Origin of the sequence: Neorhizobium lilium, from assembly GCF_004053875.1 — a bacterium.
GTDB lineage: Bacteria > Pseudomonadota > Alphaproteobacteria > Rhizobiales > Rhizobiaceae > Neorhizobium > Neorhizobium lilii.
The window spans coordinates 505753-563423 of the sequence record NZ_SBIP01000003.1 but is presented as its reverse complement, the minus strand read 5'-3'; the positions used below and the strand labels follow the sequence as shown (position 1 = coordinate 563423).

The following is a 57671-nucleotide window of genomic DNA, read 5'->3' as shown; positions in this document are numbered from 1 at the left end:
ACGCCTCCAAGCTTTCCGACGCCATCGACTCCGGCGTCAGCCGTCTGGTCGATGCAGACATGGAAGAAGAATCTGCCAAGCTGTCTGCCTTGCAGACGCAGCAGCAGCTCGCCGTCCAGTCGCTGTCGATCGCCAACTCCAGCTCGCAGAGCATTCTGCGTCTGTTCCAGTAAGCACTTAAAGCGGGTCCGGATCTTTCAGATCCGTCTGTCGCGCTTCAGGTCACTATTTGCCGCATGTCGTTGGGGCAAACCGCTGCACATCATTGTGCAACATGATTAGCTTACGACAGGACCATCGTCCGAAGAAAGCCCCGGTTCGCCGGGGCTTTCTTCGTTTTGGATTGGCCATAAAGAGAAAAATTGCAGCAAACTGCAATGACCGGCCGTCCTTTTGAACTTCATTAACCTTAATAGTGTTTCCTACAGTCATCTAAGCGGCGGGCCGGAATGTAGTGCGTTACTTCCGACCAGCATGAAGCTCAAAAGCCGCTTTCCGGTGTTTTCCGGGATGTCCCCTCTCCTGTTTCTTTTTGCCTAGGGGTTTAGTAATGACGAGTATCCTGACCAACATCTCCGCAAATTCCGCACTCCAGACGCTGAGCAGCATCAACAAAGACCTGCAAGACACCCAGAAGATGGTGTCTTCGGGCTACAAGGTCGGCAAGGCCTCGGACAACGTCGCCTACTGGTCGATCTCGACCACCATGAACTCGGACAACAAGGCCCTGAACGCTGCTTCCGACGCCCTCGGCGTCGGCGCTGCCAAGGTCGATACCGGCTATGCCGCCATGCAGAGCGCCATCGACGTCGTCAACGAGATCAAGACGAAGATCGTCACGGCAACTGAAAGCTCGACCGACAAGAGCCAGATCCAGCTCGAAGTCGGCAAGCTGCAGGAACAGCTGGTTTCCATCGCCAAGGGCGCTTCCTTCAGCGGCGAAAACTGGATGGTCAACAATGCCGCCAACACCGGCACGGTCGTTGACGGCTTCGTTCGTACCGGTTCGGCCGTCGAGGTAACGACTGCCAGCTACGACATCGCGAACAATGCTCTGTTCGAATCGATCGATCCTACGACGGGCGTCACCACCGGCGGCATCCTCACGGACGACGTAATGAGCGTCAACGTGACCGATATCACCACCAACAGTCTTGCAACTCAGTTGAGCAATGTCGATGGCGCTCTCGCCAAGATGACCAAGGCCGGCGGTGCTCTCGGTGCCCTGACCACCCGTATCGATCTGCAGACGAACTACGCCTCCAAGCTTTCCGACGCCATCGACTCCGGCGTCAGCCGTCTGGTCGATGCAGACATGGAAGAAGAATCTGCCAAGCTGTCTGCCTTGCAGACGCAGCAGCAGCTCGCCGTCCAGTCGCTGTCGATCGCCAACTCCAGCTCGCAGAGCATCCTCAAGCTGTTCCAGTAAGTAAGCAGAACAAGCGGAGATCCAACTTCGAAAGGTCGCGCTCAGCGCGGCCTTTTTCCGTTGCGTGGCCTACAGGCCCGTCACAGCCGATAGGCGTTTCAAGGAATTTACGAAAAAGACCGGATGAGCGAGCCGACCAGAAGGTTCCAGCCGTCGATCAGCACGAAGAACAGGATCTTGAACGGCAGCGAAATCGACGTGGGCGGCAGCATCATCATACCCATCGACATGGTAATGCTGGCGACGATCATATCGATGACCAGAAACGGCAGCACGATCAGGAAGCCAATTTCAAAGCCGCGCCGTATTTCCGACAGCATGAAAGCTGGGATCAGCACCCGATAATCCGTCTGAGCGCCCAAGGTCACGGTCTGGCCGCGCTCGCGGGCAATATCGACGAAGAGGGCGACGTCCTTGTCACGCACATTGGCGATCATGAACTCCCGGAAGGGCTGCGCGATCCGCTGCACCGCTTCCGCCTCATCGATCTGGTTCTGAAGGAGAGGCTGGGCCCCTTGCTGCCAGGCCCGATCCATGGTCGGCGCCATGACGTAAAACGTCATGAAAAGAGCCATGCTGGTAAGGATCATGTTGGAGGGGGTGGTAGACAAACCCATGCCCGACCGCAGGATCGAGAAGGCGATGATGAACCTCGGAAAGCTCGTCACCATGATCAGGATGCCGGGCGCCACCGAAAGGATGGTCAGCAGCCCGAAGGTCCGGATGATCCATGCGGAAACCGAGCCGTTGACCGGCAGGTTCAACAAGTCCGTCGCCGACTGCTGGGCATGTGCTGCTTCAGGCACGATCGCAAGCAGGGCGACGACAAGGAGAAATCGGATCATTCGATGACAAAGGTCCTGAATACCAGATCAGCGACCTTGCCTTGCGACCTCAGCTTGGCTCTCTCCTTCAGATCGTCTCGAAGATAAGAAAAGCCCCGGGGTCCTTGAATCTGCTGTAGTGACACGGTTCGCATATAGGCCAGTATATCCTCCTGGACCGTCCCTGCCACTGCCTCATCCACGTTTTCACCGAAAATTAACGATATCTCCAGCCGGACCAGGCTGTCGGACGGATAGGCGAGGTTTGCGATGATCGGTTCCAGCTGCTTGACGTGACTGACGGCGCCCGCGCCGTGCTCCCCACCGGCAGGCGCGCCGTGCTCTCCGGCTGGTGCCGCATGGGATTCGGCCTCTGGCTTGGCAGGCGCCGGCGCGATGAGCTTGCCAACGACCCAGCCGCCGCCGCCGCCGACCAGCGTCAGAGCCACGACGGCAATGGCGGTGAGCATCACCGCCGATTTCTTCTTGGGAGGCTCCGCCGCCACGCTGCTGTCGGTCATGAGACCCGAACTCCGTTAGACACTTCTGCTCGCAAACCGATCAGATCGGCGAGAAGAGGTCGCTGATCTGCTGTCCGACAGGGGGCTGCTGCACCTCCATCAAGCGGCCGCGTCCACCGTAGGATATGCGAGCTTCTGCGATCTTTTCATAGGAAATAGTGTTTTCGGAGCTGACATCCTGAGGTCGCACAATGCCGGCGACGTTCAGGATGCGGATCTCGTGATTGACCCGAACCTCCTGCGAGCCGCTGATCACCAGGTTTCCGTTTTCCAGGATGCCGGTGACGACCGCCGCGACCACAAGCGTCAGCTTTTCCGCGCGACTGATGGTTCCCTTGCCCTTCGACTCGCTGTCGGAGTCGAAGCCCAGCTTCGAATCGGTCTCCGGCTTCCATCCTAGGATCTTAGCCGATGCGTTCCAGTTGGTATCCTTGCTGTTCTTGCGCGACCGGTCCGTTTCGTTGTCGAAGCTCGCCTTGTCGTTGATCGAAATGTTGACGGTCATGATGTCGCCGACGGCCAAGGCACGGGCGTCCTTGAAGAGCGCCGCCTGGCTATCGCTCCAGAGCGAGAAGCCGCTTGCCATATGGTGCGGCTGTTTGGGGTAAAGCGACATCTGCTGCGTCTGGCCATAGGCCAGGCCGCTGCCGATCGGACTCATCGCCGGAGCATTGCCGATTTCCTTGACGGTCTGAAGCTGGCCGCTTTGACATCCCGCGAGAAGAGACGTGGCTGCGAGAAGGACGCCGATGTGCTTAATCATGACGGATCTTTCGGAATCTGGGGATTGACCGCGCTCGCCATGATGCGGGCAACCGTTGCGGCTTTCTTGGCATCCATTGCGCTGAGGATCTGGCTCGACTGGCGCGGCGGCAGCCGCATGATGATGGCGGCAGCGATGCTGATGTCCATCTCATCGAACTGCGGCGCGACTTCATCGGCCTTGGACGTCCTGTAGATATCGACGAGACCGGCCTTTGCCTTTTCCATGAAGTCGTCGCGCCGCTTTAGCCATTCTTCGTATTCGGCCCGGCGTGTCTCGAGCATCTTGATCCGGTCGTTGACGTCGGCCTGCAGCTTTTCGAGGTCCTGCTTCTGGAGCAGGTAGCGCTGATCGCGCGCGGCATCGACGATGGTCCCGCAATATTGCTGGACTTCCTGCTGGCTCGTGCCGGCTTCGGGCGCAGCGCCCAGGAGTTGAGGTTGCGCCGGCTGCTGCGCCTGCGCACTCGGCAGCAGGACCATGGACACGGCAGCGGCAAGAATTGCGAGAGAGCTGCGGCCGATCGGAGGCAAAGAGCTAAGATAGGTCTTCATTGCAGCACGAGCTCCGCTTGCAGGGCTCCGGCCGACTTGATTGCCTGGAGGATGGAGATGATGCCGTCTGGCTTGACGCCGATATTGTTCAATCCGGCCACAAGGGTCTTGAGGTCAGGACCCTCGATAACGGCGATCTTGCCGCCCGTCTTCTGTGCCTGGATGTCGGTTTGCGGCTGAATGGCCGTCTCGCCGTAGGAGAAGGCTTCCGGCTGGACGACCTGCGGGGATTCCGTGACCTGCACGGTGAGCGTGCCATAGCTCACGGCGACCTTGGACACCCGGACGTCGGCGCCGATGACGATCGTGCCGGTGCGCTCATTGATGACGACCTTTGCCGGGCTATCCGTCATGACGATCAGATTTTCGAGGTCCGCCATCAGCCGCGTCAGATCCGCCGTGCGCGGCTTCTGGACCACGACTTCCTGGGAATCGCGGGCTTCCGCGATGGCATCTCCGAAGGTACGGCGGGCAAAAGCGTTTACCGCATCGGCAATGCGAACCGAGGTGGAGAAATCCGGGTTGCGCAGCTGGAATACCAGATTGACCGAATCTTTGAACTTCGACGGCAATTCGCGCTCGATGATGGCGCCGCCCGGCACACGACCAGCGGTCGTGACACCCTCGGTCACGCTGGCGGCCGCGCCTTGTGCATTGAAGCCCGACACGATGACCGAGCCTTGGGCGACCGCATAGATCTGCCCGTCCGCGCCGGTAAGGGAGGTCATGACGAGGGTGCCGCCGCGCAAGGACGTGGCGTCGCCCAGCGAGCTTACGGAGACGTCGATGCGGCTGCCGGGGCTTGCGAATGAGGGCAGATTGGCAGTGACCATGACGGCGGCAACGTTCTTGGCCGCGCTCTGGCCGCCTTGCGTCGAAATGCCGAGGTTCTGCAGCATGGCGCGCATGGACTGGTCGGTGAAGGGCGAGGAGCGCAGGCTGTCGCCCGACCCCTGAAGTCCGACGACGAGGCCGTAGCCGATCAACTGGTTTTCGCGCCCGGACTGCAGCGATGCGATATCCTTGATGCGGGATGACGTGGCACTGGCCGCCATGGACGGCTGCAGGGTGACGACCGTCAGGGCCGCGGCCAGAAGAAGCTTGATGGCTTTCATCTCTGCAGCACCTCGACGCTTCCGTCAGCCATGACCGTGCCGGTGACGGTGACGCCGGTATCGAGGTTACGAACCTTGATGAGTTCCCCGACCATGGCATCCTGCGTGGAAGACCCCCGCGCCGAGATCACCATCTGGGACGAGGAAAAGGTCAGGCGGACATTGGTGCCGCGCTTGACCGCGAAAGGTTCCTGTAGGGCTCCGAGCTGGATGGTTCGCCCGGCGATCAGAGTGCGCTTGGAGACCTTGCCCACCACCTGATCGACCGAACTTGCATATCCGGGGGCAAGATTGGGATTGGTGACGGCCACTGCATCCACCGCATTCGCGCCGATGACATCGCCCGGGTAGATCGTGACGCTGGGCACGACCGCATATTTTGCCTGCTCGAATGCGGCCGCCGGACCGACGAGAGCGGCTAGAAGCGCTCCCGCTAGCCAGTTCTTCATTACGTTTTTCAGGCAAAGCATCATGCTTATCCTCTTTGAATTGCGCTATTTCAGGTTCTTACTGACGATCTGCGCCATCTCGTCGGCAGTGGTGATCACCTTGGAATTCATCTCATAGGCGCGCTGCGCGGAGATGAGGTCCGTGATTTCCTTGACCGCATCGACGTTCGAATTTTCGAGATAGGCCTGCTTCAGGTAGCCGAAGCCAGTTTCCTGCGGATTGGCGACGATCGGCTGACCGGAGGCTGGCGTTTCCTGGAAAAGGTTGTCGCCCAGGGGTTTCAGGCCGGCATCGTTGACGAAATTGGTCAGCGTGATCTGGCCGAGATTTGTCGTGGTATTCGATGTGCCGATCGTTGCCGTCACCACGCCGTCCTGGCTGATGGTGACCTGGGTGGCATCCTGCGGGATGGTGATCTGCGGGATCACGCCGTATCCGTCAGCGGTGACCAGACGGCCGGTCGAGTCCTTGTTGAAAGAGCCGGCGCGGGTATAGAGCGTCTCGCCGTTGGTGCCTTCGACCATGAACCAGCCGCGGCCGACGATCGCCATGTCGAGGTCGTTGCCGGTCTGGGTCACTTCACCCTGGATATGCAGCTTGCGGACCGCCTGGGTCTGCACGCCGAGACCGATATTGGCGCCTTCCGGCACTTCCGACTGGTTGGCGCGGTTGGCGACGCCCTGGGCCTTCTCCGTCTGGTAAAGAAGGTCGGTGAATTCCGCCCGCGACCGCTTGAAGCCGGTCGTGTTGATGTTGGCGATGTTGTTGGCGATGACTTCAAGATTGGTCTGCTGCGCGTCCATACCGGTGGCAGCGATTGCAAGTGCTCGCATGGCTTATCGTTCCAATCTCTAAATCTGCATCTTGGTGACGTCGAGGTAGGCCGCCACGATCTTGTCGCGGAAGGCCGTCGCGGTCTTGAGCGTCTGCTCAGCCTCCATGACGGCATCGACCACCTCACGGGTGTTCGCCTTGCCCTGGATGCCAGCGATGGATGCGGTTTCACCGCCCTTCAAGGACTTGACCGCGTCGCTTGCCATGCTGCCCATGATCTCGCCGAAGCCTGGGCCGGCAACCGCCGTGCCGGCGACATTGGCCACAGCGCCAAGAGCCTTGGAAATGACGTTGTCGCCCGAGGCGCCGTCCGTCTGCTGGGTAAATAGGCCCAGACCTTCAATAGGATTGATCATGTTTAACCTTTCAGAAGATCTATGGTCGCGGAGATCAAGTCGCGCGACTGGCGAATGCTTTGCAGATTGGCTTCGTAGCTGCGGTTGGCTTCACGCAGGTCGGCCATTTCCACCAGCATATTGACGTTGGGAAGCTTCACCATTCCCTGCGCATTGGCAGCCGGGCTGCTGGGATCGTGCTCCTCGATGAAGTTGCCCTTGTCCACGCCGATCTTCTTGACGTTGACCATCTTCGTGCCGCTGGTCCGGTCGAGCTCGCTGCCGAAGGTGATCGTCTTGCGGCGATAGGGGTCAGCACCTGGCGTATCGCCAGTTGTGCGGGCGTTGGCGATATTTTCGGATACGATGCGCAGGCGGGTCGCTTCCGCTTCCATCCCGCTACCGGAAATCTTCAGGGCTGCTGATAAAGGATCCATGGGTCTCACTTCCCGAGTGCCGTCAACATCATGTTGTGGAACGCCTTGACCAGTTGCGTATTCAGGTCGTACTGGCGCTTGATTTCACCGCTTTTGGAGAGTTCGTTTGCAACCGCGACGGTGTTGCCGGATTCCTGCACACCGATTTCGTTGTTCAACTCCTCATCCTTCACTTCGATCTTGTCGCCGCCGATGGTGTCACCGGCAAAATGCGCCGCACTGGTACGGGCCATTGGCGTGTAGGAGGACTCGAGCACGGACTGGAAAGGCGTCACGTCCTGAGCACGGAACTTCGGCGTATTGGCATTCGCGATGTTCGTGCTGACGACTTGTTGCCGGACGGACAGCCATTCCGCCTGCTTCGAGGCAAGCTCAAACAATTGTATCGACTGCATCGGCTCTTCTCCGTCTTCTCAACTAAGAAGTAGGCTAAGAAACTTGCGTGGGACTTGTGAGAACGCGCCGTTTCCCAAGGCTTGCAGACACAATGCCGCGTTTGCCACTCGGCCCCTGGAGCCAGTGGGCGGTGGAACCGATCCACATACAGGTTCCGGCCAGGGAGTTGAGGCCGCCTTCATCTTCTGTTAACCATAAGCGCTGAGATTGCTTCCAGTACGGAGCGCCCGCTCGGTGCAGCAGGTGGGCATGAAGCCGCCCGACGCCGCCAGATGTTTGGCAAAATTCCCTTACTATTCAAGGATCATGCCGATGTCCGACGCCATCACCACCAGCTATATCCAGAGCGCGCTTCAGACCCTGTTGTTCGTGAATGATTCGCTGGAGAAGACGCAGAAGGCGACCTCCAGCGGCTACAAGATCAATTCTCCGGCCGACAATGCGAGCTACTGGTCGGTCGCCAACTCCATGACTTCGGACAAAAATATCCTCAGCAGCGTCAGTGATGCGCTGAGCCTCGGCACGTCGAAAGTCGACGCCGCTTATTCCGCCGTCTCGTCCTCGATCGACGTCGTCAACCAGATCATCAGCCAGTTGGCGACGGCCAAGGAAGACGGTGTCAATAAGGCCACCGTTAACGGAACCCTGAGCGACCTGAAGTCGAGTCTTACCTCCCTGATCCGTTCGGCCTCCTTCGGCAGTGACAACTGGCTCTACAATACGTCGGATGCTCCCGCCGGCCAGAAATCCGTGCCCGTCTACTTTCAGAGAAACGTGGCTGGCGCAGTCTCCCTCTCCTATGCCTCTTTCGACGCCTCCGCCTCGACGCTGATCGACACGGCCGATGCGAGCCGTGGCCTGCTCACCGGCGATATCGACGCCAGCACGCTTTCGGGCGATACCTCCTCGACCCCTCCGAGAAACTACTACCTCATCGATGCCGGATCCACGGCCCCAGCCACCGGTTCACCTATCGCCCTGACGGACAGCACGACCCCGGCCGATATCGACGACATGGTTAGCGTCATGAACGTGATCCGGACCCGCCTCACAACAATGGGTTCAACCCTGGGCACCATGTCCAACCGCATCGACGCACAGGGCAGCTTCATTTCCGGCCTGTCGGACGTGTTCGACAAGAGCGTTTCGCATCTCATCGACGCGGATATGGAAGAGGAATCGACGAAGCTGTCAGCCTATCAGGCGCAGCAGCAATTATCGTCGCAGATCCTGGGAATGGCCAACACGCATCTGCAGAGCCTGTCCACCCTGTTCAGGTGATATAGGCAAGGCTCCTGCTCGAAATCACATGGCAACAGGGCTTGGAGACCGGGAGCAGGCTACAGCATGTCGCGTAAAACTGTGTATCGGTGTTGCGTCAACCACATGCGGTAAAGCAGAGACTTAAGGCGTGGGAAGCGAATCTGAAAGATCGCGACACGCCTTAGATCTTGTATCCCGCTTGCCCCACAACGTTTCCAGCCGCTTACTTTTCGCTTTCGTAGGTCTCGCCGGACGAGGTGATGATGACCCACTTGCCGTTCTTCTGAGTGAGGGCCGCAAGGCGGCTGTTGTCCGGCAGGATGGAGCCCGTCTGCACGATATACATGCCGTTGCCGTCCTCAATCATGGCACGGCCATTGGCGACGTGGAGGAGCCGGAAGCCGGACCGCCCCGGAAAGGGCTGCTGCGTTCCGATCTCGCCCTTCTGATCGTCGCCGGCCTTCGGCACGGTTGCCGTCACGAGCATGTCGGACTGGTCCGGCGTATCGGCCGGCGCGCGGGTCATCGCCATGGCTGGAACTTCAACGACATCCCGATGGCGGAAGCTGCGCGCATCGCGAAGTTGCTCCCAGCCATCGATGCTGACGCCGAACTTTTCCTGGTTCAGAAAGACGTACCAGGGAAATAGCGCAGCAGCGATCGCAAGAACCGCCGCTCCGCCCTTCATGGTCAGTTCGCCCCGGCTGCTTTCCTTCTGGAAAGGCCTCGTCTTCGTGCGCCGGACAGATGTCTTCTGGCTTTGGTGAGTTTTCATCGTTTTGCAGCCATTGGACCCCCACCCGCGGCCACGTTGCGCAATGCAATTGCCAGTTCGGCATAGGCATCGGCGACGGACTTGTCGGCGGGGGTCTGCTTCAGGGTTTCATAGATCGCGGGCACCTGCTTGACCGCCATATCGAGATCGGCATCGGTCCCAGGGCGGTAGCCACCGATGAGGCGAAGATCCCGCGTCTCTTCGTAGCGGTGCATGAGCGTCTTCAACCGCATGACGAGACGCTCCTGGTCCGGCGTCCACGCCTTGCGGGCCAGTCGCGAGATGGACGCCAGCGGATTGATGGGCGGGTATCGCCCTTCGTCGGCCAGGCTGCGTTCCAGGACGATATGGCCGTCGAGAATGCCACGCGTCGAATCCGAGACGGGGTCGTTGTGGTTGTCGCCGTCCACCAGAACAGAGATGATGGCGGTGATCGTGCCGCTTCCCTCAAGACCTGGGCCCGCCCGCTCCAGCAATTTCGGGAGTTCGGTGAAGACTGAAGCCGGATAGCCGCGAGAAATTGGCAGCTCACCGCTGGCGATGGCGACTTCGCGCACGGCATGGGCAAAACGCGTCACGCTGTCGGCGATGAACAGCACGTTCTCGCCCTGGTCGCGAAAATGTTCGGCGATCGTCATGGCAACGAGCGGCGCCATCTTGCGCAGCATGGGGCTCTCGTCACTCGTGGCGACCACGGCAATGGACTTGCGCATGTTTTCACCGAGCGTGTCTTCGATGAACTCGCGGACTTCGCGGCCGCGTTCGCCGACAAGCGCGATGACGACCCGGTCGAAGGCATCGGCGCTTGCCAGCATGGACAGAAGCGTTGACTTGCCGACGCCTGAGCCCGCGAAAATGCCGAGGCGCTGGCCATAACAGAGCGGCGTGAAGATATCGATCGCCTTGACGCCCGTCCGGAAACCCTTGTCGACACGACGGCGAGACATGGATGCCGGCGCCGTGCTGACGATCGACCGACCCTTGCCCCCCTGTACCAGCGGGCCTTTTCCATCGATGGGCCGGCACAAGGCGTCGATCGCCCTGCCGCACCAGTCATCGTGAGGAGACACCTTGAACTCGCCGATCCGCAGAACGCTGTCGCGGATGCTGATCGGTTCGCCCGGCTCGATCGCGCAAACCAGGACCTGGCCCGATTCGACCTTGATCACCTGGCCCAGATGGGTGCCGGCCTTACTGCAATGCTCGACGAAATCGCCGAGCCGGACATGTCTGGAAAGCCCGCTGACCGCGTAATGCGTGGCGGAAATCGCAGTAACCACGCCCCCCGCAGTGACGCAAAAATCGGGATCCGCCTGACGCGCGACAATGGCTGCCAGATGGTTCAGCTTGTCGAGAGGGCTCCGAATACCTGGGTTCACGGTCATGTCCTACCCCGGCCCCGGCTCTACTGGCTGCCGCCCAAGGTCTTGATGGCATCCGTGAAAGTGTTCTCCGTGGAGCTCATCAGGGACGAGATGCTTTCGAAATTGCGGTTGACCGAAATGAGCTGCGTCATCTCGCCGATGCCGTTGACGTTCGACTGCTCGATATAGCCCTGGAGGATGCCGACATCCTTATTGTCCACCACCGGCTGCGCGCCGCCCGATGGCAGGACGCCGCTGTTGTCATACCGCAGGAAGCCCTTCGACAGGTCTGCCTGGAAGAGCCCGATGGAAGCCACAGCCTTGCCGTTCTGGAAGATACGCCCGTCGACGCCGACCGAAGGCGGGCCAGCGGTGCGGTCCAGTTGGATCGGTCCACCACCAGCGTCCAGCACAGGGTAACCGCGAATGGACAGGAGCTCGCCCGTTTCCGCCATGGTAAAGCGCCCGTCGCGGGTCAGCACTTGGCCCGACGGCGTATCCAGAGCAAGCCAGGCATCGCCTTTGACGGCGAAATCGAGGGGATTGCCCGTCTGCTGCATTTCGCCCGCACGCGTCGATAGATAGTCGTTGCCTTGAGAAACGAAGGAAACCGAGGCCGAGATATTGTTGTCGATGTTCGACACCAGTTGGTCGAATTTGACTTCCGTCGCACGAAACCCGACCGTGTTCATGTTGGCCATGTTGTCAGCGATAGTGTTCAGCCGGCGTTCAAGCGCCATCTGCGCGGATATACCAACATAAATACCCGATTGCATTGATGGATCTCCTAGGAAGAAGCCTCCTCCCATCGAGGAAGCATCGAGCGGCCTGAACCGGCCATGCGCGATCCAACCAAAGATTGCTTGCGTGAGGCTGATGACGGGATCCGGCGCTTTCATGGGAGGCGCAAGCCAGCTTCACGCAAGGCAGCCCCCGTATTTCTCCGGACGGCTGAAGTGACGTCGGACATGGATAAATATGACAATAATTCTGGGTTTCGTGATTACGATAGGCTGTGTGCTCGGCGGCTTCATGGCCATGGGCGGTCACCTGAACGTATTGGTCCAACCGTTCGAGCTCATGATCATCGGGGGCGCCGGGCTCGGCGGCTTCATCATGGCCAATCCGATGAAGGTGGTTAAGGACTCGGGCAAGGCAGTCGGCGAGGCCTTCAAGTTCGCGGTTCCCAAGGATCGCGAATATCTCGACATCCTGGGCGTGCTCTACGCCTTGATGCGCGACCTGCGCACCAAGCCGCGCAACGAGATCGAAGCGCATATCGACAATCCGGACGAATCCTCGATCTTCCAGAACGCCCCGACGGTTCTGAAGAACAAGCATCTGACCGTTTTCATCTGTGACTATGTCCGTCTCATCATTATCGGCAACGCAAGATCCCACGAAATCGAAGCGTTGATGGACGAAGAGCTGGAGACGATGCTGTCCGATAAGCTCAAGCCTTATCACGCCATTACGGCCATGGGCGATTCCTTCCCGGCGATCGGCATCGTGGCGGCCGTGCTCGGCGTCATCAAGGCCATGGGCAAGATCAACGAATCGCCTGAAGTTCTCGGCGGCCTGATCGGCGCGGCGCTCGTCGGCACCATGCTGGGCATCGTGCTGTCCTACTGTATCTGCAACCCGCTCACCTCGCAGATCAAGATCGTCCGCACCAAGCAGCATCGCCTCTACACGATCGTGAAGCAGACCCTGATCGCCTACATGAACGGCTCCGTGCCGCAGGTTGCGCTGGAGTACGGCCGCAAGACCATCGGCAACGGCGATCGTCCGTCGATCGATGCGGTGGAGCAGGAAATGATGAACCCCGGCGGCGAAAGCAAGGCGGCTTAATTCATGGCAAAGCAACCGACCAAAGCACATCCGCCAATAGACCGGGTCGTCCTGGCCCGCCTGACGGGCCATCTGGGCGACGCAAAGACCGTGGCGCGTTGCTGCACCGACGTCGCAAGCCTCGAATGTCTGTTGCTCGGCGACATGCTCCGCGAAGAGATGCAGGTCGATCTCGACCTGGAATATCTGGATCACCAATCCGGCCTGAATTCGACGATCGTTGCGGGGCTCGGGTCCGGCTACACGCTCTCCAGCGTCAGCCTGCGCAACTGGTGTCACCACTTCATCGTCGGCGTGAAGAACAATCTGCCGATCGCCATGATCGCGCAGCTTCTGGGCGATCCCGCACCTCAATCCGGCGAAGGTGAGAGCCGAACGCTGTCCTCCATCGAGAACGATGTCGCCGCTTTGCTGCTGGCCAGGGTCGTCAGCGTCCTCAGATGCGGACTGAAGGTTCCGGGCGATTACGAGCCTGTGGTTTCCGACCCCTTCCCCGCGGGGCACTACGCGCAGCACGCGGTCGATGTCGAAGACGATTTTGTCGCAGCCGTGCGTCTTCAGGCCAATCTCGGTGAGCTCGAAAGCGAAATCGTCATCCTCATTCCGCAGAGCGTGCTGCTGAAGACGACGATTACCAGGCCGACCCCGCAGCTGAGCGACGGCCGCACGAACCAGGACGAGCAGCTGAGCGACCGCGTGCTTCGTTCGCAGGTCGATCTCTGCGCGCGAATCAAGCTGACGCCGCTCAAGCTAAGTTCGATTGCCAGGCTGCGACCGGGCGTGACGATCCCCTTCGAGGACATCGGCGAGGTCAGCGTAGACATGGATGCCAATGGCAGAACCATGTATCGTTGCGAATTCGGCCGTTCCGGCGACAGTTATTCGGTGAAGGTGAAATCCAATGCCAACCCCGATGGAAATACCCTCAAACAAATTCTTAATATTTAACCCTGTCTGATCGGCAACGGCAGCCTCAGATAAGTTTCGACGTGGATAATGGCTTATGGCTAGAAAACCGACGGTTAAAAACGACATCATTGAAGATCCGGTCGCGTCCAGCAGTCTGGATCTCGAGAGCGCGATCGACGACCTGCGCGGTGCGCTGAAGGCGGACGAGGAAGGCACCCTTCTTCCTTCGGACGCAGACGCCTTCTCTGCCGAAGCTCCGAGCTTCGGCGGCGACTTCGGTGCAGACGACCTCAGCACGTCCTTCGGCGAAGCCTCGCCATTCGACGACGCATCTCCCTTTGGCGGTGCTTCGGCGTTCGGGGATACGGCTGCTCCTTCAATGGGCGCCGGTTCTTCCCATGGCGACAGCGAAGAAAACTACGGCCTGGAAGCCAACCATGAACTGATCATGGACATCCCAATCGATGTCCAGATCGTTCTCGGGTCCAGCCGGATGCCGGTCAAAGGCCTCATGAACCTCAAGGAAGGCACCACCGTCACGCTGGACAAGAAGATTGGCGAACCGGTTGACATCACGGTCAACGGCCGCCTGATCGCCCGCGGCGAGATCACCCTCCTGGAAGACGACGATACCCGTTTCGGCGTCAAGGTCACTGAATTGTCAGGAGCCTCAAAAGGCTAGATGTTTTAGCAATTTAGGAAAAGCCCATGATGGACTTTGATAGCTTCAGTGACAATCTGCCCTCTTCACCGCTTTCGAAATCCGAGAAAGCGGCGGCCGTTCTCCTTGCAATGGGAACTGGCGTGGCAGGGAAGCTCCTTAAGTATTTTACCCAAGCCGAACTGCAAAACATCGTTGCGACCGCGCAGACGCTGCGGGTCATCCCGCCCGATGAGCTGATTTCCCTCGTCAACGAATTCGAAGACCTCTTCACCGAGGGCACCGGCCTCATGGACAATGCCATGGCCATCGAACGCATTTTGGACGAGGGTCTCACGCCGGAAGAAGTCGATGGCTTGCTCGGCCGCCGGACAGCCTTCCAGGCATACGAGGATTCGAACTGGGACCGCCTGCAGGAGGCCGAGCCCGCCTTCATCTGCAAGCATCTCGCCAAGGAACATCCGCAGACGATCGCCTATATCCTATCTCAGCTGCCGTCCGCTTTCGGCGCCAAGATCCTGATGGAACTGCCAGAGGCGCTGCGCGCGGATATCATGAAGCGCGCCGTCAACCTGAAGAACGTCAACCCGCAGGCTGCGCAGATCATCGAAAAGCGGATCGCACAGCTGGTCGAAGAGATCGAATCGGAAAAGAACTCCACAGGCCCGGTCAAGGTCGCCGACCTGATGAACCAGCTCGAAAAGCCTCAGGTCGACTCGCTCCTCGAATCGCTGGAGCAGGTCAGCCAGGAAGCAGCGCAGAAGGTTCGCCCGAAGATCTTCCTCTTCGAGGACCTCATGGTCATGCCGCAGCGCAGCCGCGTCATGCTGCTCAACGACATTGCCGCCGACATCCTTACAATGGCGCTCAAGGGTTCCTCGAACGAAGTCCGGGAATGTGTGCTATCCTGCATGAGTCCGCGTCAGCGCCGCATGATCGAATCGGATCTCGCGGCCGGCGGACCGATCAATCCACGGGAAGTCGCCGTGGCGCGCCGGGCCGTCTCGCAGGAGGCAATCCGGCTGGCCAATTCCGGCCAGATCGAACTCAAGGAAAAGGAAGCGCCGGCCGCGGACAAGGCTGCTTGATCGCCTGACTTTACGTTGGCGCCGGACTTTTGGCGGCGCCTCCGCAGTATCGCGCGGTTCTCGCCCGATTTCGCCGACCAAGCGCCAGACCTCAAACCGGGGATGGAGAGCAAATCTTGCACAAGCGTATATTGATGGTAGGTGCCGGGCTGTCCGGAGCCGTGATTGGAAGAAAACTGGCCGAAGCTGGCCATTCCATCGTCGTTTGCGACGAACGGAACCATGTTGCCGGCAACTGCTATACGGAGCGTGACAAGGACACAGGCGTCCTGGTCCATGTCTACGGTCCGCATATTTTCCATACGGATGATGAGGAAGTCTGGTCCTACGTCAACCGGTACGAAACATTCATGCCCTTCGTGAACCGGGTCAAGACCACGAGCGGCGGCCGGGTTTTTCTTCTCCCGGTAAACCTTCACACGATAAACCAGTTCTTCGACAAGACGCTGAGGCCCGACGAGGCGCGCGATTTCATCACTTCGATCGCCGACAACTCCATTGAAGAGCCCAAGACCTTCGAAGAGCAGGCGCTGAAGTTCGTCGGACGCGACCTCTACGAGGCCTTCTTCAAGGGATATACTGTCAAGCAGTGGGGATGTTCTCCCACCGAACTGCCCGCCAGCATCCTGAAGCGCCTGCCTGTACGCTTCAACTATGACGACAACTACTTCTTCCATCGGTTTCAAGGAATGCCCGAGAACGGCTATACCGGCATGGTGGAGAAGATCCTCGACCACGAACGGATCGAACTAAGGCTCGGCCACCGCTTCACACGGGCGGAAAGCGAAGCCTTCGACCATATCTTCTACTCCGGGCCTCTGGACGGGTATTTCGATTTCGAACTTGGCCGGCTCGGCTATCGCACGCTGGATTTCGAGCGTTTCTACTACGATGGCGACTATCAGGGCTGCGCCGTCATGAACTATGGCGACCTCGAAGTTCCCTATACCCGCATCACCGAACACAAGCATTTCTCTCCCTGGGAAAAGCATGAGAAGAGTGTCTGCTATCGGGAATTCTCGCGTGCCTGCGAAGAAGGGGATATCCCTTACTACCCGATCCGCATGGCCGACGAAAAGGCTCTGCTGCAGCGCTACGTGGAGCGGGCTTCACAGGAGCAGAAGGTCACCTTTGTCGGGCGCCTGGGAACCTATCGCTACCTCGACATGGATGTGACGATCCGAGAAGGCCTGGATACGGCGGATGCCTATCTCCGCTCGCTGGCAGCACAGCAGCCCTTAGGTTCCTTCTTCGTCAACCCGTAAATGGGAACCCGCCACAGGCTAACGCGGATTGCAGGGCGGGTAAGGCACATCTTGTGCCTCCGCTTTACGCACAGGTAAGCACAGCTTTCGGGAGACCGCTAGTGATGATTCTTCCCATTCTCCCTCCATCAGCAAATAAGTTTTATCTTATCTTTGGCCGGCTGCCGGACGGCATGCTGTAAATAAGCTTTATTGTAGGTCTTCTTATCGATCACTTGTCGGATCTGGCACAGTACAAGCGTCTTGCTTGCTTGAAGCGGCCGAAAACGAAACTGTCACAGTGCATTAACTCAAAATTAAATGGTCAACCGGTAAATTCCGAGTATCGCGAATTGGTTTGATCCTTCGGTTGCACCGCCAGGGCCAGGCAACTACATATTCGCATTGATCGGCGTGGGGGTCAGAGCCACTACCAGCTCTGGAAGCATGATGTCCTCCCCGTGCGCAGGCTCGTTCGAGCCATGTCTCACTAAATGTCTTGACTGACAAAATGCCTGAGTTGTGTCGCCGAGTGCGTCCGGCTGCGTGGGCAGTTTGTTGGCGGGTGCATCACGCACCCGAGGTTCTTCGGAGATTGTTAGCTCCGGGCATCCGCGGACAGGGGAACGCGTACGTGATCAACCAGCACCGAGGGCGCACTAGATGACTTCCATTATTCCTTCTTTGACCGTCAACCAGATAAAGTCGATGTCGGCGACGACCATCGCTTCGTTGACGACGGCCGACGTCGCCGCATTGAGCTCCACGCAGCTCAAGGTACTCTCCTCCGCGCAGGTCGCGGCCCTGGAGACCGATGACATTCTCGCACTCAGCTCCACGCAGCTGGGCAACCTCTCCGCCGCCGCAGTCGTTGGCCTTTCAGCCGACCAGATCGCGGTTCTTTCCACAGCGCAGATCACCGGCCTTTCCTCCCTGCAGGTGACCGCGCTGTACACTAGCCAGATCGACGCCCTTGACAGCAGTCAGGTGGAAGCTCTTTCCAGCGTACAGATCGCTGCTCTGGGCTCTGCCGCCCTGCACGCTCTGTCGACCGATGACCTGGCAACCTTCTCGACGGACGAAGTCGCAGCGATCAGCAGCAAGGCTCTCGCAGGTCTCTCCACCGAAAGCGTTGCTTCGCTGGGCTCCGACAAAATCGCTGCTCTGAAGTCTTCGCAGGTTGCAGCTCTGAGCACCGGTCAGATTGCAGCGCTCTCGACGGATCAGGTAACCGCCCTGCAGTCCGGTCAGATCGCAGCCCTCAGCTCCAAGCAGATCGCCGCCATCAGCACTGACAGCGTTGCTGTCCTGACCACAGACCAGGTCGCCGGCCTGAAGTCCACTCAGATTGCCGCTCTGACCACGGCACAGGTCGGAGCTCTAACCTCGGAACAGGCTGAAGCCCTGACGAGCGTCCAGATCGGCGCCCTCAGCTCCGCAGCGCTAAACGCCTTCTCGACGGACGAGATCGCAACCTTCACGACGGACGAAGTCGCTGCCATCAGCACCAAGGCCCTCTCCGGTCTCTCCACCGGCGACCTTGCTGCTCTGTCCACCGACAAGATCGCAGCCTTGAAGTCCGCCCAGATCGCAGCCCTGTCGACCTCTCAGGTCGCCTCGCTTTCGACCGACCAGGTCATGGCACTGCAGTCCGGTCAGCTCGGAGCTCTTAACTCCAAGCAGGTTGCCGCTCTCACCACCGATAATGTTGCAGTCCTCACCACCGACCAGATCGCTGGCCTGAAGTCGACACAGCTCACCGCCCTGACGACAGCTCAGGTCGAAGCCCTGACCTCGGAACAGGCTCAAGCCCTGACCAGCCTCCAGATCGGCGCTCTCAGCTCGGCAGCGCTCAACGCCTTGTCGACCGATGACCTGGCAACCTTCTCCACGGATGAAATTGCTGCCATCAGCGTGAAGGCTCTCGCCGGTCTTTCCACCGGAGACCTCGCTTCGCTGAGCACCGACAAGATCGCTGCCCTGAAATCCACTCAGATCGCAGCTCTGACGACGTCCCAGGTCGCATCGCTCTCGACCGATCAGGTCATAGCGCTACAGTCCGGACAGCTCGGCGCTCTGTCCTCAAAGCAGATCGCTGCCATCAGCACCGACAGTGTTGCAGTCCTCACCACCGACCAGATTGCTGGCTTGAAGTCCACTCAGGTCTCCGCCCTGACGACCGGCCAGCTTGATGCTCTGACCTCGGAACAGGCCGACGCCCTGACCAGCGTACAGATCGGCGCCCTTAGCTCGGCGTCCCTGGGTGCCCTGTCCTCGGACGACATCGCAACCTTCTCGACGGACGAAGTCGCCGCGATCAGCAGCAAGGCTCTTGCAGGTCTCGCGACCGAAGACCTTGCCGCTCTCAGCACCGACAAGATCGCCGCCCTGAAGTCCTCGCAGATCGCTGCCCTCAGCACCAGCCTGCTGGCTGCCCTCAGCACCGATCAGGCGGTCGCTCTTCAGTCCGGTCAGCTTGCAGCCCTCAGCTCCAAGCAGATCAGCGCGCTCAGCGCTGACGACGTCGCCGTGCTGACGACGGATCAGATCGCCGGCCTGAAGTCCGCTCAGGTTGCCGCTCTGACCACGGCACAGGTCGATGCTCTGACGGCCGACCAGGCCCAGGCTCTGACAAGCGTCCAGATCGGCGCTCTCAGCTCCGCAGCGCTCAACGCCTTCTCGACCGACGAGATCGCAACCTTCTCGACTGACGAAGTCGCTGCCATCAGCACCAAGGCCCTCTCCGGTCTCTCCACCGACGACCTTGCTGCTCTGTCCACCGACAAGATCGCAGCCTTGAAGTCCGCCCAGATCGCAGCCCTGTCGACCTCTCAGGTTGCCTCGCTTTCGACCGACCAGGTCATGGCACTGCAGTCCGGTCAGCTCGGAGCTCTTAACTCCAAGCAGGTTGCCGCTCTCACCACCGACAATGTCGCAGTGCTCACCACTGACCAAATCGCTGGTTTGAAGTCGGCACAGCTCACTGCCCTGACGACCGCTCAGGTCGAAGCCCTGAACAGCGATCAGGCTCAAGCGCTGACCAGCGATCAGATCAGCGCCCTCAGCGCTGCAGCACTCAATACCTTCTCGACCGACGAACTTGCTACCTTCTCCACGGATGAAATTGCCGCCATCAGCACCAAGGCAATCATTGGTCTCTCGACCGCTGAACTGGCTTCGCTGAGCACGGACAAGATCGCCGCCCTGAAGTCTTCGCAGGTCGCCGTCCTGACGACATCTCAGATCGCCGCCATCTCGACCGACCAGGTTACCGCCCTGCAGTCCGGACAGCTCGGCGCTCTGAGCTCGAAGCAGATCAGCGCACTCACCACTGACAGTGTGGCGCTTCTCACAACGGACCAGATCGTCGCTCTGAAGTCCACTCAGGTGGCTGCTCTGACCACGGCTCAGGTCGAAGCCCTGACCACGGATCAGGCCGGCGCCCTGACGAGCGTCCAGATCGGCGCCCTTAGCTCGGCGTCCCTGGGTGCTTTGTCCACGGACGGCATCGCAACCTTCTCGACTGACGAAGTCGCCGCGATCAGCATCAAGGCCCTTGGTGGTCTTTCTACTGGAGACGTTGCTTCGCTCACCACCGACAAGATCGCCGCCCTGAAGTCCACCCAGATCGCTGCCCTGAGCACCGCTCAGATCGCCGCGCTCAACACGGATCAGGCCATGGCGCTGCAGTCTACCCAGATCCAGGCTCTGAGCTCTTCTCAGATCGCTGCTCTGTCGACTGACGATGTTGCAGTACTTGGCACCGACCTGATCGCCGGTCTGAAGTCCACTCAGGTTGCAGCCCTGACGACGGCCCAGGTCGACGCTCTGACGGCCGACCAGGCCCAGGCTCTGACAAGCGTCCAGATCGGCGCTCTCAGCTCCGCAGCCCTCCACGCCTTCTCGACCGACGACATCGCGTCCTTCTCTTCGGACGAGATAGCGGCCATCAGCATCAAGGCTCTCCCGGGTCTGTCCACGGACGACATCCTTGCTCTGTCATCTGACAAGATTGCCGCAATGACGACCGCACAGATCGGCGCCCTGAGCAACGACCAGGTAGCCGCGGTTATCGCAGCCTACGCATCGGTCTGAGACGATCAATAAACCAAAGGGCGGCGCGTTCATCAACGCGCCGCCCTTTTCTATTTCCGCTTTTACGCCCGCCCAAAACACAACAAGCCCTACGCAAGCTAGCTTCGGTAATCAGTTACTGACGCCTTAGATCGCCGGATCCAGCATCGGCTGCCTTGCAACGGGACCTTCATGAACGCCAACATCGCATCTGCATCCGCTCAGACCTCGGCCTTCAACAATATCCTTGAGAAGGCGAAGAACCAGCAGCTATCGCTGAGCGATCTGTTTCAGGTAGCCGAGGCCCTGACCTCCAGCGGACAGCAGGCGCAGGCCGCGGAGGCTTATAAGACCTGGATCGCGTTCAATGATACCAATCCCCTGCTGCATATGGCCTATTTCAATTATTCCGTCACGTTACGGCAGCTCGGCGATCTCGCCGGCGCCATTCAGGCGCTGCGGGCCGCCAGCAAGATCGACGAAAGGTTCGGTCCTGCCTATATCAATCTCGGGCGCGCGCTCGAGGATTGCGGGCTGATCGATCAGGCGGTTCAGCAGTGGCGCACCTTTGCAGGGGTCACCAGCGACGTGACCCCGGACCGGATCAGCAACCGGCTGATGAGCCTGCAGCATATTGGCCGCGTTCTCGAAGCAGCCGGTCGTCTGGAAGAGGCCGAGACGGCTCTCTGGCAGGCGATAGAGCTACAGCCGACCAAGACCGAAGCCGGCCAGCATTGGAGCGCGCTGCGCCAGCGGCAGTGCAAATGGCCGGTCCTGATTGCCTCCACGCATGTCACGGCCCGGCAGCTGCTGGACGCCATGTCTCCCCTCACCCTGTCCTGCTATTCGGACGACCCGATCTTCCAGCTCGCCAAGGCATATCGCTACAACAAGCAGCTGGTTGGCACCCGCCTCGACCTAAGCGGTTTCCCCCGAAAGACGCCGAAGCTGAAGACCGGCACGGTTGAGCGGCTGCGCGTCGGATACGTCTCTTCGGATCTGCGTGACCATGCCGTGGGCTTTGCGCTTCGTGAAGTGCTCGAACTCCACGATAAGAGCAGCGTCGAGATCTTTGCGTACTACTGTGGCGAGCCGCGCACCAACGACGTGACGCAGGACCGCATCAGGGCCGCAGTCGATGGCTGGCGCGATATCCGCACCATGAGCGATATCGACGCGGCCAAGCTGATCAGTTCGGACGAGATCGACATTCTGGTCGATGTCAACGGCTATACCAAGCATGCGCGTACCAAGATCTTCGCCTATCGCCCGGCGCCGGTGATCGTGAACTTCTGCGGCTATCCCGGCACGATGGGCAGCCCGTTCCACCAATATATGATTGCGGACGATTACATCGTTCCTGCCCAGAACGAAGTCTATTACACGGAAAAACTCTTCCGGATCGCCTGCAACCAGCCGCTGGACCGCAAGCGGGTGATTGCCGAGACGCCGACCCGGACGGCAGCCGGCCTTCCCGAGGATGCTTTCGTCTACGCTTGCTTCAACGGCATGCAGAAGATAACCGGCAACTGCTTCAATCGCTGGATGGAGATCCTGAAGGCAACACCGGCGAGCGTTCTATGGCTGCTGGCGGGGGACGAAGACGCCAATATGCGTCTGCGCCAACTCGCCGAACAGCAGGGTGTTGCGCCGGACCGGATCATTTTCGCGCCGAAGGCCCCGAACGCGCACCATCTCGCACGCATTGCCGTCGCCGATCTCTTCCTCGATACCTTCCCCTATGGCGCTCATTCCACTGCTGCGGACGCCATCACCATGGGTCTGCCCATCCTGACCATGCCCGGCAATGGTTTTGCGTCGCGCTTCTGCGGCAGCATCATCTCGGCGGCGGGCATTCCGGAGATGGCCTGCACCAGCGCCGCGCAATATGTCGAACGGGCGATCGGCTTTGCCCGTGACCGCCAGAGCCTGCTTGCGATCCGCCGGTCCCTGGCTGAGCAGCGCGAAACCAGCGTGCTGCGCGACATGCCTGGCCTAGCGCGCCGCCTGGAGGAAATCTTCTGGGACATGCAGGGCGAATGCGAGCGAGGCGAAACGCCGGTTCCCGATCTTCGCAACCTCGACCTCTACTACGAGATCGGCGCGGAACTGGTGCTGGAGAACATCGAGTTCGAGGACAGCGCTGCCTATCGCAAGCGCTACCTCAAGAAGCTTGCACAGGCGCATGACTATGCCGCCATCCCCTTCGACACCCGCCTGTGGCCGGAGGCGAAGGCCTGACCGGCCCAAGCTTGACTTGATTCCTGAAGCGCCCGCGGCAGGCCGCGGGTAGAGACCTACCACCCTCGCCAAAGGTGACTGCATTGAAACCCGTCGTCCTCGTTACATTTGCCGGTCGGCAAAAAAGAATGGAAATCCTCACGCGATACATCCGCCGGGCCATGCAGGACGGGATCATCGACGAGTGGCATATCTGGGACTTCACGCGCTCGCGGGAAGACCATGACTGGGTCACGCGCGAGTTCGGCCCGGTCCGCCTGATGCGCGACAAGGTGCCTTACCAGACGAAGGGCGAGGTATCGCGCCGGTCTCCCTTCAGGACCAGCGTCAAGATCGAGCACGATCTGCATATCGCGCTCGTGCCGAACGACGGGAGCGATCACTGCTATGAATTCGCAATCGGAGGCTGGAAGAATACCTATTCCGCGCTGCGCAAACTGAACCTGGCCGACTTGTCCGTCTTCGACCGCACGGAAGAAACAATGGTCTGGAACCGCTCGACCCCGGGCGTTCTTTCGGCCGGCGTGGCCAACCAGATCGTCCTCAGCCTGGATGTGGATGGCGCTCCGACGCTCTTTGTCAACGATGTCATGATCGGGCGGTGGCCGGAGATCAAGCTCAGCGCCGGCGCCTCCGTTTCGATCCGGGGCGGCTGGGGCGCCGACCTGGAACTATGCGATGTCTCGGCTCCGGTGCGACGCTATATCGGCAACCCGATGGAGCCCATGCCTTTCTGGCAGGCCTATGACTACTATTCCCGCCGCATCCCGGAATTCGCCGACACGCTCTTCCTGAAGTGCGACGACGACATCGTCTACATGGACATCGAGAAGCTAAGCGACTTCGTCGAATTCCGGCGCGCCAACCCGAAATACTTCATCGTATCCGCCAATGTCGTGAACAACGGCGTCTGCGCTTATTGGCAGCAGGTGGCCGGCTTGCTGCCGTCCGCCCTGGGCGACTTCGAGCGGCCGCCAGGCGGCTTCGGCGGCACTCTTTGGCAGAGCCCGCAACGAGCGGCGCAGTTGCACGACTTCTTCCTCGCCAAGGAAAACAAGTATATGCCGCTGACCCAACCCGTGATCGACTGGACGGAGCGTCAGTCGATCAACTTCATCGCCTGGCTGGGCAAGGATCTTCTGCACATGTCCGGCCTGACGCGGGACGACGAGCACGCGCTTTCGGTGGAGATCCCGACTTTCCTCGACCGCCCGACGGCTATCTATTCGGATTTCGTCGTCAGTCACCTAAGCTTCGGGCCGCAGGAACGAGGTCTGGACGTCGAGCCGTTGATCGAGGGTTACGAGGCGCTGATGCGCGCGAAAATCCCCGCCTGAGAACCTTCAGCGATGGGAGAACCGCCTCCCATCGCCTTTTCCTATCGCTTGTCTTCAACAGTCGGCAAGTGCTCCGTCCGCGCGCGGATCACCGCCAAGCCCGACGCTTCGGCGGCTACTTTCCCATATGCTTCTCCTGCGACCACCCGCCCGATGGCGGCAGATGTTCCCAAGGCCAGCTTGGGACAAGCCACTCCCTTGTATGGATTTACAACGGGAAGATGGGTGAGCGCGCGATTCTCGCGGGGCGCGACCCTCGGACCGCTGCCGATGGCGATGCGCCAAGATCGCGTCCCCGGGGCACTGTTCATTTAGTCATTTTAATGAGCGCAAGACAGCAAGGATCTTAGGCTATGACCTCGACGGTAGGCTCCCTCAGCGTCAACCAGATCAGATCGCTTTCGACGGCATCCGTGGCGGCCTGGCGTGAGGAGGATGTTGCATCGCTGTCGACCAAGCAGATCGCCGTGCTCTCCTCCGCTCAACTGGCGGCACTGGATACGGAAGACGTCGATGCGCTCTCCACCTTGCAGCTGAGCGCTATTTCGCAAAGCGCCATCATCGGCCTGACGCTGGATCAGCTGGCCGTCTTGAGCAATTACGACGTGGAACACTTGGACAGCAGACAGGTGGGCGCGCTTTCGACGGCGCAGATCCATGCGCTGAACACGGATCAGGCTGAGGCCCTGACGCCCTCTCAAATCGCGGCTCTGAGCGCCAGCCAGCTTGCCGCACTGGATCCGGAAGACCTTGCGACCTTTTCTACGGAAGATATTGCCGCAATTACGAACAGAGCTATCGCCGGATTGACGAGCGACCAGATCGCCTCGCTGTCACCGGATCAGGTTTCCGCATTCAGCGCCAGCGCGTTTGGCAATTTCTCCACCAGCCAGATCGCAGCTCTTTCTCACGATCAGGTGACGGCCCTCACGTCTTCCCAGCTCGGCGTCCTCAGCGCGACGCAGGCCAAGACGATCGGCACCGAGGATCTGGCAGCTCTCACACCCGAGCAGATCGCCAGCCTGAGCACAAAGGCAATCTCCGGCCTCACGACGGATCAGATAGGCTCTCTGTCCGCGGACCAGATGGAAGCACTGACCAGCACTCAAATTGCGGCGCTCACTTCAGTTCAGCTTGCGATCTTCGGAACCGAGGATGTAGCGACATTTTCAAGCGGCGATATGGCCGCCATCGGCAGCAGAGCCATCCCCGGCCTCAGCGCGGATGTCGTCGCGGCCCTTTCGGCCGAGCAGATAGCGGCCTTGGGCACAGGCGCAATCGCCAGCCTCACCACGGTGCAAGCTGCCGCTCTTTCGCCCGATCAGATGGCTGGGCTAACGACGGCACAGGTTTCGGCCTTCAAAGCCGCTCAGATCAAGACGATGAGCACGCTCGATGTCGCGGCCCTCTCGACAAGTCAGATCGCCGCCCTGAGTTCGAGCGCTATCGCCGGCCTGACCGATATCCAACTCTCCTCGCTTTCTGCCGAGCAAGTGGAAGCGCTGACCTCGACGCAGGTCAAGGTCCTGACCTCGGTCCAGCTGGCAGCGCTCAGCCCCGACCTAGCCGATACCTTCTCGACAGCCGATATCGCAGCCGTCACCAACAAGGGTATAGCCGGCCTCAGCGCCGCCGCTCTCGCCGGGCTTTCTTCCGCGCAGATTGCCGCCTTCAATACAAGCGCCATTGCAGGCATGACGACGACGCAGATCGCCGCCTTCTCAGGCGATCAGGTCGCAGCACTCACCAGCCTGCAGATCAAAGCCCTGGCCGCCAGGCAGGTCGCGGTTCTGAGCGCCGATGCCATTGCCTCACTTTCCACGGCGGATGTTGCCGCCATCAGCAGCCTGGCTATTTCAGGCCTCAGCAGCGATGCAATCGGCGCGCTTTCCACTCAGCAGATCGCCGCCCTTGGAGCTGCCGCCATAGCCAAGCTGACCACCGGTCAGCTCGCTGCGCTATCGGCCGGCCAAGCCGAGGCACTTTCCGTGACCCAAGTCACGGCACTCACGTCAAGGCAGCTCTCGGCGCTTTCACCGGAGGCTATCGCAACATTCACCACGGCCGAAATCGCAACGCTGAGCAACAAGAGCATTTCCGGATTGAGTCCCGAGACGGTCGGCGCCTTTTCCACGGCCCAAATTGCAGCGCTCAGCACAAGCGTGATCGTCAATCTCACCACTGACCAGATTTCCGCTCTTTCCAAAGAGCAGGTGGCGATCCTGTCCACAGCGCAAATCAGGGCGCTCGGCTCGAAGCAGGTCGTAGCCCTCAGCCCGGAAAATGTCGCGGCACTTTCGGGGACGCAGATTGCTGCCCTGACGACAACTGCCATCAAGAGCCTTACCCCGGATCAGTTGGACACTTTCTCCACGACCCAGGTGGAGAGCCTGACTTCGGTACAGATCGCAGCCCTCAGTTCGTTACAGATGGCGGCGCTGGGCGCGGACGATATCAACACCTTCTCGACAGCGGATCTGGCAGCCATCAGCTCCGCCGCCATATCCGGGCTCTCGAATGCGATCGTTGAGGGGCTCTCGACGACACAGATCACCGTTCTCAGCTCCGGAGCCATTTCCGGCCTGACGACGGACCAGGTGGAAGCGCTGAATCCGACGCAGATCGCGGTATTGAAGCCGACGCAGATCGCAGCACTAAAGCCGGCCCAGATTGCCGCCCTCAGCTCCAGCGATATCGCAGCGCTATCGACTGCGCAAATCGCGGCGATCAGTCCTGCTACCATCGGGAGCATGACCTCCGACCAGCTGGAAGGGCTTACAACAAATCAGGTGGCGGTTCTGGGGGGGAAGCAGATCGCAGCTCTCAAGTCGATCCAGATTCCAGCGCTCAGCAACGATGATATCGCAGCTCTTTCGACTGCGCAGATTGCTGCCTTGAGCGCTTCGGCCGTAGGCGGGCTTACCACGAAACAAGTTACCGCCCTCAGCACCGGGCAGGTCGAAGCCTTGACCTCCGTCCAGGTCGGCGCCCTTAACTCGGCACAAGTCGGTGCCCTCGGCGCGGATGATATCGCCACCTTCTCCACCAAGGACCTGGCGGCGATCGGCTCGAACGCAATCGCCGGCCTGTCTACCGATATCATCGCCACGCTTCCCACCAATGATATTGCAGTGCTTAGCGCCGGCGGCATCGGCGGGTTGACGACCATGCAGATCGGCGCCCTCAGCACGGATCAGATCGCAGCCCTTTCGACCAAACAGATGGCGGCGCTGAACTCCACGCAGGTTGCATCCCTGACTACGGCAGACATCCTGGCGCTTTCCAGCGGTCAGGTCGCGGCGCTTGGCAGCGCGGGTGTCCTCGGGCTGAATACCACTCAGATCAGCGTGCTAAGCTCGGGGCAGATCGCCTCCTTGACCACGAAACAGGCGTCGGTACTGACCTCCACCCAGATCGTGGCCCTGATCTCCAACAACATTACCGCCTTTTCCGCCAACAACCTGTCGGTCATCAGTTCCAGCGCGGTTGCGGGACTTTCGACCGCCGTTATTGCAAGCCTTTCCACGCAAGCCATCGCCGCCCTCAGCACCGCCGCCATAACAGGTTTGTCGAGCAAGCAGGTAGACGCTCTCAGCGCCGATCAGGTGGCGGCACTCTCGATCAAGCAGGTTGCAGTTCTAAGCTCTTCCCAGATCTCGGCGCTGGGCGCCGGTGATGTCACGGCATTTTCCACCAAGCAGATTGCGGCCTTAAGCGCAGGCGCGGTAGCAGGTCTTTCCACCGGACAGATTGCCGTCCTGGCAACGGCGCAAATCGAGGCGCTCACGCCTTCCCAGGTCGCGGCTCTCAGCTCCAAGCAAGTGGCCGTGCTGGACGTGGAAGATATCGCCGCCTTCTCCACGGCCGATATTGCGGCCATCACATCGGATGCGATCGCCGGCCTCTCCACAGGGGCCATGGCGGCGCTCTCCGTCGATCAGATCGACGCCTTGAGCACTGCCGGGATCACCGGGCTGACGACCAAGCAGATCAACGTCCTGAATTCCGGACAGGTCGCCGCGCTGAGCAGCCGGCAGATCGCCGTTCTCAGTACCAAGCAAGTCACTGTGCTCGACCCCAACGATATTAAGGTCTTCTCCACAGCCGATATCGCTGCCATCGGCTCGGACACCATCAGCGGTCTGACGACCGATGTCATCGCCGCCTTGTCCAAGGAGCAGATCGCAGCCTTGAGCACGACTGCAATGACCGGGCTCTCCACCAAGCAGATCCACGCGCTCGACAGCAGCCAGATCGGCGCCCTGACGACGGCCCAGCTTGGCGTCATTTCCTCCAGGCAGCTTGCCGCCGTTACGACGGACGACGTGGCGGCCTTGTCGGCGGGCCAGATCGCAGCCCTGAGCACGAGCGGCATCGCCGGCCTTTCCACGGGACAGATCGCCGTCCTGAGCACGGAGCAGGCCGCCGCCCTCACATCCGCTCAGGTCGCTGTGATGAGCTCTGCGCAGATCGGCGCTCTCGGGGCAGACGATCTCGCTACATTCTCTGATGCGGATATCGCCGCGATCAGCTCGACCGCCATTGGCGGGCTTTCCACTGCAATGCTGACGGCATTCTCGGCGGATCAGATTTCGGCCCTCAGCAGTGCCGGTATTGCCGGCATGACATCGACCCAGATCGGCGTGCTGAGCGCGGTCCAACTCGAAGCGCTGACCTCGCTCCAATTGTCCGCCCTCACCTCGAAGCAGGTCTCTGCGCTCGGCACCAACGGTATTGCCGCCCTCCTGCCCGGCCAGATCGACGCTCTGGGAACTGCCGGCATCGCCGGTCTTTCCACCGGGCAGATGGCGGTGCTGACGACGGAGCAGGTTGAAGCTCTGACCTCCATTCAGGTGTCGGCCCTGACGTCCGCGCAAATTTCTGTACTTGATGCCGCGGATATCGCGACCTTCTCCACGAAGGATATTGCAGCCATCAGTTCGAGCGCCATGCCGGGACTGTCCACGGCGACGATCGCCGCTTTTTCCGGCGAGCAGGTCGCCTCCCTCGGCACCGCCGGGATCGCCGGAATGACGACCGACCAGATCGCCGTTCTGAGTTCTTATCAAATCGACGCGCTGACGACGCTGCAGGTGTCTGCGCTGACCTCCAAACAGGTTGCAGTCCTTGGAACCGACGATATCGCCGCTCTTTCGCCCAATCATATTGCGGCACTCGGGACGGCAGCAATTGCGGGCCTTTCGACAACACAGGTTGCAGCCCTGACCGTCCAGCAAGTCGAAGCCTTCACCGCCTTGCAGGTCACGGTGCTGAACTCCGGTCAAATCGGCGCCCTTGGGCATGACGATCTGGAGGCATTTTCCACGGCAGACATCGCCGCGATCAGTTCCAGCGCAGCGCCGGGTCTGGCCACGGCCACGCTCGCTGCCTTTTCTGCAGACCAGATCGCAGCCCTTGGCACCGGCGGCATTGCCGGCCTCACCACCGCCCAGATATCGGTACTGAATACGGACCAGGTGGAGGCACTGAAGCCCAGCCAGATCGCAGCCCTTGGGTCGAAACAGATCGCGGTTCTGGGTGCGGACGCTATGGATGCCTGGTCGACTCAGCAAATTGCGGCGATCAGCGCCGGTGGGATTGCCGGTTTGTCCACGACCATCATCTCGACGCTGACGCCGGACCAGATCGGCGCGCTGAGCCCGGCGGGACTGGCCGGCTTCTCCACCGCGCAAATCGACGCACTGACCCACGACCAGATCGTAAACCTGTCGACCGGCCAGGTCGGCGCCTTTACGTCCAAACAGGTTGCCGCACTCGGGACGGACGATCTGGCGGCACTCTCGGCCCACCAGGTCGCCGCGCTCAGCACGGACGGTATTGCCGGTCTTAGCGATACCCAGGTCGCGGCACTAAGCGTGGAACAGGTGGAGACCCTTTCCACCGCGCAAATCGGCGCCTTGAGCTCCAATGCGGTTGCGGGCCTGTCGGCTGCGGATCTTGAAACCTTTTCGACCGGGGACCTCGCCGCCATCAGTTCCTCGGCGATCAAGGGGCTTTCCACCGGCTTCATCGCGGCCCTGTCGATCGATCAGATCGGTGCGCTCAGCACGCACAGCGTCGCCGGCCTCAGCAGCGCCCAAGTCGATGCGCTCAGTGCCGAGCAGATAGACGCGCTGTCAACCACGCAGATCGGCGCGCTCAGCGCCAACGGCCTGGCCGGCCTCAGCGCGGAAGATCTCGATACGTTCACGCCTGCGGAACTGGCCTTGCTGAGCCCGACAGCCATTCGCGGACTTCCCCTGAGCGTCGTCCAGTCCTTCTCGACCGCAGAGATCGCAGCGCTCACGACCGCGCAGGTGGCCGGCCTCAGCTACAACCAGATCGGCGCTCTCAGCACAGAGCAGGTCGATGCGCTCTCGCGCGATCAGATTGCGGCCTTGAACGCGGTTCAGGTCGCCGCCTTCGACGCCGACGACATCGCGACGTTTTCGACCGATGACATTGTTGCACTGAGTACCGGAGCAATTCCCGGGCTGACGACACAGGTGATCGCCGCCCTTTCGACCGCACAAGCGGAAGCGCTGACGCCGGGCCAGGTCGGCGCCATGACCGCGGCACAGGTGGCGGCACTCGACCAGGAAGATCTCGCGACCTTCTCGACCAAGGACATAGCATCCTTCAGCGCGACCGGCATCAGAGGCCTTTCGACGGACGACATCTCCCATTTGTCGAGCGACCAACTGGCCACCCTGATCGATTCGCAGATGGGATCGCTCGACTCCAGCCAGATTGCCGCAGTGATCTCGGCCTATCTGGGATAACCGACCCACTGCCGCGGCCTGCCCCGTGTGGGGACGCGGCAATAGCGCTTGGAAGGATATGCCTCCGGTTCAGCGAAAGCGGGGGCTGCGGCTTTTGGCTGAAGCATCTGTGAGAAAACCGGAATAGCTTGTGTCCGTGCGCGTAGCGCAGCTGTTATCCCTCTTAAGCTCTGCTAGACTCAGTCTCCCGCCCAGCCAGGCATAGCAGGAGTTGGCTCTTGTCCGACGATCAGGATAAGGATAGCAAAACAGAAGACCCTACTGGTAAAAAGCTCCAGGATGCCGTTACCAAGGGCAATGTCGCCATTTCTCCGGAAGTCGCGATCTTCATGTCGACTCTGGCCTTCTACATGTACCTGGTCTTCTTTATGCCCAAGAACTCCGCTCATCTGGCGGAGGTACTGAAGAACCTACTGGAACATCCCGAACAATGGCGAATCGAGACCAGCTCGGATCTCGTTTCCGTCTGCGGTTACCTCCTGCTTCAATCTGCATACTTCATGTTGCCGGCCGCTGTGCTCTTCATGTCCTTCGGCATGATCGGCTCGGTCGGGCAGCACATGCCGTCCTTCGTCCTCGAGCGAATCAGACCGCAGTGGAACCGGATCTCGCCGGCAAGCGGCTTCAAGCGCCTGTTCTCCCTCAATGGGCTCGTGCAGTTCGGCAAGTCTCTCATCAAGGTCGTGGCCGCCGGGATACTCATGTATCTCACCCTGCGCAGCGAGTATTTCAAACTGCTCGATTCGCTCTTTTCCGATCCCCAGACGATCTTTCCCATCCTGATGCGAATCATCAAGAAGATGGTGATCGTCGTACTTTCCTGCGCTTTCCTGGTCGCGGCGGCAGACATTTTCTGGACTCGCCATCAGTGGTTCTCGAACCTCAAAATGACCAAGCAAGAGGTCAAGGACGAGATGAAGCAGTCGCAGGGGGATCCGGTGGTCAAGGCCCGCCAGCGCTCCATCGCCCGCGACCGCGCCCGCCGCCGCATGATCAGCAGCGTTCCCCGCGCTACATTGGTGATCACCAACCCGACCCACTATGCGATCGCACTGCGCTATGTCGCATCCGAATCGGAGGCGCCGATCGTCGTTGCCAAGGGCCAGGATCTCGTTGCGCTGAGGATACGCGAGATCGCGCAAGAAAACGGCATTCCCATTTTTGAGGACCCGCCGCTTGCTCGTTCCATGTTTGCGCAAGTCTCAGTGGATAGCGTCATCCCATCGGTTTTCTACAAAGCGGTCGCTGAGCTGATTCATAGAATCTATGCAGCACGCCGCCAGAACAAACGGATGCGCTGACTCTAATGAAAAAATGCTCTTACTCTGCCAGACGCGAATCAATCCTCGCACAGGCCATCGGACCGCTCGCCTCGGAACTGCGTCTGATCGATCCGGCGGATCTGATTTCGCTGTTGCGGCTCGAATACCACGGAAATATCTCCGACCTGGTATCGTCGGCGGCCGAACTGTATTTCCATCCCGGAACGGTCAAGTTCGGGATCGGGGGCGATTACAGCCTCGACTGGAATACCTATCCGTCGGTGACGCTCGACCTGGAAATCAAGCCGCGCGGCGTGACGATCCACGCGCAGCTTACCCTTGAGGCCGAGAAGGCCCGAATCGAAATCAACTACATCACTTTCATGACGCCCTCGGCCAGTCCCGACGAGAACACCGATTTTCTTGAAAAGAGTCTGCGCGAGGCGACCTTCGTGCCGTCGAGCTCCGGCATGAGCCGTATCGCTGCGACTGCAAACTGATGCCAGACGCACGCCGAGCGAGGCGTAAAGATTCCCTTAACTGCCGTCTGGTAGGATCTGAAAATTCCGGCGCATCCTATGCGGCGGCGAAAGCGGCGATGTTAGGCCTGATCCCGAAGGACCATAGACCATGACCTCGACGACGCTATCGACCTATACCAGCTACCTCATCGTCAATCGCGACATGAAGGCATCGCTGGAGCGCGTCGCCAGCCAGGGCACGGTCGCCAACGACACCAAATACTACGAGGAAAACATCGGCAAGGTGAAGTCGGTCGAGGATTTCCTCGGCGATTACCGGCTCTACTCCTATGCCATGAAGGCCCACGGCCTTGGCGAGATGACCTATGCCAAAGCCTATATGCGCAAGGTCCTGGACAGCGACCTCACCGATTCCTCCAGCTTCGCGAACAGGCTGTCGGACAAGCGGTATGCCGAATTCGCAGCCGCCTTCAACTTCGGCAGCGGCACGAAGACGGCTCAAACCTCCGTCCAAGAAAATGACGTCGTCCAGGCATACAAGGACTCCTTCAGCAAAGAAGAAGACAACATCAAGTCCGAGGTGGCCTACTACAATAACGCTATCGGAAGCGTTACCAGCGTCGATCAGCTGGTCTCCAACAGCCGATTGAAGACCTATGTGCTCGACGCTTTCGGGCTCGACACCACCTACACCTCGAGCAGCTATCTGAAGCAGGTCCTGACCAGCGATACGGACAATCCGGCCAGCTTTGCCAACCAGACAGGCAATCCCAAATTTATCGCGCTCGCCAAGGCCTTCAACTTTAAGGCCGACGGCACGGTGGATGGAAGCAAAGCGCAGACGGATGCCCAGAAGCAGTCGCTGCAGCTCGATTACATCTACAACAAATCGACCTATCCTTCGGATATTCTGGCGGATGCCAACAAGACCTATTGGGACACGAAGATCGCATCGATCACCAATGTCGACGATCTCGTAAACGACAGCCGCATGGTCAAGTATCTGGGTACGGCGTTCAACGTAAAGGTCCAGTTCTCTTCGACCATCAAGTCCTTCCTGATCAATGATAACGCCGCGGAGATCCTGGGCTATAAGGACATCAAGGCGATGTTCAACTTCCAGAGCGACGGCACGCTTGCCACTGACACGAACGCGCAGACAGCCGACCAGATCTCGGCCACCGACAAAGCCTATGCCAAGAACTTCCAGGTGGACCAGCAGGGCGCCGTCGACAAGGCCGTAGCGAACTATCAGACCCGCATCAGCAGCGTTACGGACCTGGATGATTTCCTCAAGTCCAATACCAAGGATGACGACAAGTCGAACGACGACGTGACGGAGGTCTGGGACGTCGCCTTGCGAGCCTACGGGATCGATCCCGACGAAACTACCATGACGAAGCTGCGTCAGGTCCTGTCCAGCGACGCAGACGACCCGAGAAGCTACGTCAACCAGCTCAAGGACGCGCGCTACCTCAGCCTGAACAAGGCCTTCAATTTCGATGACAAGGGCAAGGTCGAAGCACCGCTTCTGGCGCAATCGGAAGGCGTCACGGACGATTACGCCAGCGGCTACAAGAGCCAGAAGACGAAGCTCCTGACGGGTGCCGACAAGAAGACTGCCTCCTCGAAAGCTGATACGGAAATCGAATATTTCCGGACCCAGATGGAGACGATCACCACCGCCAAGCAGTTCCTTGCGGACAAGCGGCTCGTGTCGTTCGTGCTCGAGGCGAAGGGTATCGATCCCAAATCGGTCAAGAGTGAAGATCTCAAGAAGATGTTCGCGTCCGACCTGAAGGATCCTGGCAGCTTCGTCAACACGCAGCAAAACTCCGTCTATGCAGAGATAGTCGCCTCCTTCAATTTCGACGCGAAGGGCAATCTCTCCTCCGAACCGGTTGGAACGGTGCAGCAGCGCGGCGATGTGCTGGCGACCGTCAACGGCTATGCCCAGCAGACGCTGGAAGAGCAGCAGGGCGATGCGAACCAGGGCGTGCGCCTGGCGCTCTATTTCAAGCGGGAAGCCCCCAGCATCACTAGCGCCTACAGCATTTTGAGCGACACGGCACTCTTCCAGTTCTTCAAGACCACGTTCAGCCTGTCCGACTATATTTCCAACATGGATACGGACCAGCAGGCGGCGATGATCAAGAAATATATCGACTTCGACAAGCTGCAGGAGCCCGATTACGTGGACAAGCTGCTCAAGCGCTTCACAGCGCTTTATGACGAGGCGAACAGGAAGACGGGCTCTGCCTCGCTCAGCATCCTGCAAAGCACGAGCACGACCAGGATCAGCGCAGACACCATGCTCGCCGTCGCCCAGCTTTCCGCCAGGTGATCTGCCATTTCAACTCTAATGGATGTAGCCAAGGCGGATCGCCTTGGCGATTGCCTGGATGCGGTTGACCGAGTCGAGCTTGATCGTGGCCGAGCCGAGATAAGCGTTGACGGTATGGACGGAGAGGCCGAGATTTTCGGCAATTTCTTCGCTGATGCGACCGTCGCCAGCAAGCTGGAGGCAGGCGATCTCGCGCTCGCTCAGGGTCTCGGCCGGCACGCTTCTCCGTTCGTCGAGAGCCAGCAGGTCCATCATGACCTGACAGCTTCGGACATGCTGATCGATGATGAGATCACTGCCAAGGTCGATGGACGTCGCCAGGAAGGTGACGTAGCCATTTCCCACCGCACCGAGCCGTACGGGAAACGCGATACCGGAAAAGGCCATGGTCTTGGACTCGAGCCGGCGGATCAAGGGAGAGAATTCCCCTGCCTCGGCAAAGCTCGCGTTTTCCGATCCGTTCCAGATCAAAGGCAGGATCGATACCTCGATATGGTCGAGGAAGATTTCCCCGTAGCCGGTCATGAGCTCCGTCTGATGTTCGGCGCCGCCCGGCCCCCAGTTATCGAGTTCGCAGACAAGCTTGCGCTTGTTGGGCAGACCGGCACCGGCAATCCGGAAGACGGCAAAATGGCGTGCCTTCAGGTTCCTCTGCATGGCGACGAGCTTGGGAAACACATCCGATCGGCTAGCAGCGCGCTGGAGGCGAAGATGCTGCATGTTGCCCGGTCCATCCGACATGCCGCTTCGCGTATAGCCCATTATGTCCCCTTAGCTTCTTGTCACACAAGGTTGTTGCGAACTGCATAGGCAATCGCTTCCGATCGCGTCTTGGTCGCGGTCTTGCGCATCACGCTCGTGATATAGTTGTTGATGGTATTGCGAGAAATGCCGAGGATGACGGCGATCTCGTCGCTCGTCTTGCCTTCGGCAATCCAGAAAAGGCATTCCAATTCCCGCTCGGTAAGCTCGAAGTCTCGTTCAGCCTTGGCGTCCCGGCCTTCCGCAAAGCTGGCGCCATAAGCGGAGAAGAGCCCCACCTCCCGCAAACGCTCTTGCGACAGGATGATCCCTTCCCGGAAGAGCAGCATGAGAGAGAAGCGCGTGCGGCCGACGCAGAAGGTCAGGGAACAATACTGGCGGCTGATTTCATCCGGCGGAGCGATATCGTCAGGCAGGATCGAAAAGCTCGGTGTCAGCAATGACAGGCATTTTTCAAGCTCCGTGGAGCGTGCATAGGCGCTTGCCAATTCCGAGGTGAGCCTGCGGACGAGATCGAAGGGCCAGTTCGACGTGACGATGAAATCCAGGCCCTGCTCCTGGATGAGGTCGTAGCGGGCAAGCAGAAAATGCGAAGCGCCGACATATTCAGCCAGCAATCGCATCATGGCCTGAACATTGTTGGAACTGCTTGCCACCGCAAGCCGCCGCACCAATTGCTCCCTCGACATGATTTTCACCCCAGCAGGCTCCATATAGGAACGCCCTCCTGAATTCATGTCCGACCCTGGCAACTCCATCCGCTATTTGCTCCTGACCGAGGCGCAGACTTACTGCGCATCGGCGTGCTTCGAGGACGTCCGTGATCCCAGCCAGTTCTACCGCGCCACGGCTGTCATACGACACGGCCACCGCGCTAGCGACACTCGATCCAACCTCACATCATGAAGCTCTGGAACACCGTACGAATCAAAGTCATTTTAGAAACAGTGCGAGGAAAAGCTATCGTCTCAACACAGAATTTCCTCAATTGAGGCATTTCAGCACTGATTCGGCCCAAATGCCTGTCAGGGTTCGATTGCGCCGGTTAACCGAATGAAAAAGGCCGGAAACATGCCCGGCCTTCAAGATCATATTTTCGTGATGCCGGCTCAGGCTGCCTGATCGACGGCCCATTTGCGGAGGATCTTGGCGGCGCGCTCTTCCGAGATTTCCACCATTCGGGCGAGGCGCTTTTCCGGTCCTTCCTTGACCCTGCGATTGAAGCCGCCCTCGTCGCCACCGCCTAGGAGATCGTCGGAGCTGTCGAAGCCGAAGTCGGAGCCGAAGCCGTCCATGAGCGCCGGGCTTGCGCCGCCGGGCGAGAAGTCGGGCAGCTCCAGACCAGCGCCTTCGGTTGCCGTTTCTCCAGCCACAACGGTGCCGCCGACGGTGCGGACCAGGGGACGAAGGCCAAGCCAGACCACCAGGAAGGCGACTGCGACGAAGGCGAGCGAGTTGATGATCCCGCCGATATTGCGATTGAGCACGTCCATCATGCCGGGGCCGGAGGCTGCCTCGTCCAGCAGCTGGCTTTCGACAAAGTCCATTGCCGTCAGGGTGACCACGTCGCCGCGCGCCTGATTGGTTCCGGCGGCCGATGCCACGATCTTCTGCATCTCGGTCAGATAGGCATCGATCTTGGCCTGATCGGCAGGCTCGCCGACCATCTTGGCAATGCGGCCCTTGTTGACCACGACAGCGATCGAAACCTTCTCGATCTGATAGCCGTTGCGGGTGGTGGCCGTGGTCTTCTGGTTGATTTCGTAGTTGGTCTGCTCTTCCTTCTTATCGGACTGGTCGGAAGACTTCGGGCTGTCCGCACCGCCGGCCTGGGGCGCTGCCTGAGGCACGTTCTGCTCTACGGTGGCGGCATTGTCGTTCTGGCTCTGCTGCGACTTCGAAGCTTCCTTCGTCGTGCGCACCGAGCGCTCCACCCGAGAGTTCGGATCGAAGGTGGTTTCCTGAATCTGCTGGCTGTCGGTGTTGAGGGCAGCCGTGACGCTGGAGCGGAAGTTATCCATGCCCAGGAACGGCGCGAGAGCCTTGTCGATATTGCTCTCGATCTCCTGCTGGACCGACTGGACCACGCCGAGCGAACGCGTAGCCTGGTTGTTGGTGCCGTCGTCGCCGGAGGCGAGCAATTGCCCGGTCGAATCGAGGATGGTTACATCATCGACATCGAGGCCCGGAACAGCTGAGCCAACGAGGTGACGAATGGACGATGCGGCCTTGCGGCCCGCTGTCGAGTTCGCCCGGATCATCACAGAGGCCGTGGGCTTCTGTTCACCCCTGCGGAAATTGCCGACATCCGGCATGACGATATGGACGCGTGCGGCCGAGACGCCGTTGATCTGTTGTATGGTGCGGCCGATTTCGCCTTCAAGCGCGCGAACCCGTGTGACCTCCTGCATGAAGGAGGTCAGGCCGAGCGATCCGACATTGTCGAAGAGTTCGTAGCCGGCATTGGCGCTGTTGGGCAGGCCCTTGTCGGCGAGCAGAAGCCTTGCCTTACCGGTCGTGCCGACGGGAACCTGGACGCTTTTGCCATCCGTGCCGACCTGAAAGGGGATATTGGCCTCTGCCAGAGCGATGCTCACCTGGTTGAGGTCGGAGTTTTCCAACCCGACATAAAGGGTTTCATACGCCGGCTTGTTCACATAGAGGGCCGCGGCAAGGACGATCGCGATAGACACGACACCGACGGCAGCCAGAGCGATCAATCGCGTCTGGCCTAAATTGGCCAGGCTTTTACGAATAGTCGAAAATTGCGCTAACAGATTCATTCTGTTCCCACAGCCAAGTAAGGATATCGAGCCTATGCCCGACCTGACTTGTATGAGCCGAAGCTTGTGCGAGCGTTTCGGAGAACAGATTATTTTTTAAGAATTCTAAGACTTCACACACTCTAAAAAAAGTCAAAGTCTCCGGCTGCCTTGCTCAGCGGCTGGGAGTGGCCGTGACGCAGCCCGGTGGCAAGCGCTTTCTGCATGTCGGCAAGCTTGACGAGGCTTATCGCAGTCGAGACATCGACCGTCCAGGTTTCCGGAATGGTGGAGGTGATCGTATCGATGAACTCCGCCAGGCCGCGGGTCTTTTGAACAGCCAGGTCAATGCCCTGCAACACCTTCATGCTGTCGTTGGACATCAGCATCTCATCGCCGCAAAGCTCCAGAAGCTGCGGCTCGATTCGTTCGATCAGATAGGCCACGTCATGCAGCTCCGAGACCAGACGCATCAGAACATCCGGGAGCGACTCTTCCAGGGAAGCGCTCGATAGCGTGACGATGTCGTTCATGGCTTTCCCTGCTTCCTGCGAAAATCTTGGATCAAAAGAATTCGATATTGTTATCGACTGGCTTGGGCGGCATGCGGGCCGGACGCGTTTCAAGCGCGACTGTTCTCTGGGTCTCGGCACCGGTGAGCGGATACTGGCGCGCCCTGCCACTGACAGGCCAGAATTCAAGCTTGCGGCCATGATCGCCGCCAGTGGAGGAACCCACGACGGAAATGCCTTCGTCCCGCAGGAACTGCATGGCAAAGGCAGCATTCTGTTCGCCGACATTGGAAAAGCTTGCGATGGTTTTCGCACCACCGAAGACTTTCGCCTCCAGCCTGTCGCGACGCGCGCCCTGTTTCAGCAGCCCGTTGATCAGAAGCTCCATGAGGTGGACGCCGTAGCGGGTGGCATCCCCCCCGGCCGCCATTGCCTCAGCACTGCCTGGAAGCAGGAAGTGGTTCATGCCGCCGACGCCGGCGACAGGATCGCGAAGACACGCAGCCACGCACGAGCCAAGGATCGTAGACAGTACGACGTCGGGATCGTTGACGACCTTGTACTCACCCTGGATGATATGAATGCGCCTGGCTGGGGCCGCATCGTTCATTTTAGCGCTCCGAATACCGCTTCGATAGCGGCTTTCATCTTCTCGATCGTGAATGGCTTCGCAAGGACGTTGTTGGCGCCGAGCTGAGCTGCCTTCTGCACCAGCGCCCGGTCTCCCTGCGCCGTCAGGATGATGAAGGCCGCCTTCTTGGTGTTCGGATTGGCGCGAACAGCCTGAAGGAAGTTGATCCCGTCCATCTTCGGCATATTGAAGTCGGAGATGACGAGGTGATGGGGCTGCTCGGTCATGATCTTCAGGCCCTGCTCGCCATCGCCGGCGGCAGTGATCTGCTTGAAGCCGAGCTGGCTCAGAGCGTCGCTGAGAAGCAGTCGGCTGGTGACCTGATCGTCCACGATCAGAACTTTGATTTTTTCAGCGAGGGACATTATTCGGCACCTTCTTTTCGGGCGGCAGTTAACTTCAACACTTCTTCTCCAATGGAGCCCAGCGGCAGCTGCTGTTCGACGGCCCCAATCTCGTAGGCCACGCGCGGCATGCCGTAGACCACACAGGTCTTCTCGTTCTGGCCGATCGTCCGCGCACCCGCACTGCGCATTCTCAGCAAGCCAGAGGCCCCGTCGCGACCCATTCCCGTCAGGATGACCCCGACGGCATTGCGTCCTGCCAGTTCCGCCACCGAGTCGAAAAGGACGTCGACCGACGGCCTGTGGCCGTTTACCGGATCCCTCTCGATCAGCCGGCAGGTTGGCGCTGACGGATTGACCACCTGAAGATGCCGGTCGCCACCGGGTGCCAGATAGATCTTGCCGATCTCCAGACGCGCACCATCGGTCGCTTCCTGCACGACAGGAGCGCAGATACGATTAAGCCGCTCAGCAAAACTTTTGGTAAACGTAGAAGGCATATGTTGAGTGATTACTGTCGGTGGGCAGTTCTGCGGGAACTTTTGCAGCACCGTAATCAGTGCTTCGACGCCTCCGGTCGATGATCCGATCGCCACGATCTTGCGGCCAACCTTGAATCCAGCCGCCGGACTGATCGCCAGACCCGGCTGCACAGCGCTACGGCGATGGGCAGAACGGGCCGCAGCCTTCACCTTCTCGGCAAGGTCGATGAAGGGATGCCGGTCTCCCGGTCCAGGCTTTCCGACGCAGTCGAAGGCGCCGATCTCCAGCGCAGCCAGCGACGCATTGGCGCCATGGTGGGTCATGGTCGAGACCATGATCACCGGCATGGGCCGCAGCCGCATGATCTTCTCGAGAAACTCCAGCCCGTTCATATTGGGCATCTCGATGTCGAGCGTCACCACGTCCGGATTGAGCTGCTTGATGGCTGCGCGCGCTTCGAGCGCATCGCCGGCCTGCCCGATGACGTTGACTTCGGGATCCGCATTGAGCACGGCCGTGATCAGGCCGCGCATGGTCGGCGAGTCGTCCACCACAAGGACGCGTGCGGGAGTGCTCATAGGGCCCTCCCCGTGCTCTTGCCGGTATAGCGATAGGTGGTGATGCCTATATTGTCGAAGAGGTTCTTGGCATCGCCCGATACCCGCTCGGAATGGCCGATATAGAGATGCCCGCCCTGCGGCAGCAGAGAGGCGAAGCGCGACCAGATCTTCACCTGCGTCGGCTCGTCGAAATAGATGACGACGTTGCGGCAGAAGATCACGTCGAAACCGCCCTTGAACGGCCACTGCGTCATTAGATTGAGTTCGTTGTAGGTGATGAGCTTCTTTACGCGCTCGTCCACCTGGAAGCGGCGACGACCATTCGCGTCGATTTCCTTGAACCACTGCTTGCGCATGGCTGGCGACACCGTCTCCAGGGCGTTCTCGTCATAGACGCCGGCACGGGCGAGCGCGAGGATCTTGGGATCGATGTCGGTCGCCAGGATGCGGAAATCGTAGTCGGCAGCGTTTGGCAGGACCGAAAGAACGGTCAGCGCGATCGAATATGGCTCCTGCCCGTCCGAACAGGCAGCCGACCAGATACGGACGCGGCCACCGCTCTTGGCACGGGCGATCAGGCCCGGAAGAACCTCGTCGCGCAAATGCTCGAAATGGTGGTTCTCGCGGAAGAAACGCGTGAAGTTGGTCGTCAGATAAGACAGCATCTCACGGCGTTCACCGGCGCCCTCGGGAGAGGAGACGAGTGAAATGTAGTCCTTGAAGCCGCGCAGACCGAGCGAACGGATGTGCTTGGACAGCCTGGAATAAACGAGCGATGCCTTGGAATCATTGAGATAGATCCCGGCGTCTGCATAGATCATCGCCGCGATTTCGCCGAGATCGCGACGCGTCAGCGGATATTCGCCGCTGGCCAGCACCTCGTCGGGAGACTGTCTCGGATCGATCGCACCTAAAGCCTTCATGCCGCTTCACTCTCTTTTTCCGGGAAAAGCCAATCCAGGTCGATCAGGCAGATCATCCGCTTGTCGATCGCCAGGATTCCCCGTGCGCATTGCCGCTCCAGATCCGAGGAGACTTCGGGCACGGGCTGAATGTTTTCGTCCGTGATGGTGAGTATGTCGGAGACGGCCTCCACCAGAAGGCCGACCACACGTTCGCGCATATGCGCCACGATGATGACATAGCGCGGCGTAGGTTCCGCCTCACCCATGCCCAGCCGCGCCGAAAGATCCACGATCGGAAGCACTGCGCCGCGCAGGTTGACGATGCCCATGACATAGGCCGGGGCGTGCGGCATGGGCGTTGCCGGTGTCCAGCCGCGGATTTCGCGAACTGACATGATGTTCACGCAGAATTCCTGATCCCCGATGCGAAAAGCGATCAGCTCCTGGCTTCCCTGAACAAGATTCTTCACGGCGTACGACATACTCATCAACCCGTGGCGGCTAGAGACATTTCGGCTTTGAGCGACTGCCCGCGTGATGCGGCGACCACTGCATCGACATCGAGAATGAGTGCGACGCGTCCATCCCCCAGGATCGTTGCTGCCGCGATACCCGGCACGTGGGTGTAGTTCGCTTCAAGCGATTTGATGACCACCTGGCGCTGACCCTGGATGGCGTCAACCATCAGGGCGCGCTGACCGCCGCCTTCGGATTCCACCAGAAGCGCGACGCCCTCGACCGGGTTGGCCTGAGTGGAACGGAAGTTCAGGATACGCCCGACGTCCACCAGCGGGCAGAAGGAGTTGCGGATAGAGATCAGACGCTGCGTCGCGCCAAAGGAGTGGATGGCGGAGGCTTCCGGCTGCAATGTTTCGACGATCGCAGTCAGCGGCACGACAAGTGTCTGGCCCGCAACCGTGACGACCATGCCGTCGAGAACGGCCAGGGTGAGCGGCAGGCTCATCGTGAACGTCGAGCCGAGACCGGGGCGCGAGGAGATCGAGATGCGACCGCCGAGAGCCTGGATCGACCGCTTGACCACGTCCATGCCGACGCCGCGGCCGGAAATGTCCGAGATCGTATCGGCGGTCGAGAAGCCGGGCGCGAAGATCAGGTTATCGATTTCCTCGTCCGACAGGTTCGCGTCGGGGGCGATCAGATCGTTGTCGATAGCCTTCTGCTTGACGCGTTCGCGGTTGATACCGCCGCCGTCGTCGGCAAGCTCGATCAGGATGCGGCCCGAGCGATGCTTGGCAGTCAGTTTGATCGTGCCTTCCGGATCCTTGCCGGCAGCCTCGCGCTTTTCGGGCGTTTCGATGCCGTGGTCGACTGCGTTGCGGATCATGTGCGTCAGCGGTTCGGCGATCTTGTCGATGACCGTCTTGTCGACTTCGGTGTTTTCACCCTCGGTGACGAGTCGGATCGACTTGCCGACCATGTCGGCGACTTCGCGAACGATACGCGACATGCGCTGGAAGACTGGCTTGACCGGCTGGGCTCGGATCGCCATGACCGAATCCTGGATCTCGCGGGTGAGCTGCTGCAGCTCTTCGAGACCTATATTGACGGCCGAGGTGCCGGTTGCGTCGTTCTCGACAACGCTCTGGGACAGCATGGCCTGATTGATGACCAGCTCGCCCACGAGGTTGATGAGGCGGTCGACGCGATCGAGATCGACGCGGATCGTCTGGCCGGCAGCAGCTGCTGCAGCGGCCGCATTGTTCTGCGCAGCGGCGGCGGCTGCGGTTTCCTTCTTTTCGGCCCGCGCAGCGGCACCCGCCGCCTTGGCGACGTTCGACGCCGTCTCGGCAGCCGCAACCGCTGCGGCAAGGGTTTCTTCGGCCTTATCGTCCACGGCCGGAGCGTCGTCCAAAGCAGACAGATCGAACGGCACGGGGATCATCGGCAGTTCTTCATCGGAGCTTTCCGCTTCCGAAGGCTTCACTTCCAGATCGCAGTCCCATTCGGCGAATTCGAAGACCGCGCGGAGGTCATCTTCGCTCTTGGCGGTCTTGATCGAGATGGTCCAACCGAAATAGGAGCCTTCCGGGTCCATCTTGTCCAGCGCCGGCAGCGCCGTCGCATCGCAGTTGATGCTCATCTCGCCGATGCGGGACAGGTCGCGCAGCAGGAGTGCCGCTTCGTTGCCCTTGGAGTAAAGCTCGCGGCGCGGCTTGAACATGATGTCATAGGTGGAGCCTTCGATTGCAGGCTCGTCGCTGCCGAAGTCATCGAAGGTAAAGGGAATCGGCTGAAAACCGCTGTCGTCCGTCGGCTTCGGCGATTCGGCCTTGGGCGCTGCTGCCGGGGCTTTGGCGGCCGGCTTGGGTGCCTCATGGCTTGCAGGCGACGGAACATCGCCGTGGGCAAGCGCCTCCAGTTCCTTGACCAGGCCGCGGGTCCGCGTTTCGTCGACGCTGCCGCCATCGCGGGAAGCAGCCACCAGATCGGCCAGCACGTCGGCCGATTTCAGCATGACCTTGAGAACGTCCTGGGTCGGCTCCAGCTTGTTGGAGCGCACACAGTCCAGCGTGGTTTCAAAGACGTGGGCGAAGGAGACAAGGTCATCAAGACCAAATGCACCCGCACCTCCCTTGATGGAATGAACGGCGCGAAAAACGGCATTAACCGTCTCGGGGTCGCGATCCCCGTCGTTCAGCTTGAGAAGACCAGACTCCAGTTCAGCGAGCTGCTCTTCGCATTCCTGAAAGAAGATCTCTTTGATTTCGTTCATATCCATCGGAGGGCTTCCTGGCTCAGGCGGTTACACGCTCGATCGCATCGATCAGTTTGGCAGGATCGAAGGGCTTTACGATCCAGCCCGTCGCACCGGCCTGCCGAGCCCGGTTCTTCTTTTCGGCGTCGCTCTCGGTGGTCAGCACCAGGATCGGCACCGCACGGTATTTTTCGTTGCGCCGAACGCCTTCGATAAAGCCAAAGCCATCGAGGCGCGGCATGTTGATATCGGTGACGATGACGTCGGGATTACAGCCCTCAAGGACTTCCAGGCCTTCCACGCCGTCTTCGGCCTGGATGGTCTCGAAGCCTGCATTGTTCAGGGTCACCAGAAGCATGTTACGAATTGTCCGTGAGTCATCCACGGTGAGCACTTTTTTCTTCACGGCTAGATCTCCTTAGCGACCAAATTTGCGGGATTGATGCCGATGAGCTGCATCGTTTTTTCGAATGCGTCCGACGCCTTTTCGACGAGGAAGGACTTCTTGTCCTCATCCCACGCCCGGGCGCCGGCCACCAAAACCTGTGCGCACTGAACGCCGACACGCTCGACGCCGGAGGCGTCAAGAACGATGTCACTGCCGCGCATGGAGATGAGCTGGCCGTGCAATGCAGAGGCCTCGTTGAGGTCCAGCACCGCAGACAGCTTCATTTTTCCCGATCCAGCTTTCTTGGCCGCCATCAGCTAATTCCTTGTCTTTTCCGGAAGTGGGTTTCGCCTTCGTCCATCCGCGCCGGCGACATGTGGGCAATCGCGGCAAAACTTGCTTCGGACCGAGAAACGAGGTGGCTTTTAGGGGGCTCGGCATAGTGCGACTGCCGCGCGATGCGGAACTCCCGCACGGTGCGCCCCAATTCGAGAATAACAGAATGAAGCTCGTCGGCCCCTTCACTGGAGCGGCGCGCAACGGCTGCCGTACCGGCGACATCCTGTCCAAGCGCGCCGATCTCCGCCGTGACGCGGTCGAGGCCGCCTGCCTGTTCGTTCGCTTCCACCGCAATGCCTGCAATGGCGTCGTTGATATCGGACACCTGGCGGACGATGCCCTCAATGGCGTTCTGCGTGCGTTGAACCATGTCGACACCGGCATCCACCTGCGTCTTCGTGCCGGTCACCAGCGTCTTGATCTCACGGGCGGCATCTGCGGACCGCTGGGCAAGCGCCCGAACCTCTTGCGCCACGACGGCGAAGCCGCGGCCGGAGTCACCCGCGCGAGCCGCTTCGATACCGGCGTTGAGGGCCAGGAGATTGGTCTGGAAGGCGATCTCGTCGATGACGCCGATGATCTGGCCGATCTTTTCTGCGGAAGCCTCGATATCGGCCATGGCGTTGATGGCGCGGCCCACGACTTCACCGCTCTCTTCGACCGAGCGTCGCGTGGAGGCGGTCGCCTTTTCCGCAGCCACCGTGCCGGCAGCACTTTGCTTGACCCGCGTCGTCAGCGTGGACAGCACCTGTGCTGCATCCTGCAACCGGGCCGACTGATTTTCTGAGGCGGATGCGAATGCCTGGGAAGTCTCGGCGAGAGCCGTGGTCAAGAGGGCAGCCTGCTCGCCATTGCCTGCGACGTCGGAGAATTTCGTCTGGATACGTTCGATCGCCTGGCCGAGAAGCGCTGCCAGTTCGCGATAGGCTTCCGGAACCTCGACCGGCAGAGCGGCCGTAAGGTCTCCCTGCGCCAAGGCGGAGATGACGGCGAGGAAGGTTTCGACCGCCTGCGCCTGATCTTCGCTGCGCTGGTCGGCCAGCGCCCGCTGATGCTTCTGCCGCAGTTCGTTGAAGCGCAGCGAGACTGCAATCTCGACATCGACCATGACGAGGCGCACCAGAGCCCCGACGAGATCGAGACGTTCTTTTTCGCGCTTTTTGCCACCGGACAGAAGCGACTTCGGCGCCATGTCCACGATCGCGCCTGCGAGCAAATGCTCCAGCATGACGGCGTGGCCGGCGACGTGCCAGCGGGGATCGAGGCCGATCCGGCTTTCGGTATCCGACAGAACCTTGACGCGGTCGGCATAGAGGGCGTCGAAACGGGCGTCGGTCAGGACACTCCAATGGGACGACTGAAGGTCATGCAGGCGCTCGATCTGCTGTTCGCTGTCGAAGTTGCGGGCTGCATCGGGGAAGGTCTGGAGGCGGTGGAAAAGATCGCGGAGGCCTGACTTGAGGTGCGGCTCGAGCTGCGGACGGCAGCGTCTCAGCAGATCGCGCAGTTCCGCGTCGAGGCCGGCAAACGCCAGTCTCTCGCCCAGGCTGCCCGCCTGGTTTCGTCGCGCCTGATCCGCTGACGTTTCCTGCACCAAATCCGTCCCCAAAAGCTCGTACAACCGACATGGCTGGCCGCATAACGCCTGATCGATCAGCGCCGGAAATGTTCGGAGATGGTCGCGCGAGAACTAGCCATGAGGCATCGACTGCGCATTCACCGCAAGGCACTTCGGAAATTGATGATGGGCGAATACCGGATTGGCACCGGTACGGCTTTGCGGCTTCATGCCTCGGTCAGACCGGAGTCTTCCCATTTCGCCGTGGTCACCAATTTGTATGGTTAATTCCTTGCGCGAAGGTTAATAGCCAGCAAAACAGCCGCGTTTTGATCCAGATCAGGCATTTCGCCGTCAGCGACAAGTATTGTTCCGGCGCCAAATCATTGCACCGATGGGTCCAACATGGTCGCTAGCCCGCGCTGACCTTGGGGATCGCCCATATCCGCAAGCGCCTGGAAGATCCGCTGCGCATCCGCTCGCCGTTTCAGGTTGAGATAGGCATAGCCGCGCAAAGACATGAGATCGGTCTGTTCCGGGACGATCTGGGCACGCTGATCGAGAGCGACCAACGCCTCGCGATAGCGGCCGAGCTTGAAGGCATCCACTGCGCGGTTGGCCAGAATACTGCTCTGGAGTTCGACCGCACGGGTGTTGTTCTGGCCGGCATCGGCCGCGGCGACCGAGGCATTGTCGGTCAAGCCGACCCGTAGATAGGCAAGGCTTCGTCCATATGCAGCATCGGACCGGATGCCCGGCTGAATGCTCGATCCTGCTGCCTCGAAAGCCCGCGCCGCTTCTAGAGGCCGGTTGAGGTCCATGAGGCACCAGCCTCTCGCCAGCGCTTGTTCGGGTGTCAGCTGGCGGCTGTCCGACGTCGTCCAGCAGCGGTTGGGCCGCGCGGAAGACTGGGCGGCCGAGACCCTTGGGGCGCGAACCGCCGGGCGCATCGGCTCCAGAGCAGGCTGTTCAACAGCCATCGGCTGCCGTTCCTGAACCATCTCGGTTTGTCCACTTCCAATGGCTGTCGGGGCGGACGGTGTGAGCACAGGGCGACGCGTGCCGGGGGCATGCTGTACCGGCCTGCCCACTTCCGCTATCCGTTCCGACTTGCCGGCCCAGGCTCTCTGGATCGCCGCAAGACCCGGCTTGTCGTTCAGGTCGTTGCGTGAAAGGGCGAGACCATAGGCCGATGGCTCGTCGTCCGGTTTCCATGCAAGAGCGGTGCTGAACCATTCCGCAGCCGTTTTTGGCTGGCGCATGGCTCGGGCATACCAGCCGAACTGCTGCGCGGCATCGGCGTTGTGGCTGGCGATGACAACCGGCGCCATGCGGGCCAGAACCTCTCCCTGCAGAACCGGCGGAGGCTCCATGGCCAGAAGATTGGCGACTGCGGCGAGATAGGCTTCCTTTGACCCGTCCGAACTGTCCCGCCAGCGGTAGAGAACGTTTTCCGCCTCGAGGGGGGATTTCTGCCGGATAAGCGTCAGCGCAAGACCCTCTGCAGCAGATGCCGTTTCCTCCTTGGCGACGGCGCGGCGGAACCAACGCTCGGCAGCGCCCAGGTTATCGCGGCGATAGTAATACCAGCCGAGCAGCAAGGCATCAGAGGCAAGGTTCTGGGATTCCGCCAGGCGCTCCAGGCGGCCAAGATATTTTTCCGCCACGACCAGCTTGGGATCACCGTTCCCTTGGCCAACGAGCCGGCGGGCGAGATCGTCACGGACACTGTCGAACTCGGGACTGCCGCCTGGAACCGTGCGCTCCTTGGCAAGCAGTTCTTCGGTCATATCCAGCGGCAGGAGTTCGCCTGCCTTCTGAACCGTCGCAAGGCGTTCCGCGCTGCTGTCGCAGTTGTTGAGAATGTAGAGATAGGCATCCCGTGCCCTCGCCGGCTTTTCCGTCGCAGCAAAGGCTTGAGCCAGCCGCCAAAGAACATCCACTTCGCTGCAAGTCAGCAGGCCGGGGTTATCGGTCGCGACCCGGATGACCGATTCGTATTCCTTCGTGTCGGAAGCGGTCGTCAGAATGGCGCGCGCCTCCGCAAGCTTCAATCTGTCGAGCAGGTCGGGCGGCGGCTGCCAACCCGGCTCCTGCGCCTGCCGTGCGGCAATTGCCTGGCGCACATCCGCATACCGGGCCTGGGCGTAGAGCTCCCACAGATTTTCCAACTGCGGGTCGCTGCTCGGGGGGCTGGCCAGCGGATCGGCCGGGGGCGTCCAACTGGGGTAAAGGGTACGTAGCCTCGATATTTCCGCCTGCAGGCGAGCTGTGTCGCCACGGGCCGCGAAGTAGCGTAGCGCACTTTCGTCCACAGCCGGCTGGCTCGCAGCATTTGCGTTTGATGACGGCCGCGCCTCCTCGCGGTTCACAGGAGCAGGCGCCTGAGCCATCTCATCCAGGAGATCGACCGATGGAGACTGTGCAAGCACCAGCGCCGCTGGCCCCGAGACATCTTCGACGGTATCCCGTGGTAAGACGAGCTGCGCCATCAGCCGCTCGGTCTTGGGCGCAGCCGAAACGAGGCGTGGCGCCTTGACAGCCATTCCGGTTCCGATCGATCCTGTGACCGAGCCGAAGTCAACCGTGGGCTGCCGGCTCATGCCGTACAGCCCTGCTGCTACGACGCCCAGCGCCGTCAAAGTGACCAGCGAAAACTTCATGTAGACTCCGGTGCTGCACAAAATTGTAAACGATTTGTGCCGTTGGCGCACACGACAAAGTGCGGATTGACCATTTTCCCGAAGAATGCGCGGAGATGGTTAACGAACATTTTACATTTCGCGCATCAGATACTGAGATTGACGCGACAAATGCGTTGCGGCTCCTATTTTGGTTAGGACGCTTCCTTGAGACGGCAACGGTCGGGCTATGACTGCCCGTGAATGCGAGTGCTTTATGGCAGACAGGCAGATCATCAGCGGCCGGAATGAGAAGCGCGAATTGCGACGCGGCTTCGGGATCCTCGCTGCCTTGCTTCCGCTCGCTATCTCCAGCTGCGCAGGCCAGCCGGTACAGATGGGCTCTACGGTCAAGACCGTCACCGTCGAACAGGCCCTGGTCATGCCGCCGCCAGCCGGCCCCGGTATCGTCAACGTTATCGAAAGGCGCTACGACAACGCTATCGAGCAGGAGATTCACCTCTTCACTTCCGCCATGACACCCGGCCAGAACATGCTGAAAGCCCAGGTTTTCGGCACTGTTGCGCCTTTCCGGATGAGCTCGAACGCTCTGACCTCGACGCCCGTGACCGAAGCCGGCATCGCCTCCGAAATGCGCAGGGCTCTGCCCGGTATTCGCATGGCCCGCTCGAATTTCTACGTCCAGAACAGCTATGGTCCGTTCGGCTATGCCTTCGGGCGCGGAGCGGGAACCGATCTTTGCATCTATGGTTGGCAGCAGGTGCGTTCGCCCACCGGCACCATGTCTCCATTTGCCAATTACGGCTCCATCCAGATCCGGCTGCGCGTCTGCGAAGCGGGCGCCACCGAGCAGAAGCTGCTCGCCATCATGTATCATTTCACCATTGTCGGCGCGGTGGATGCCGGTGGCTGGAACCCCTATGGGGAGCCGAGTGGAGTTTCCCCGACGCTTGGCGGTAACGGCGCCCCCACCTATCCGCGGCCTGCGAGCACAGAGCCTATGGTTCCCGTCATTCCCCAGCGGCAATCGATGATGATGAACTCAGCGCCTCTGGCTGCTCCGGCGACCGCCGTACGGCGCCGCGCGGCGGATACGGCTCCGGTCGCACAACCGGCCACAACTATGCCTTTGGCACCAGGGGTGCCGCAGGTGCCGGGGCCTGGTGGAAGCGCCATCCCCGTCCAAGCCGGTTCTCCTGCACCTCTCGTTCCGTCTCCCTCCGTATCGCCAGCGACGACCAACGTCGCTGTCCCCTCCCCATCCTGCTCCACCCAAAAGGGGGGCACCAACCTTGTCTGTCGTTGATCGCCATGTTTTATCGGCGTCAGCCGGACTGCGGAGGTAGACGTCTATGCGTACCGCATTCTCCGCCGTCGTCTGGGCCCTTGCAACCCTGATGATCGTGCTCCTGGTGACGTTGCCCATCAACACCCGGACACAGCTGATCGCCAGCATTTTGATCGTCGGAGCCATGACGATCATCAAGCTCCTCAATGCAGAGGGCAAATGGCGTCTGGTCGCGCTCGCCTTCGGCACTGCCATGGTGCTCCGGTATGTCTACTGGCGCACGACAAGCACGCTTCCGCCGGTCAACCAGCTGGAAAACTTCATTCCGGGCCTGCTCGTCTATCTGGCCGAAATGTACAGCGTGCTTATGCTGGGCTTGAGCCTGTTCGTCGTCGCCATGCCTCTGCCGCCGCGCAAGATCGTCGGCAAGGCGACGGGCCGGTTGCCGACCGTCGATGTCTTCGTTCCGTCCTACAACGAGGACGAAGGCCTGCTCGCCAATACGCTTGCCGCCGCGCGCAACATGGATTATCCGGCCGACAAGTTCACCGTCTGGCTGCTGGACGACGGCAGCACCGTCCAGAAACGCAAGTCCGCCAATGTCGCCGACGCCCGCGCAGCAGAGCAGCGCCAGAAGGCCCTGCAGCAGCTTTGCGACGACTTGGGCGTGCGCTACCTCACCCGAGAGCGCAACGAGCATGCCAAGGCCGGCAATCTCAATAACGGCCTTGCCCATTCCTCCGGGGAGCTGATCGCGGTGTTCGATGCAGACCACGCTCCTGCACGCGACTTCCTGCTGGAAACGGTTCATTACTTCGAAAACCATCCGAAGCTCTTTCTCGTCCAGACCCCGCATTTCTTCCTCAATCCGGACCCGGTCGAGCGCAATCTGCGAACGTTCGAGAAGATGCCGAGCGAGAACGAGATGTTCTACGGTATCATCCAACGCGGCCTCGACAAGTGGAACGCCGCCTTCTTCTGCGGCTCGGCGGCCGTTCTCAACCGCAAGGCGCTGGAAGTTTCCAACGGGTTCAGCGGCATCAGCATCACGGAAGACTGCGAGACGGCGCTCGATCTGCACGGGCTGGGCTGGCACAGCATCTATGTGGACCGGCCGCTGATCGCCGGGCTTCAGCCCGCGACGTTTGCAAGCTTCATCGGCCAGCGCAGCCGCTGGGCGCAGGGGATGATGCAGATCCTCCGCTTCCGCTTCCCGCCACTCAAGCGCGGGCTCTCCTTCCCGCAGCGCCTGTGCTACATGTCATCGACGCTGTTCTGGCTCTTCCCCTTCCCGCGCACCATCTTCCTGTTCGCGCCGCTGTTCTACCTGTTCTTCGACCTACAGATCTTCACCTCCTCCGGCGGCGAATTCCTCGTCTATTCGCTGACCTACATGGTCGTGAACATGCTGATGCAGAACTACCTTTATGGTTCGTTCCGCTGGCCTTGGATTTCCGAGCTATACGAATACGTCCAGACGGTGCATCTTCTGCCCGCGGTGGTGTCGGTCATGCTCAACCCACGCAAGCCGACCTTCAAGGTGACGGCCAAGGACGAATCCGTCTCGGTGAGCCGGCTTTCCGAAATCAGCCGGCCCTTCTTCGTCATCTTCGCTGTTTTGGTGGTTGCCTTCGGCATGAGCGTCTACCGCATCTATGCCGAACCCTATAAGGCCGATGTGACGCTGGTCGTCGGCGGCTGGAACCTGCTCAACATCATCATCGCCGGATGCGCGCTCGGCGTCGTGTCGGAACGGGGCGAGCGGCAGTCGTCACGGCGCGTTCGCGTCAGTCGGCGCTGCGAATTCGGCATCGGCGACCGCTGGTTCACCGCCACGATCGAGGATGTCTCCGTCAACGGTGCGGCGCTGCAGGTTTATAACGAGGGCTTCCGCGACTTCTCCATCCAGAACGTCGGCAAGATCCGCTTTCAGCCCTATGGCGACATGCCGATAAGCGACCTTCCCATCGAAATCCGCAACTTCGACAGTATCGGCGATGTGACCTCTATCGGCTGCCGTTACATGCCGCAGAAAGCCACCGACCACCGGCTGATCGCCGACCTGATCTTCGCCAATTCTGCACAGTGGACGCAGTTCCAGATGGGACGCCGTCACAATCCGGGCCTGTTACGTGGTACGGTGTGGTTCCTGGGCATCGCGCTCTACCAAACGACCCGCGGTCTCGGTTATCTGGTCAAGGACATGGGCCGGAAACGCCCGACCGAGGAAGCATGAGGAGGCTTGCCATGAATAAAGCCGCCCTTCTGGTTCTGCTCACCTGCCTGTCTGCGTCAAGCGCATGGGCACAAACACCTGTACCTGCCCCCTTCGACATGGGGCCGGAGCAAGGGAGACAAGCCCCTCCGGCAGCGGCCCCCGCCCCCAGCACGCCGTCGGCGCCAATTCCGGCCGCTCCGCCGAGACCTTTGTCGCGTGACATCCCGTTGACGCCGCCGCGCCAGGCCTTGCCTTCAAGGCCTGTTACGCCAACGCCGCCGGCTCCCGCAGCACAAGCGACGGCACCTTCTCAGGCCAAGACTTCAGAGCCTGTCGATCTGGGGCGACGCTATCTCGTGCCATCCGGAAGCCTTCGCCTGGCGGGTGAGGTCGAACAGCGTTCATGGTCGGTTTATCTGACCGCCGAACAGGCCGCGTCGCCGGCCAAGCTTCATTTCGCCTACAAGAACTCGATCTTCGTGGCGCCCGAGGTCTCCAACCTCCGTATCACCGTCAACGACGTCCAGCTTTACGCCAAGCGGATCGCTTCTTCAGATCAATCGACGGAACAGGCAGTCACGGTTCCGGCAGGCGTGCTGAAGGCAGGCGCGAACCTCATCCGTTTTCGCGCGGATCAGCGCCACCGCACGGACTGCACCGTCGAATCCACCTTCGAACTCTGGACCGACATCGACCCTAAGAAAACCTTCCTCTCCTTCGACAACAAACAAAGCGGGCGGTTTACGCGGCTCGACGATCTGAGGGCCGTGGGGCTCGACGGCCAGGGCCGGACGCGCTTCCGGTTGATCGTGCCCTCGCTCGACCAGCTCGGCGCAACCGATGTGCTCATGCGCCTGGCGCAGGGTCTCGCCCTGACGGGCGGCATGCCCAACCAGTCTTTCAGCCTGCAGAAACAGGTCTCCGGTACCCTCCAGCCCGGGGAGCTTGCAGTTTTCGTCGGCACGCCGGATGAGCTGAGGCCGCAGCTGCCGAATGTCGCCTCCGTCGCATCCGCTGCAGCGATCGCAAGTTTCGTCGATTACCCCGGAGGCAACGGCGCCTCTGCGCTCGTTCTATCCGGTCCCACCTGGCCCTCGATCCAGGGACTGATCGAGAGCTTCGTCACGTCCACCGACGGATCAGCTACGCAACGACGCGAAGCCCTGTCGACGCTCAGCTGGAACGGCGTCGATACGCCTCTGCTATTTGGCGGTGGTCTCGTTAACTTCGCCAACATGGGTGTCGCGGGTGAAGAATTCTCCGGTCGTCTCTACCGGACCCGGTTCACCATCGGTGTACCAGCCGACTTCTACGCCAACGCATATGGGGAGGCCCGCATCCTTCTCGACGCGGCTTACAGCGCCAGCGTGCTGCCAGGCAGCCATATCGACGTTCTTGTGAACGGCAATCTTGCGTCCACCGTGCCGATCACCTCGACGGGCGGCGCCATTCTCCGGCATCTTCCGATCAAGCTCACGCTGCGGCATTTCAAGCCCGGGGTGAACACGATCGTCATCGAAGCGGCGCTCATGACCGCGGCCGACAAAGCCTGCGCGCCAGGTGCAACGGCCGACGACAAATCCCGCTTTGCACTTTTCGGCAGCTCGCAATTCGAAATGCCGGATTTCGCCCGCATTGCCCAGATCCCCAATCTCAGTGCGGTTGCCGGGACGGGCTATCCCTATGCCAACAGTCGCGAGCCGGTTTCCCTCTTCCTCGGGCGTATTGACGAAAAGACGCTCTCGTCAGCCGCAACCTTCCTCGGCAAGACGGCGGTCGCCTCGCACAGGATCATGCCGGTCGGCGTCACGATCTCCGCCGCCCGCGCTGCAGGGCGGGATGCGCTCTTCGTCGGATCGATCTCGGAGTTCCCTGCCAATGTCCTGTCGCAACTCAAGATCGATGAGGATAGCCGCAACAGTTGGAATCCCGATGGCGGCAGTCAGGCACCGTCCGCGTCTTCCCTCACGCTGCGGGACTGGCAGGATCGCACAGGCAATAATTTCCTCAGCCGGCAGTTCTCGGCCCTGGCCGACTGGGCCAAGGAAAACTTCGACCTCTCGGCGACCATGCTACGCTTTGCACCGGCGACCAACGAGATGTACAAGCCGCCCAGCACCGCGAAGATGATCGTTGCGCAGGAAAGCGATCCGACGGGGCTGGGCACCTGGACGGCCATCATTTCACCCAGCGGCGACGCGCTGGCCGAGGGAATGGAGCAGTTCGCCATGCAGGATAACTGGGATGCCCTCAAAGGCCGGATCGCCATCTATGGCGGCGCTGATGTGCCGGTCGATACGGTGGCGGTCAGCTGGTTCCGCTTCTTGCCGACCCAAAGCCTCTCCTTCACCAATGCACGATTGATCGCAGCCAACTGGCTCTCGGACAATATCATGTCCTACAGCCTGCTTCTGGCCGCCAGCGCCGTGCTCGTCGGACTTGCGACCACCGGCCTTCTGTCACGGATCGGCCGGGAGTAGGCGACCCGATCAGAGCGGAGGCAGCCCGTAACGGCCGCTGAATTTCCGGCTGACATGGAGAGAGCCCCCGAGGCCGAAGCGCCAAGGCAAATCGGCAGCCTGGGAGATGCCGATCCGACGTCCGGTGACCACCTGCGCCTGAGTGTCCGGTGCTGCCAAGGTAAAAGGTGCCTCCAGCAGCGGCTGTCCGTTGTGTTCGATACCGATGCCGAGCGCCTGACAGAGACGGCCAGGCCCGGAGCACAACAGAAGCGGATCGGGCCGGCCACGCCGTGCAGCCATATCTTCCAGGCCACGGACCGGCTGGAGTGCCCGAATAAGCACTGCACTTCCCGGGCGGCAGACGAAATTCGCGCACCAGTGGATCCCGTAAGAGCGGTAAACGTAGAGGTGCGCCGGCGGGCCGAACATCACGCTGTTGCGGGGGCTAGGCCCCCGGAAGGCGTGCGAGGCCGGATCATCCGGCTCATAGGCTTCGGTTTCCACGATGATACCGCCGCAGCCCGAAAGATCGAATTCGTAGCCGATCAGATCATGCGCAACCTCAACGGCGCTGCGATAAAAGAATGCTTGGTTCAGGAGCATGGGCCGCGCTTCAATTTATCCGTGAAAGCGCAGCTATAAGTAAGTTCCCGGTGTTTGTCTCGGGCGTCCGCGCGCGCAGCCCGGTGCTTCAGTGGTAACCGCGATCCGGAATTGCAAAAAGGCTTGCAAGCAAGGACAAGGCGGCACGCTGCCACCATAGAGGACGCACAGCCGCGCCGATGGCCAAGGTTTAGAAACGCCCTACGAACTCGTACAGGACAAAGCCCAAGGCTGCCAAAGCCAAACCCATGGCGATAATGGTCGATAGGTTTTGCATCCTCTTCTCCCGTCAGTGGCCATGTGCCCCGTCATGGAGCGGCCGCGATACCGACGAAGAGGAATAACCCCGGGAGCGCGGAAAGTTTCAATGGAGAAGGCGATTAATCCACGCCCTGCCGACGTCATGTAAAATCGAAGCCTAACGGCAGGGTCCAAATGTCTTCAAGCGAAACACAGACGTGCCAATTGCGACCATGAAACCAGAAGGGGTGACGCTTGTTTATCTTTTCTGAAGAACTGACGGCGAATGTTGCTCTCAAGGCGCAGCGATTCGCGCCAAGTAACGGAGTTCGCATGTCACTGGTACAGTTTCCCGCAGATCGACGCACCGCCGACATCAGACGATGTGTAAAGGCACTTCAGGACCTGCACGGGGAAGAGGCAAACCGCTTCTGGCGGGCCGAGATGATGCGCTTTGCTTGCGCCTTGCGCGAGCAGGGCGTTGAGGAGGCCGAAGTTTCGCACCAGGCGCATCTCTACCTGGCAGCCGTGCAGATGGAACTGGAACGGGCCTTTGCCGAAGAACGCATCGACGCGTCCCGCAGGCGGACGTGAGACTTTCGGGGAAAGCTTCACGCTCTCCCCGATAGTGCCGTGAGTGGTGCGATGTCGTTGGACATCGTCTTGTCTTCAAATCGGTGGTGCGGTCAGATCTGAACCTGTCCGCCATCGACAAACAGCTCGACGCCGTTGACGAAGGAAGCGTCGTCGGAGGCAAGGAAGAGCACCGCTTTAGCGATTTCCTCAGGTTTGCCGATACGGCCGGCAGGAATGAGGCCTGCGAGATAGTTTTTCGTGCCCTCGGCTTGGTCGCCGCTACCGAACAGTTCGTTGAGGCCGGCCGTGTCGGTCACACCGGGGCTGATCGCGTTGACACGGATACG

48 protein-coding genes (2 of these 48 only partly in view) are annotated in these 57671 nt (G+C 60.4%); 19 read left to right on the top strand and 29 right to left on the bottom strand.

Annotated features, from left to right (window positions below):
- A protein-coding gene (locus EPK99_RS15245) for a flagellin N-terminal helical domain-containing protein (RefSeq protein WP_128443929.1) crosses the window boundary here: on the top strand, window positions 1-173 show its 3' end. The gene continues 706 nt to the left of window position 1, outside the view; the window shows 173 of its 879 coding nt (coding positions 707-879); its start codon lies off the left edge, out of view; the stop codon is at window positions 171-173.
- A 377-nt stretch (window positions 174-550) separates the two neighbouring features.
- Window positions 551-1429: a flagellin N-terminal helical domain-containing protein gene (locus tag EPK99_RS15240; protein ID WP_128443928.1), complete on the top strand. Its 879-nt coding sequence runs from the start codon at window positions 551-553 to the stop codon at window positions 1427-1429.
- Between the two features lie 107 nt (window positions 1430-1536).
- On the opposite strand, the gene fliP is transcribed toward EPK99_RS15240, so the two are convergent.
- From fliP to flgB, 10 genes are read right to left on the bottom strand one after another with little or no spacing between them, the layout of a single operon-like run.
- Window positions 1537-2274: a flagellar type III secretion system pore protein FliP gene (gene fliP, locus EPK99_RS15235; protein WP_128443927.1), complete on the bottom strand. Its 738-nt coding sequence runs from the start codon at window positions 2272-2274 to the stop codon at window positions 1537-1539.
- Complete coding sequence (locus tag EPK99_RS15230) at window positions 2271-2774, bottom strand: flagellar basal body-associated FliL family protein (protein WP_128443926.1); 504 nt, start codon at window positions 2772-2774, stop codon at window positions 2271-2273. The genes fliP and EPK99_RS15230 overlap by 4 nt, the downstream gene beginning before the upstream one ends.
- A gap of 40 nt (window positions 2775-2814) precedes the next feature.
- Complete coding sequence (flgH, locus tag EPK99_RS15225; protein WP_128443925.1) at window positions 2815-3537, bottom strand: flagellar basal body L-ring protein FlgH; 723 nt, start codon at window positions 3535-3537, stop codon at window positions 2815-2817.
- Complete coding sequence (locus EPK99_RS15220; RefSeq protein ID WP_128443924.1) at window positions 3534-4091, bottom strand: MotE family protein; 558 nt, start codon at window positions 4089-4091, stop codon at window positions 3534-3536. Before EPK99_RS15220 ends, flgH begins: the two co-directional genes overlap by 4 nt.
- Complete coding sequence (locus tag EPK99_RS15215) at window positions 4088-5146, bottom strand: flagellar basal body P-ring protein FlgI (protein ID WP_245582469.1); 1059 nt, start codon at window positions 5144-5146, stop codon at window positions 4088-4090. The genes EPK99_RS15220 and EPK99_RS15215 overlap by 4 nt, the downstream gene beginning before the upstream one ends.
- 56 nt (window positions 5147-5202) lie before the next feature.
- The gene (gene flgA / locus EPK99_RS15210; RefSeq protein WP_245582433.1) at window positions 5203-5655 is read right to left on the bottom strand and encodes a flagellar basal body P-ring formation chaperone FlgA; all 453 of its coding nucleotides are present in this window, start codon (window positions 5653-5655) and stop codon (window positions 5203-5205) included.
- A gap of 45 nt (window positions 5656-5700) precedes the next feature.
- Complete coding sequence (gene flgG / locus EPK99_RS15205) at window positions 5701-6489, bottom strand: flagellar basal-body rod protein FlgG (RefSeq protein WP_128443921.1); 789 nt, start codon at window positions 6487-6489, stop codon at window positions 5701-5703.
- A gap of 18 nt (window positions 6490-6507) precedes the next feature.
- Entirely contained in the window at window positions 6508-6846 is a 339-nt protein-coding gene (fliE, locus tag EPK99_RS15200) for a flagellar hook-basal body complex protein FliE (RefSeq protein ID WP_128443920.1), read from the bottom strand.
- Between the two features lie 2 nt (window positions 6847-6848).
- The gene (gene flgC / locus EPK99_RS15195; RefSeq protein ID WP_128443919.1) at window positions 6849-7262 is read right to left on the bottom strand and encodes a flagellar basal body rod protein FlgC; all 414 of its coding nucleotides are present in this window, start codon (window positions 7260-7262) and stop codon (window positions 6849-6851) included.
- A gap of 5 nt (window positions 7263-7267) precedes the next feature.
- Window positions 7268-7657: a flagellar basal body rod protein FlgB gene (flgB, locus tag EPK99_RS15190; RefSeq protein ID WP_128443918.1), complete on the bottom strand. Its 390-nt coding sequence runs from the start codon at window positions 7655-7657 to the stop codon at window positions 7268-7270.
- A 313-nt stretch (window positions 7658-7970) separates the two neighbouring features.
- Between flgB and EPK99_RS15185 the strand changes: the two genes are divergently transcribed.
- Window positions 7971-8939, top strand: coding sequence for a flagellin N-terminal helical domain-containing protein (locus EPK99_RS15185; RefSeq protein ID WP_164901782.1), 969 nt, complete (start codon window positions 7971-7973; stop codon window positions 8937-8939).
- A gap of 205 nt (window positions 8940-9144) precedes the next feature.
- Here the strand turns inward: EPK99_RS15185 and EPK99_RS15180 are convergent, their stop codons facing one another.
- From EPK99_RS15180 to flgF, 3 genes are read right to left on the bottom strand one after another with little or no spacing between them, the layout of a single operon-like run.
- Window positions 9145-9696, bottom strand: a complete 552-nt coding sequence (locus EPK99_RS15180; RefSeq protein ID WP_245582432.1) for a flagellar protein — start codon at window positions 9694-9696, stop codon at window positions 9145-9147.
- Window positions 9693-11081, bottom strand: coding sequence for a flagellar protein export ATPase FliI (gene fliI, locus EPK99_RS15175; RefSeq protein WP_128443916.1), 1389 nt, complete (start codon window positions 11079-11081; stop codon window positions 9693-9695). The genes EPK99_RS15180 and fliI overlap by 4 nt, the downstream gene beginning before the upstream one ends.
- Window positions 11082-11101: 20 nt before the next feature.
- On the bottom strand, window positions 11102-11836 hold the full coding sequence (gene flgF, locus EPK99_RS15170) for a flagellar basal-body rod protein FlgF (RefSeq protein WP_128443915.1): 735 nt from the start codon (window positions 11834-11836) through the stop codon (window positions 11102-11104).
- Window positions 11837-12038: 202 nt separating this feature from the next.
- On the opposite strand from flgF, the gene motA reads away from it, so the two are divergent.
- The 12 genes from motA (at window position 12039) to EPK99_RS15110 (ending at window position 35335) form a co-directional block, all read left to right on the top strand.
- Window positions 12039-12911, top strand: coding sequence for a flagellar motor stator protein MotA (gene motA / locus EPK99_RS15165; RefSeq protein WP_128443914.1), 873 nt, complete (start codon window positions 12039-12041; stop codon window positions 12909-12911).
- Between the two features lie 3 nt (window positions 12912-12914).
- Window positions 12915-13859 (top strand): FliM/FliN family flagellar motor switch protein, encoded by a 945-nt coding sequence (locus tag EPK99_RS15160; RefSeq protein WP_128443913.1) that lies wholly within the window; start codon window positions 12915-12917, stop codon window positions 13857-13859.
- 55 nt (window positions 13860-13914) lie between these two features.
- On the top strand, window positions 13915-14502 hold the full coding sequence (gene fliN / locus EPK99_RS15155) for a flagellar motor switch protein FliN (protein ID WP_128443912.1): 588 nt from the start codon (window positions 13915-13917) through the stop codon (window positions 14500-14502).
- A 26-nt stretch (window positions 14503-14528) separates the two neighbouring features.
- Window positions 14529-15569: a flagellar motor switch protein FliG gene (gene fliG / locus EPK99_RS15150; RefSeq protein ID WP_128443911.1), complete on the top strand. Its 1041-nt coding sequence runs from the start codon at window positions 14529-14531 to the stop codon at window positions 15567-15569.
- A gap of 134 nt (window positions 15570-15703) precedes the next feature.
- Complete coding sequence (gene glf / locus EPK99_RS15145) at window positions 15704-16834, top strand: UDP-galactopyranose mutase (protein ID WP_128444242.1); 1131 nt, start codon at window positions 15704-15706, stop codon at window positions 16832-16834.
- A 642-nt stretch (window positions 16835-17476) separates the two neighbouring features.
- Window positions 17477-20908, top strand: coding sequence for a beta strand repeat-containing protein (locus tag EPK99_RS15140; RefSeq protein ID WP_128443910.1), 3432 nt, complete (start codon window positions 17477-17479; stop codon window positions 20906-20908).
- Window positions 20909-21079: 171 nt separating this feature from the next.
- Window positions 21080-23128 carry an O-linked N-acetylglucosamine transferase, SPINDLY family protein gene (locus EPK99_RS15135; RefSeq protein WP_128443909.1) on the top strand — a complete coding sequence of 683 codons (2049 nt, stop codon included), beginning with the start codon at window positions 21080-21082 and terminating at the stop codon, window positions 23126-23128.
- 128 nt (window positions 23129-23256) lie between these two features.
- On the top strand, window positions 23257-24465 hold the full coding sequence (locus EPK99_RS15130) for a DUF6250 domain-containing protein (RefSeq protein ID WP_245582431.1): 1209 nt from the start codon (window positions 23257-23259) through the stop codon (window positions 24463-24465).
- A 353-nt stretch (window positions 24466-24818) separates the two neighbouring features.
- Window positions 24819-31247: a beta strand repeat-containing protein gene (locus EPK99_RS15125; protein WP_128443907.1), complete on the top strand. Its 6429-nt coding sequence runs from the start codon at window positions 24819-24821 to the stop codon at window positions 31245-31247.
- A 218-nt stretch (window positions 31248-31465) separates the two neighbouring features.
- Window positions 31466-32548: a flagellar biosynthesis protein FlhB gene (gene flhB, locus EPK99_RS15120; protein ID WP_128443906.1), complete on the top strand. Its 1083-nt coding sequence runs from the start codon at window positions 31466-31468 to the stop codon at window positions 32546-32548.
- Window positions 32549-32553: 5 nt separating this feature from the next.
- A complete protein-coding gene (locus EPK99_RS15115) occupies window positions 32554-33009 on the top strand; it encodes a hypothetical protein (protein WP_128443905.1) in 456 nt (151 codons plus the stop codon).
- Between the two features lie 130 nt (window positions 33010-33139).
- Window positions 33140-35335, top strand: coding sequence for a DUF1217 domain-containing protein (locus EPK99_RS15110; protein ID WP_128443904.1), 2196 nt, complete (start codon window positions 33140-33142; stop codon window positions 35333-35335).
- Window positions 35336-35350: 15 nt separating this feature from the next.
- Here the strand turns inward: EPK99_RS15110 and visR are convergent, their stop codons facing one another.
- The 14 genes from visR to EPK99_RS15040 all read right to left on the bottom strand — a co-directional run bounded on the left by visR (window position 35351) and on the right by EPK99_RS15040 (window position 49958).
- Window positions 35351-36097, bottom strand: coding sequence for a transcriptional regulator VisR (gene visR, locus EPK99_RS15105; RefSeq protein ID WP_128443903.1), 747 nt, complete (start codon window positions 36095-36097; stop codon window positions 35351-35353).
- A gap of 20 nt (window positions 36098-36117) precedes the next feature.
- Window positions 36118-36834 (bottom strand): transcriptional regulator VisN, encoded by a 717-nt coding sequence (visN, locus tag EPK99_RS15100; protein ID WP_245582430.1) that lies wholly within the window; start codon window positions 36832-36834, stop codon window positions 36118-36120.
- A 372-nt stretch (window positions 36835-37206) separates the two neighbouring features.
- Window positions 37207-38880, bottom strand: a complete 1674-nt coding sequence (gene fliF / locus EPK99_RS15095; protein WP_128443901.1) for a flagellar basal-body MS-ring/collar protein FliF — start codon at window positions 38878-38880, stop codon at window positions 37207-37209.
- Window positions 38881-39002: 122 nt separating this feature from the next.
- Window positions 39003-39392 carry a chemotaxis protein CheT gene (gene cheT, locus EPK99_RS15090; protein WP_128443900.1) on the bottom strand — a complete coding sequence of 130 codons (390 nt, stop codon included), beginning with the start codon at window positions 39390-39392 and terminating at the stop codon, window positions 39003-39005.
- 31 nt (window positions 39393-39423) lie between these two features.
- Window positions 39424-39981 (bottom strand): chemoreceptor glutamine deamidase CheD, encoded by a 558-nt coding sequence (cheD, locus tag EPK99_RS15085; RefSeq protein WP_128443899.1) that lies wholly within the window; start codon window positions 39979-39981, stop codon window positions 39424-39426.
- A complete protein-coding gene (locus EPK99_RS15080) occupies window positions 39978-40367 on the bottom strand; it encodes a response regulator (protein WP_128443898.1) in 390 nt (129 codons plus the stop codon). Before EPK99_RS15080 ends, cheD begins: the two co-directional genes overlap by 4 nt.
- Window positions 40367-41407, bottom strand: coding sequence for a protein-glutamate O-methylesterase CheB (cheB, locus tag EPK99_RS15075; protein ID WP_128443897.1), 1041 nt, complete (start codon window positions 41405-41407; stop codon window positions 40367-40369). The genes EPK99_RS15080 and cheB overlap by 1 nt, the downstream gene beginning before the upstream one ends.
- A complete protein-coding gene (cheR, locus tag EPK99_RS15070) occupies window positions 41404-42312 on the bottom strand; it encodes a protein-glutamate O-methyltransferase CheR (protein WP_128443896.1) in 909 nt (302 codons plus the stop codon). Before cheR ends, cheB begins: the two co-directional genes overlap by 4 nt.
- Window positions 42309-42776 (bottom strand): chemotaxis protein CheW, encoded by a 468-nt coding sequence (locus EPK99_RS15065; protein ID WP_128443895.1) that lies wholly within the window; start codon window positions 42774-42776, stop codon window positions 42309-42311. Before EPK99_RS15065 ends, cheR begins: the two co-directional genes overlap by 4 nt.
- Window positions 42777-42781: 5 nt before the next feature.
- Entirely contained in the window at window positions 42782-45034 is a 2253-nt protein-coding gene (locus EPK99_RS15060) for a chemotaxis protein CheA (RefSeq protein WP_128443894.1), read from the bottom strand.
- A 16-nt stretch (window positions 45035-45050) separates the two neighbouring features.
- Window positions 45051-45416: a chemotaxis response regulator CheY1 gene (cheY1, locus tag EPK99_RS15055; RefSeq protein ID WP_007753206.1), complete on the bottom strand. Its 366-nt coding sequence runs from the start codon at window positions 45414-45416 to the stop codon at window positions 45051-45053.
- 2 nt (window positions 45417-45418) lie between these two features.
- Window positions 45419-45712 (bottom strand): STAS domain-containing protein, encoded by a 294-nt coding sequence (locus EPK99_RS15050; protein WP_128443893.1) that lies wholly within the window; start codon window positions 45710-45712, stop codon window positions 45419-45421.
- Window positions 45712-47334 carry a globin-coupled sensor protein gene (locus EPK99_RS15045; protein WP_128443892.1) on the bottom strand — a complete coding sequence of 541 codons (1623 nt, stop codon included), beginning with the start codon at window positions 47332-47334 and terminating at the stop codon, window positions 45712-45714. Before EPK99_RS15045 ends, EPK99_RS15050 begins: the two co-directional genes overlap by 1 nt.
- Window positions 47335-47678: 344 nt before the next feature.
- Window positions 47679-49958 (bottom strand): tetratricopeptide repeat protein, encoded by a 2280-nt coding sequence (locus tag EPK99_RS15040; RefSeq protein ID WP_128443891.1) that lies wholly within the window; start codon window positions 49956-49958, stop codon window positions 47679-47681.
- A 235-nt stretch (window positions 49959-50193) separates the two neighbouring features.
- Between EPK99_RS15040 and bcsN the strand changes: the two genes are divergently transcribed.
- Genes bcsN through EPK99_RS15025 form a run of 3 tightly spaced genes read left to right on the top strand, consistent with a single transcriptional unit; the run spans window position 50194 to window position 55923 of the window.
- Complete coding sequence (gene bcsN, locus EPK99_RS15035) at window positions 50194-51243, top strand: cellulose biosynthesis protein BcsN (RefSeq protein WP_164901781.1); 1050 nt, start codon at window positions 50194-50196, stop codon at window positions 51241-51243.
- A gap of 46 nt (window positions 51244-51289) precedes the next feature.
- The gene (gene bcsA, locus EPK99_RS15030; RefSeq protein ID WP_128443889.1) at window positions 51290-53461 is read left to right on the top strand and encodes a UDP-forming cellulose synthase catalytic subunit; all 2172 of its coding nucleotides are present in this window, start codon (window positions 51290-51292) and stop codon (window positions 53459-53461) included.
- A gap of 11 nt (window positions 53462-53472) precedes the next feature.
- Window positions 53473-55923 (top strand): cellulose biosynthesis cyclic di-GMP-binding regulatory protein BcsB, encoded by a 2451-nt coding sequence (locus tag EPK99_RS15025; RefSeq protein WP_164901780.1) that lies wholly within the window; start codon window positions 53473-53475, stop codon window positions 55921-55923.
- A gap of 9 nt (window positions 55924-55932) precedes the next feature.
- On the opposite strand, the gene EPK99_RS15020 is transcribed toward EPK99_RS15025, so the two are convergent.
- On the bottom strand, window positions 55933-56508 hold the full coding sequence (locus EPK99_RS15020; RefSeq protein ID WP_128443887.1) for a DNA-3-methyladenine glycosylase: 576 nt from the start codon (window positions 56506-56508) through the stop codon (window positions 55933-55935).
- Window positions 56509-57081: 573 nt separating this feature from the next.
- Here EPK99_RS15020 and EPK99_RS15015 point away from each other — a divergent pair.
- Entirely contained in the window at window positions 57082-57342 is a 261-nt protein-coding gene (locus EPK99_RS15015) for a DUF6074 family protein (protein WP_128443886.1), read from the top strand.
- Window positions 57343-57434: 92 nt separating this feature from the next.
- On the opposite strand, the gene EPK99_RS15010 is transcribed toward EPK99_RS15015, so the two are convergent.
- Window positions 57435-57671 carry the end of an SDR family oxidoreductase gene (locus EPK99_RS15010; protein WP_128443885.1) on the bottom strand. The gene runs 516 nt beyond the window's last position, so the window shows 237 of its 753 coding nt (coding positions 517-753); the start codon falls outside the window, past its right edge — the gene reads right to left on this strand; it ends in the stop codon at window positions 57435-57437.

Bases quoted from the DNA above. Each gene is read 5' to 3' on its own strand.
- EPK99_RS15240 (WP_128443928.1), top strand. From the start codon at position 551: ATGACGAGTATCCTGACCAACATCTCCGCAAATTCCGCACTCCAGACG.
- fliP (WP_128443927.1), bottom strand. From the start codon at position 2,274: ATGATCCGATTTCTCCTTGTCGTCGCCCTGCTTGCGATCGTGCCTGAA.
- EPK99_RS15230 (WP_128443926.1), bottom strand. From the start codon at position 2,774: ATGACCGACAGCAGCGTGGCGGCGGAGCCTCCCAAGAAGAAATCGGCG.
- flgH (WP_128443925.1), bottom strand. From the start codon at position 3,537: ATGATTAAGCACATCGGCGTCCTTCTCGCAGCCACGTCTCTTCTCGCG.
- EPK99_RS15220 (WP_128443924.1), bottom strand. From the start codon at position 4,091: ATGAAGACCTATCTTAGCTCTTTGCCTCCGATCGGCCGCAGCTCTCTC.
- EPK99_RS15215 (WP_245582469.1), bottom strand. From the start codon at position 5,146: ATGGCGGCCAGTGCCACGTCATCCCGCATCAAGGATATCGCATCGCTG.
- flgA (WP_245582433.1), bottom strand. From the start codon at position 5,655: ATGAAGAACTGGCTAGCGGGAGCGCTTCTAGCCGCTCTCGTCGGTCCG.
- flgG (WP_128443921.1), bottom strand. From the start codon at position 6,489: ATGCGAGCACTTGCAATCGCTGCCACCGGTATGGACGCGCAGCAGACC.
- fliE (WP_128443920.1), bottom strand. From the start codon at position 6,846: ATGATCAATCCTATTGAAGGTCTGGGCCTATTTACCCAGCAGACGGAC.
- flgC (WP_128443919.1), bottom strand. From the start codon at position 7,262: ATGGATCCTTTATCAGCAGCCCTGAAGATTTCCGGTAGCGGGATGGAA.
- flgB (WP_128443918.1), bottom strand. From the start codon at position 7,657: ATGCAGTCGATACAATTGTTTGAGCTTGCCTCGAAGCAGGCGGAATGG.
- EPK99_RS15185 (WP_164901782.1), top strand. From the start codon at position 7,971: ATGTCCGACGCCATCACCACCAGCTATATCCAGAGCGCGCTTCAGACC.
- EPK99_RS15180 (WP_245582432.1), bottom strand. From the start codon at position 9,696: ATGAAAACTCACCAAAGCCAGAAGACATCTGTCCGGCGCACGAAGACG.
- fliI (WP_128443916.1), bottom strand. From the start codon at position 11,081: ATGACCGTGAACCCAGGTATTCGGAGCCCTCTCGACAAGCTGAACCAT.
- flgF (WP_128443915.1), bottom strand. From the start codon at position 11,836: ATGCAATCGGGTATTTATGTTGGTATATCCGCGCAGATGGCGCTTGAA.
- motA (WP_128443914.1), top strand. From the start codon at position 12,039: ATGACAATAATTCTGGGTTTCGTGATTACGATAGGCTGTGTGCTCGGC.
- EPK99_RS15160 (WP_128443913.1), top strand. From the start codon at position 12,915: ATGGCAAAGCAACCGACCAAAGCACATCCGCCAATAGACCGGGTCGTC.
- fliN (WP_128443912.1), top strand. From the start codon at position 13,915: ATGGCTAGAAAACCGACGGTTAAAAACGACATCATTGAAGATCCGGTC.
- fliG (WP_128443911.1), top strand. From the start codon at position 14,529: ATGATGGACTTTGATAGCTTCAGTGACAATCTGCCCTCTTCACCGCTT.
- glf (WP_128444242.1), top strand. From the start codon at position 15,704: ATGGTAGGTGCCGGGCTGTCCGGAGCCGTGATTGGAAGAAAACTGGCC.
- EPK99_RS15140 (WP_128443910.1), top strand. From the start codon at position 17,477: ATGACTTCCATTATTCCTTCTTTGACCGTCAACCAGATAAAGTCGATG.
- EPK99_RS15135 (WP_128443909.1), top strand. From the start codon at position 21,080: ATGAACGCCAACATCGCATCTGCATCCGCTCAGACCTCGGCCTTCAAC.
- EPK99_RS15130 (WP_245582431.1), top strand. From the start codon at position 23,257: ATGGAAATCCTCACGCGATACATCCGCCGGGCCATGCAGGACGGGATC.
- EPK99_RS15125 (WP_128443907.1), top strand. From the start codon at position 24,819: ATGACCTCGACGGTAGGCTCCCTCAGCGTCAACCAGATCAGATCGCTT.
- EPK99_RS15115 (WP_128443905.1), top strand. From the start codon at position 32,554: ATGAAAAAATGCTCTTACTCTGCCAGACGCGAATCAATCCTCGCACAG.
- EPK99_RS15110 (WP_128443904.1), top strand. From the start codon at position 33,140: ATGACCTCGACGACGCTATCGACCTATACCAGCTACCTCATCGTCAAT.
- visR (WP_128443903.1), bottom strand. From the start codon at position 36,097: ATGGGCTATACGCGAAGCGGCATGTCGGATGGACCGGGCAACATGCAG.
- visN (WP_245582430.1), bottom strand. From the start codon at position 36,834: ATGAATTCAGGAGGGCGTTCCTATATGGAGCCTGCTGGGGTGAAAATC.
- fliF (WP_128443901.1), bottom strand. From the start codon at position 38,880: ATGAATCTGTTAGCGCAATTTTCGACTATTCGTAAAAGCCTGGCCAAT.
- cheT (WP_128443900.1), bottom strand. From the start codon at position 39,392: ATGAACGACATCGTCACGCTATCGAGCGCTTCCCTGGAAGAGTCGCTC.
- cheD (WP_128443899.1), bottom strand. From the start codon at position 39,981: ATGAACGATGCGGCCCCAGCCAGGCGCATTCATATCATCCAGGGTGAG.
- EPK99_RS15080 (WP_128443898.1), bottom strand. From the start codon at position 40,367: ATGTCCCTCGCTGAAAAAATCAAAGTTCTGATCGTGGACGATCAGGTC.
- cheB (WP_128443897.1), bottom strand. From the start codon at position 41,407: ATGAGCACTCCCGCACGCGTCCTTGTGGTGGACGACTCGCCGACCATG.
- cheR (WP_128443896.1), bottom strand. From the start codon at position 42,312: ATGAAGGCTTTAGGTGCGATCGATCCGAGACAGTCTCCCGACGAGGTG.
- EPK99_RS15065 (WP_128443895.1), bottom strand. From the start codon at position 42,776: ATGTCGTACGCCGTGAAGAATCTTGTTCAGGGAAGCCAGGAGCTGATC.
- EPK99_RS15060 (WP_128443894.1), bottom strand. From the start codon at position 45,034: ATGGATATGAACGAAATCAAAGAGATCTTCTTTCAGGAATGCGAAGAG.
- EPK99_RS15050 (WP_128443893.1), bottom strand. From the start codon at position 45,712: ATGGCGGCCAAGAAAGCTGGATCGGGAAAAATGAAGCTGTCTGCGGTG.
- EPK99_RS15040 (WP_128443891.1), bottom strand. From the start codon at position 49,958: ATGAAGTTTTCGCTGGTCACTTTGACGGCGCTGGGCGTCGTAGCAGCA.
- bcsN (WP_164901781.1), top strand. From the start codon at position 50,194: ATGGCAGACAGGCAGATCATCAGCGGCCGGAATGAGAAGCGCGAATTG.
- bcsA (WP_128443889.1), top strand. From the start codon at position 51,290: ATGCGTACCGCATTCTCCGCCGTCGTCTGGGCCCTTGCAACCCTGATG.
- EPK99_RS15025 (WP_164901780.1), top strand. From the start codon at position 53,473: ATGAATAAAGCCGCCCTTCTGGTTCTGCTCACCTGCCTGTCTGCGTCA.
- EPK99_RS15020 (WP_128443887.1), bottom strand. From the start codon at position 56,508: ATGCTCCTGAACCAAGCATTCTTTTATCGCAGCGCCGTTGAGGTTGCG.
- EPK99_RS15015 (WP_128443886.1), top strand. From the start codon at position 57,082: ATGTCACTGGTACAGTTTCCCGCAGATCGACGCACCGCCGACATCAGA.